Here is a 56,014-nt window from a genome sequence, read left to right as displayed (position 1 = left end):
ACCTCGACGCCCTCGACGAGGCGGCCGCGGAGCACGGCTCGATCCTCGCCGGCGGCGTCTCCATCGGCGCCGCCGTGGCCCTCGCCTGGGCCGCCGAACACCCGTCCCGCGCGGCGGGCGTGCTGGCGGCGCTGCCGGCCTGGACCGGGTCCCCGGAAGGCGCACCCGCGGCCATGAGCGCCGCCTACACGGCCGGCCGACTCCGGGCCGAAGGCCTCGACGCCGTCACCTCGGCGATGATCGAGACCAGCCCGGCCTGGCTGGGCGGTGAACTCGAGCGGTCCTGGCGCTCGCAGTGGCCGCACCTGCCGTCGGCGCTGGACGAGGCGTCCGGCTACCGGGGGCTGACCGAGGCGGAGATGGCACGGATGACGGTTCCCGTCGGCATCTGTGCGGCGACCGACGACCCGGTTCACCCGCACGAGGTGGCCGCGGAGTGGGCGGCGGCGCTGCCCGTCGCCGCCGTCGCGACGACCACCCTGGACGCGATCGGCGCCGATGCCGGGGTGCTGGGACGGGCCTGCCTGACCGCCCTGAGCGACGCCMTGTCCCGGCGGCCCGTGGGCTGAGGCCCCCGCCCCCTACCTGCTGACTCGGCGCCTAGTGGCCGAGCTGCTGCATGGCCGATCCCCCGCCGCCCGGACGCTGTTCGGGCGGCTGGACGGCCGGTTCCTCGGGCAGCACGGCGGCCTGCTCGGGCATCGGCGGCTGCTGTTGCTGCTGGACCTGCTGTTGTTGCTGCTGCGCGAGCTCCTGCTCCTGCTGGGCCTGCAACTGCTGCTGCTGCGCCGCGATCAACTGCTCCGCGAGCATCTGCGGCAGCACCACGGGCAACGGGGTGCGCACCGGGTGCGGCTCGTCGCCGCGCTGGACGACGGTGTCGCGCAGCACCTCCCGCGCCGACGCGGCGAGCGGCGAGTCCAGGCCCACGGACCCGGCCGGACCGGCCACGACGCACCGGATCATCCACCGGTACCCGTCCACGCCGATGAAGCGCAGGTCCGCACCGGGGGTGACGGCGTGCAGCTCACGTCCCCAGGGACCGGACTCCACGCTGACCGCGGCGTTGTCGTTGCGCAGCGAGTCGGCCAGGTCCGCGGCGACCTCGCGCCACTGACCGGCGGACTTCGGCGCGGCGTACGCCGCCACCGTGATCCGACCCAGCACGCTCACCAGGTGGACGGCCTGGGGCGTGCCGTCCGGCGCCATCTCCACCTGGATCTGGCCGCCCTCGGGCATCGGCACCAGCACCGACCCGAGGTCGAGCCGAGGGCCGTTCTCGCCCTCGGTCGGCTCCGCACCGTCGAGGTCCGCCAGGTCGTAGGGACCGCGGTCCTCGACACCCGTCGGCGCGTCCACGTCGACCTCCGCCGCGGCATCGTCGCGCAGGTCCGCGAAACGGTCCGCTGCCGCGTCCTGCGCAGCGTCCTTCTTCTTACGTCCGAACATCAATGCGCCTCTTCCTGGGGCAGTGCCGACACCGCATGCAGGATCGCATGACCGCCGGTGGAGCCGTGACCTGCCTCACCCCGACTGGTCTCGTCGAGCGAGTCGACCTCGACGAAGGTGACCAGCTCGACGCGCTGGACCAGCAGCTGAGCGATGCGGTCGCCGCGCCGGATCTCGACCGCGGTGCGAGTGTCGTGGTTGATCAGGCAGACCTTGATCTCCCCGCGGTAGCCGGCGTCGACCGTGCCGGGCGTGTTGACCACCGACAATCCGGACTTTGCGGCCAGGCCGGAACGGGGATGGATCAGCCCGACCGTGCCGACCGGCAGCGCAATGGCGATGCCGGTGCCGACCAGCACGCGTTCGCCTGGCTCGATGGTCACATCGACGGTCGAACACAGGTCGACGCCGGCGTCCCCCTCGTGCGCCCGTGTCGGGACCGGCATCTGGGGATCGAGGCGCAGCAGGGCGATGGCAGGAAGATCGTTCACGTGCACCGAGACTACTCTGGATGCGTGCCCGAGAACCCGCAACATGCCCCTGCCGCCTCCCACGACCCGGCCACCGCGCCGCGGTACTCCGAACGCCTGTGGGTTCCGATCTGGTGGTGGCTCGCCGGCCTCGGGGTGGCCGGCCTCCTGGCCGCCGAGATCCACATGGGCGCGCCCGGACTGTTCGCCTGGCTGCCCTACGTGCTGCTGTTCCCCTTCCCGGTGTGGGGACTGTTGTGGCTCAGCCGCCTCCGCGTCGAGGTCGTCGACGGGGCGCCCGGCAGCCCGGGTGAACTCCGCGTCGGCCGCGCCAGGCTGCCGCTCGACGTCATCTCCCGGGTCGCGGTGGTTCCCGGCACCGCGAAGTCCGCGGCCCTGGGGCGTCAGCTCGACCCGACCGCCTTCGTCCAGCACCGCACCTGGGTCAAGCCGATGGTGCTGATCGTGCTCGACGACCCGGAGGATCCGACGCCGTACTGGCTGGTCAGCACGCGTCACCCGGAGAAGCTCGCGGCGGAACTCGGCGGCCGCTGACCGCGCCCCGCGGCGGCCCACCGCTCTCGTGGTTCGGGGCACGCGCGTCGCATCTGGGCTGGATGCGGCCGCGCTACGCCACGGCCGGACCGGTCACGGTCCGGCCACTGCACACGGCGCCACTCGCGCCGCGGCACGTCTGCATCGTCGTCAGGCGGCGCAGTCCATGCAGATCAGCACGCCGTCGGCGTCGCTGGCGAGCCTGCTCCGGTGGTGCACCAGGAAGCAGCTCGAGCAGGTGAACTCGTCGGCCTGCTTCGGTACGACCCGGACGGACAGTTCTTCGCCGGACAGATCCGCGCCGGGCAGCTCGAAGGACTCCGCCGTATCCGACTCGTCGACGTCGACCACCGCGGACTGTGCCTCGTTGCGCCGAGCCTTCAACTCCTCGAGTGAATCCTCCGATACCTCGTCGGATTCCGAACGCCTCGGTGCGTCGTAGTCGGTTGCCATCTCGTCTTCCCCTCGTCCTCTCTGATGATTCGATCCCGTTCACCGCGTCCCGTGGGACACGTGGCTGCATAACGCGTTGGTTCTCGAAATGGTGCCCAGAAGTTAACGTCAGCAAATATGACTTGTGCCACATTCACAGTCGACTCCCAACTATCGACACCCACGTTCTGTCAGCATGGGGCCGCCAGACAATAGCCGAACTCGGCGCAAATGTCGCAGTCCTATTCGTCGAGGCCCGAAAACCGTCCGACAATCGAGATAAACGCCGACGGGAAGCGAGACATTCCGGGCATCGTGACGGCCCTCACCGCCGGCCGCCGCGACGCGCCGACCCGCGCCGGACGCCAGGCTCACGGCTCTCTAAGCTGTCCTTCTCTACAGTGGGTCGAGCTTTGCGCTGGGACTCGTTCCCGAGCACCATCCAGCGAGTTGCACCCAGCGAGTCGGTCGCCGCCCGCGGTAACCGGCACCCGAACACCGAGAGGTCAGGACGAATCGTGGTTTCACTGATCGCCGATGGGCACAGCAGCGACGAGAACGGCCGGCCGTTCCGACGCCGTCGCGCCCTGCCCGTCGTCGCCCTGCTCGGCGTTCTCGCGGTGCTCGGCTCCGTCCTGTGGTTCCGGATCCTCACCAAGGACGAGGTGCTCTCCGCCACGGTCACCTGCAACCTGCCGCAGACACCCGCGACGCTGGACCCGGACGCGCCCGCCCCGCAGCCACTCGGCGCGAAGGTCAATCCCGACACCATGCTCGACGTCGAACCGGCCGCGCTGTCGGCGACCCGGGTCCGGGTGTTCAACGCGAACGGCGAGCGCGGTCAGGCCGCCCACGTCGCCTCGCAGCTGAGCGACTACGGATTCGCCAGCGCCCCCGACGTGCAGGTCGGCAACGACCCCGTCTACGTCGACCAGAACATGCAGTGCCAGGGCCAGATCCGGTTCGGCCCGAACGGAATGGCGGCGGCCAGCACGCTGTGGCTGATCGAGCCCTGTGCCGAGCTCATCCAGGACGAGCGCGCGGACGACAGCGTGGACCTGGCACTGGGAACCTACTTCCGGGAACTGCAGCCGAACACCGACGCCGAGGAGGTGCTCGCCTCGCTGAAGAACCCCGCGCCCGGCGGAAGCGCCACGGCGCCGGTGGACATCGACCTGCTCAAGGCCGCCCGCACCACGCGCTGCTGAGCCGCCCCGGGCCGCGTCGGCCCGGCGAACCTCACGCCGGGATCGGCGCGAACACCCCCAGCTCGTCGAACATCGCGTTCAACTCGGCCGCGATGCCGGGCGCGGCGGCGACCGTCACCAGCCCGTCGTCGCTGGTCGAGTCCGGCGCGGGCAGTCGCACCTCCGCTCCCGCCTCCGACGCGATCAGCGCGCCCGCCGCCCAGTCCCAGGGGCTCAGGCCGTGCTCGAAGTGCGCGTCCACCCGGCCGGTCGCGACCATGCACAGGTCCAGCGCCGCGGACCCGATCCGGCGGATGTCACGCACCCGCGGCAGCACCGACGCGATCAACTCGCCCTGCCGGACGCGACGGCTCCGCGCGTACCCGAACCCGGTGGCCAGCAACGCCATTGACACGTCGGTGACCGGGTTGCAGCGCAGCGCGTGCGCCTCGCCGGACGCCTCGTGCAGGCTGGCACCGCCACCCCGGGCGGCGGAGTAGACCGCGCCCGCCGCGACGTCGACCACGGCGCCGGCCACCGAGACGCCGTCGACCTGCGCCGCGACCGACACCGCGAAAGCCGGGATCCCGTAGAGGAAGTTCACGGTGCCGTCGATGGGGTCGACGATCCACTGCACCCCGTCGACCCGGCCCGCGGCTCCCCCGCCCTCCTCGCCGAGGATCGCGTCCGCCGGGCGCCATCGGGCCAGCAGAGCGCGGATGAGCTCCTCCGTCTCGGTGTCGACGACGGTGACCGGGTCGGTCGGTGTGGACTTCGTCGCCACCGCCTCGTCGGTCTCGGCGGCGCCTCCGCCGACCGCGCCGAATACCTCGGGACGGCGGACCCGCACGTGCTGGGCGGCCTCGACGGCGATCCGGACCGCCACGCCGCGCAACACCTCCGGGTCGTCGGAACCGGCCGACAGGTCGGGCGCCGGGAGAGCTCGGACAGCGGGATGGTTCTCGAAAAGTGGCACGCCCCATGGTGCCTCACCTCGATCCGGCCGCGCGAGTTCTTCCCTGGCCGTGCCGGCCGCAGGGTGCGGCCACTATGGTGGCCCCCATGGCTGAATCGGTGAACGACCTGTCCCCCGCCGTCGCGGCGGCCTCGGCGGGCGACGTCTCGGGGCGACGCGGGTTCGGCGTCGACGTCGGCGGCAGCGGCGTCAAGGGGGGTCTGGTCGACCTCGAGACCGGCGAGTTGATCGGTGACCGGATCAAGATCGAGACGCCGCAACCCGCCACCCCCGACGCCATCGCCGCCACCGTCCGCGAGATCGTCACGCAGGCCGGCTGGGACGGTGAGGTCGGGCTCACGCTGCCCTCGGTGGTCACCGACGGCGTCGCACGGACCGCGGCGAACATCGACAAGTCCTGGATCGGCACCGACGCACGGGCCCTGTTCTCAGCGGCACTCGGCGGTCGCCCCGTGACTGTCCTCAACGACGCCGACGCGGCGGGCATCGCGGAGGACCGCTACGGCGCCGGCAAGGACGTCGACGGCGTCGTCGTGCTGCTGACCTTCGGCACCGGCATCGGCTCGGCGATCCTGCACCACGGCGTCCTGCTGCCGAACACCGAGCTCGGACACATGGAGGTGGACGGCAAGGAGGCCGAGCACCGGGCCGCGTCCTCGGTCAAGGAGCAGCAGGACCTGTCCTACAAGGACTGGTCGAAGGAGGTCACGCGGGTGCTGACCCGGTTCGAGGACCTGCTGTGGCCGGACCTGTTCATCGCAGGTGGCGGCATCAGCCGCAAGGGCGAGAAGTGGATTCCGCACCTGACGAACCGGACCCCGGTGGTGGCCGCCACGCTGCGCAACACCGCCGGCATCGTGGGCGCCGCGCTCGCCGCCCAGTCCACCCCGGCCCGCTGACCGGGCTGCGCCGCGCCGGCCTCCCGACCCTGCGGCGCGGCCTCTCGACCCCCGCGGCGCAGCGTCTCGACCCCGGAGCACACGCCCCGATCACCGCGTCGACCAGCATCTGGACATCAACGCCCGAATCGATAGTTACAATGGTGGGGCCCGGCTCGATGCCGGCGAAACTCAACTGACCTCTCCGCCGGAAAATCACTCTGGCGTGACGCCGCACGACACCGTCACGAAAGGGCGTACGTGGCCGCCACCGATACAAGTCAGACCGCCGAACCGAGCACCGAATCGGCGTCCGCCGAGGCGGCCACGGGCACCGCACCTGCGAAGAAGGCTGCAGCGAAGAAGGCCCCCGCGAAGAAGGCGCCAGCCAAGAAGGCCCCCGCCAAGAAGGCCGCCGCGAAGAAGGCCCCCGCCAAGAAGACGGCCGCGAAGAAGGCCCCCGCCAAGAAGGCCGCCGCGAAGGGTGACCCCGAGGGCCACGAGGACAACATCGACATGGCCGACCTCGAGGTCCCCGAGGGCGACCTCACCGACGAGGTGGTCGAGGTCGTCGCCGTCGAGGAGGACGAGGAAGAGACCGCCGAGCCGACCGAGAAGGACAAGGCCTCCGGAGACTTCGTCTGGGACGAGGAAGAGTCCGAGGCACTGCGCCAGGCGCGCAAGGACGCCGAGCTCACCGCGTCGGCCGACTCGGTCCGCGCGTACCTCAAGCAGATCGGCAAGGTCGCCCTCCTCAACGCCGAGGAGGAGGTCGAGCTCGCCAAGCGCATCGAGGCCGGTCTGTTCGCGACGCACAAGATGGGCAAGATGGCGGAGGCCGGCGAGAAGCCGACCCCCACCGATCGTCGCAACCTGAACTGGATCACCCGCGACGGCAACCGCGCCAAGAACCACCTGCTCGAGGCGAACCTTCGCCTCGTCGTCTCGCTGGCCAAGCGCTACACCGGTCGCGGCATGGCGTTCCTGGACCTGATCCAGGAAGGCAACCTCGGCCTGATCCGCGCGGTCGAGAAGTTCGACTACACCAAGGGTTACAAGTTCTCCACGTACGCCACGTGGTGGATTCGCCAGGCGATCACCCGCGCGATGGCCGACCAGGCCCGCACCATCCGTATCCCGGTGCACATGGTCGAGGTCATCAACAAGCTCGGCCGCATCCAGCGTGAGCTGCTCCAGGACCTGGGCCGCGAGCCCACGCCCGAGGAGCTCGCCAAGGAAATGGACATCACGCCCGAGAAGGTGCTGGAGATCCAGCAGTACGCGCGTGAGCCCATCTCGCTCGACCAGACGATCGGCGACGAGGGCGACAGCCAGCTCGGCGACTTCATCGAGGACTCCGAGGCCGTGGTCGCGGTGGACGCGGTCTCGTTCACCCTGCTGCAGGACCAGCTGGCATCGGTGCTCGAGACGCTCTCCGAGCGCGAGGCCGGCGTCGTGCGCCTGCGCTTCGGTCTCACCGACGGCCAGCCGCGCACTTTAGACGAAATCGGTCAGGTCTACGGCGTCACGCGTGAGCGGATCCGTCAGATCGAGTCGAAGACGATGTCGAAGCTGCGCCACCCGTCGCGGTCGCAGGTGCTCCGGGACTACCTGGACTAGTCGGCCCCGTCCGGACACACGAATGCCCCGTCACCGCGAAGGTGACGGGGCATTCGTGTGTCCGGCAGACGCGGGTGCGGGCTCAGTCGCCGGCGGGCACCGGCGTGACGCCGGGACCGCCCGTCGAGCCCGGCACCAGGCGCAGCACCGCGCGGGCCGTCGGTTCGACCACCCGGGCGGCCACGGGACCGAGCACGGCCATCAGCAGCACGTAGGCGGTCGCGAGGGCCGCCAACTCCCCCTCGACCGCGCCGGCGGAGACCGCGAGCCCGGCGATGACGATCGAGAATTCCCCGCGGGCCACCAGCGCGGCGCCGGCCCGGGCCTGGCCCATCCTGGCGATCCCCTGCCGCCGCGCGGCCCACACCCCCGTCACCACCTTGGTGAGGGTGGTGACCACCGCCAGCACCACCGCCCACCCCAGCACGGGCGGGATGGTGCCGGGATCGGTGTTCAGGCCGAACACGACGAAGAACATCGCCGCGAACAGGTCCCGCAGCGGCTCGAGCACCTTGGTGGCGTTGCGTGCGGTCGACCCCGAGATCGCGATGCCGAGCAGGAACGCCCCGACCGCCGCCGACACCTGCATCGCCGACGCGAGGCCCGCGACCAGCAACGCCGCGCCGAGCAGCTTGAGGAGGAAGACCTCCTTGTCCTTGCTGTCGACGATCGCGGACACGACGTGGCCGTACTTGAGCGCGATGACGAGCACCAGGGTGACCACGCACAGCGAGATGCCCACCGCCTTGAGGCCGCCGAGCAGGCTCACCCCGGCCAGCAGGGCGGTGAGGATGGGGAGGTAGACGGCCATCGCCAGGTCCTCGAACACCAGGATGGACAGCACCACCGGCGTCTCCCTGTTGCCGAGGCGGCCCAGGTCCCCGAGCACCTTGGCCACGATCCCCGACGACGAGATGTAGGTGACGCCCGCCATCACCATGGCCCCGACGGGACCCCAGCCGAGCATCAACGCGACCAGCGCTCCGGGTGTCGCATTCAGCACCAGGTCCAGGACGCCGCCCATCCAGGACTTGCGCAGCCCGGTCATCAGCTCCGATGCCGTGTACTCGAGGCCGAGCAGCAACAGCAACAACACCACGCCGATCTCGCTGGCCAGGTGGGAGAACGAGCCGATGTCACCGAGTTCGAGGAAGCCGCCCTCCCCGAAGCAGAGCCCGCCGACCAGGTACAGCGGAATCGGCGAGAGCCCGATCCGGCCGGCCAGCCGGCCGAGCACACCCAGGGCGAAGAACACCGCGCCGAGTTGGATCAGGGCCAGCGCGGTGCTGGTCACCGTCCACCCCGCGCGGGACTACCGGTGCGGAAGACCGACCTCATCCGTGATGCAGGATCTTCGTCGCACTGTCGAGGCCGTCGGCGGTGCCGACTGCCACCAGCAGGTCGCCCGCGGTGAGGTTGAAGTCCGGGGTCGGCGACGGGTACGCGTGCCCGGCGCGCATCACCGCGACCACGGACACCCCGGTCCGGGTCCGCAGTGCCGTCTCGCCCAGCGTCCGGCCGTCGAACGGGGAGTCGTCGACGATCGGCAGCTGCCGGGTGTTGATGCCGGCCAGCTCCCGGTGCTCCTCGCGCAGCTGCGCGACCAGCTGCGGGGCGCCCAGCAGATTCGCCAGCACCCCCGCCTCGTCACTGCTCAGCGGGATCGACGCCATGCACGCGTCGGGGTCGTCCCGCTTCGAGATGATGAGGTCGGTCCCGCCGTCGCGATGACTGACGACACCGATGCGCCGCCCGGTGGTGGTCTCGAAGTCCTTGCGGATACCGATACCGGGAAGAGGGGTCACTTCCACGTTCATGCCACCACGGTAACCGTGTGCCGCCACCCGAGGGGAGGGAACCTCCCCGGCCGCCCGCCGGCGCCGCCCGCGACGCCCGGCGACGTCGTGCGCAGGCGCTACGCCGGCGGTCCGAATGCCCCGTCGGCGCCGGGCAGGTACTCGCGCACCTCGGTCACCGCGGCCACCGGGAGGGGCCCGTACAGGTGCGGGAACAGCATGGCGTCCGGGTCCCCGGGCACCCCCGGTTCCCAGCGGACATCGGCGCCGAACCGGTCCGGGTCCAGGTGGAGCAGGACCAGGTCGGTGCGGCCGGCGAACAACCGGTTCGCGGGCAGGTGCACCTGCGCGGTGGTGGACAGGTGCACGAACCCGTCCGCGGCGTAGGTCTCGGGGACCCGCTCCCCCGCCAGCTGGGCCTGCCGCCACTGCTCGACCGTGCAGATGTGTACCAGGGTGTCCGTCCGATCCGTCACCCGCGAAGGCTATCGCCGAGCGCGGTATGACCTGCGTCACCGCGGCCGCGTGTTCCCTGTTAGAGAAACCACAAAGAAACGCTGCCGGGAACAACGACGGCAGGCCAAACGTCTGACAGAGTGGATCCACCGCGCCAACCCGACGCGGCGGACCAGGCCCCAGGCGGCCGGCTAGGACCGGAAGCCAGTACGGAGGAGTCATGCCCGGAACACTGACCAGCCCCCCGTTGACCGCAGCCGACCGGTGCGACCGGTGCGGTGCAGGAGCCCGCGTCCGCGCGGTGTTGTCCTCTGGTGGTGAGCTTCTCTTCTGCCAGCACCACGCCAACGAGCACGAAGATCGACTTCGCTCGATGAACGCCACGATCGTCAGCGGCGTCCTCGACGAGGCAGCGATCTAGGCCGTCAGCGCCACCGGGCGCCCACGAGGGCCCCATACGACAAGCACGACACAGAGAGCCCGCACCGAATCGGTGCGGGCTCTCTGCTGTGTGTCTCCCCGCCGCCGCTGCCACTTACCCAGCGCGGCGCCGCTACCACTTACGCAGCGTGGCGATCCGCTCGGTCAGCTGCTCGACGGTCGCGATCGCGGTCGGCGGGCCGCCGCAGACCCGGCGCAGCTCCCCGTGGATCCAGCCGTGCGGCTTGCCGGTGCGGTGGTGCTGCATGGCGACCAGCCCGTTGAGTTCCTTGCGGAGCTCGGCCAGCTTCCCCGCCGAGGCCACCCGGTCCGCGACCGCGGTCGGCGCGGCGACGGCGGGCGCGGCCTGGCGGGCGGCGACCTTGTCGAGCTGACTGGCCTGGCGTTCGCGCAGCAGCGCCCGCATCTGGTCGGCGTCGAGCAGGCCGGGCAGGCCGAGGTAGTCGGCCTCCTCGTCGCTGCCCGCGAAGGTGGCCGTCCCGAACGAGGAGCCGTCGTAGATCACCTGGTCCAGTTCGGCGTCGGCGCCGAGCGAGGTGAACGCCTTCTCCTCCTCGCCCGGCTCGTCCTTCTGCTTGTTGGCGTCGGCGAGCAGCTCGTCCTCGAGGCCGTCCTTCTCGCGGTGCGGCTTGCCGAGCACGTGGTCGCGCTGCACCTCGAGCTGGCTGGCCAGGTCGAGCAGGACCGGCACCGAGGGGACGAAGACGCTCGCCGTCTCGCCCTTGCGGCGCATCCGCACGAATCGGCCGATGGCCTGGGCGAAGTACAGCGGCGTCGAGGCGCTGGTGGCGTACACACCGACCGCGAGGCGGGGCACGTCGACGCCCTCGGACACCATCCGCACCGCGACCATCCAGGCATCGGTGCTGGCACTGAACTCGGCGATGCGCTTGGACGCCGTCGGGTCGTCGGAGAGCACCAGGGTCGGCGTCGTCCCGGTGATGGTCTCGAGGATCTTCGCGTAGGCCCGGGCCACGGTCTGGTCGGTCGCGATCACGAGGCCGCCCGCGTCCGGTATGCCGCCGGCCCGCAGCTGTCCGAGCCGGGTGTTGGCCGCGGTCAGCACCGCCGGGATCCAGTCGCCGGTCGGGTCCAGCGCGGTACGCCAGGCCCGTGCGGTCTGCTCGGCGTTGAGCGGCTCGCCGAGCCGGGCGGTGAACTCCTCGCCCGCGCTGGTGCGCCAGCGCGCCTCGCCCGAGTACGCCAGGAACACGACGGGCCGCACGACGCCGTCGGCGAGCGCGTCGGAGTATCCGTAGGCGTGGTCCGCCTTGGACCGCAGCAGCCCCTCCCGGTCCGGCTCGTACTGGATGAACGGGATGGCGCTGTCGTCGCTGCGGAACGGGGTACCGGTGAGAGCGAGCCGCCGGGTCGCCGGGTCGTAGGCCTCCCGGATCGCCTCACCCCAGCTCTTGGCGTCGCCGCCGTGGTGGATCTCGTCGAGGATCACCAGGGTGCGGCGGTTCTCGGTGCGGACCCGGTGCCGGGTGGGGTGCGAGGCCACCTGCGCATAGGTCACCACAACACCGTGGTAGTCCGACGACGTCTGCCCGGTCGAGTTGGAGAAGTTCGAGTCCAGTGCGATGCCCATGCGCGCCGCCGACTCGGCCCACTGGTGCTTGAGGTGCTCGGTCGGCGCGACCACCGTGACCTCGTCCACTGTGCGGTCGCCGAGCAGTTCGGCCGCCACGCGGAGCGCGAAGGTGGTCTTGCCCGCGCCGGGGGTGGCTACGGCGAGGAAGTCGCGAGGTTTGGTCGCCAGGTACTTCGTGAGGGCACGGCGCTGCCACGCTCGAAGGGTGGCGACGGGTGCGGGTGGCGGAGATTCGGCGTTACCCGTGAGCACTGTCGCTTTCGCTCCTTCTGGTCTGCTGTCGGTCGCGATGGAGCCTAACCCTGACGACCGACCTTCTCCGCATCCCCGACACGCCGCCCGCGGGTCCGCCGCGTGTCGCGGTGGCAGAATTTTCCCGACACGGCCACCGCAATCGGCGGCCCCGACCGGCAGTCAGGAATGCTGGACTCACCATGAGTGAACCGATCCCGGGAGAGCGCGCCGGCACACCGCCGGCCGCGCGGGTCGGCGCACCCGCGGCGACGGAGTCGCCCGAGGGCAGCGCACTGCGCCTGATGTGGATGGTCGTCGCCCGTACCGCCGTCAAGGCGTGGGGGGACTCGATCTTCGGCAAGGCCGCGACCGCCGCGTTCTGGCAGACGCTGTCCCTTCCGCCGCTGCTCCTGGGCCTGCTGGGCACCCTCGGCTACGTCGGGGGCTGGTTCGGCCCGGACACCGTCGACATCATCGAGTCCAAGATCATCACCTTCAGCCACACCGCGTTCAGCGAGAACGTGGTCGACCAGATCATCCGGCCGACCGTCACCGATGTCCTCGGCCGCGGGCGGCCCGAGGTGGTCTCGGCCGGCTTCCTGCTGTCGCTGTGGGCGGGCTCGTCGGCGATCTCCACGTTCGTCGACTCGATCGTGGAGGCGCACGGGCAGAAGGACGCCCGCAACCCGGTGTGGCAGCGGATCTTCGCGCTGCTGCTCTACGTGATGTTTCTCATCGTGTCGATGTTCGTGCTGCCGTTGGTGGCGCTGGGGCCGACGCTCATCGGCCAGGCACTGCCCGAGGCCTGGTACGAGGTCGGCTCGCAGACCATCGACACCTTCTACTACCCGGCGGTGGGCCTGCTGCTGATCGCCGGCCTGACCACGCTCTACAAGGTCGCGCTGCCCAAGTCCCTGCCCTGGCACCGACTGCTCGGCGGGTCGCTGCTGGCCGGGGTGTTCTTCATGGCGGCGAGCGCGTTGCTGCGCCGGTACCTGACCTGGATCACCGGCACCGGCTACACCTACGGCGCGTTGGCCGCGCCGATCGCCTTCCTGCTGTTCACGTTCTTCCTGGGGTTCGCCGTCGTGCTCGGCGCACAGTTCAACGCCACCATCCAGGAGTTCTGGCCCGCCCGCGCCACCCGGATCGAGCAGATGCGCGAATGGTTGGCCGCCCAGGCGGCCGCGGCCGCGAGCGCGCCGCCCGGCACCTCCACGGGCGCGGTCACCGGCGCGGTGACCAACCTCACCTGGCGGCTGGCGACCGGCCCGATCCGTACCACCGGGACCGACCGCACCACCGGGACCGGTTCGGCGGCCGCCGAACCGGAAGACCCGGTGCCACCGCCGCCTCCGGCCGCGGTGGCGGCGCAGTCGGCTCAGTCGCCCGCGCGCAACCCCTCGTAGATCTCCTTGCAGGCCGGGCACACCGGTGAACCCGGCTTCGCGGACTTGGTCACGGGAAACACCTCGCCGCACAGCGCGACGACATGGGTGCCCATGACCGCGCTCTCCGCGATCTTGTTCTTCTTCACGTAGTGGAAGAACTTGGGCGCGTCGTCGTCGGTCGACTCGTCGGTGGTGGTGTCGGGACGTTCCTTGGTCTGGGTGCTCACCCCACCATGATGACGCATTCGCCCCCTGGTCGGCGAGACCCGGTAGTGCATCGGGGCCGCCGGAGTGGGAGGCTGGAGTAATGGCAGCCAGTTCGGGATTCTTCCGGCCCACCGACAACGGCGACGGCGGCGACGACGCGGCCCGCAATCCGGTCCTCATCACCGACGCGGCCCAGTCCTTCCAGGACCAGCAGCACGCCCGGGTGCGCAAGTACACGATCCTGATGGCCTTCCGCATCCCCGCGCTGGTACTCGCCGCGATCGCCTACGGCGAGTGGCACAACGGCTGGATCAGCCTGCTGATCATCGGCGCCTCGATCCCCCTGCCGTGGATCGCCGTGCTGATCGCCAACGACCGTCCGCCCCGCCGCTCGGACGAGCCGCGCCGCTACGACCACCGCCCCCCGACGTCGCCACAGATCGAGCCCGGAAACCGTCACACCATCGAGGGCTGAGCGCTCCTCGGGTCCGCGCGGGCAGGGACCGGCCCGGGCCCTGCGAGACTGTGCGGGTGAACCGCGAACTGCTCTCCCTCTGCGGCCCGCTGCGCGAGGCCCTCCGCCGTACCGAGTACACCGCCGACGCGCTGCTCGACGCGCTGGGCCCGCAGGCCCACGACGCACTCGGACGCAACGAGCCGGTGCCGGTGCGGCGGGCCACCCGGGACGCCGGCGGCCTCGGCGTCCTGACCAGACTGTTCCTCCTCGGCGACGACTGCCCGGCCACCGAGGTCGCGGCGGCGCTGGCCCCCGTCGACCTCGACCACGCGGTCGCGGCAGGACTGCTCGAGCGCGACGGCGACGAGGTCCGCGCGGCGCTCGACCTGCGCCCCCTCGACCTGGGCGCCGGCAACCGCTGGGTGCTCTCCGATCTCGACGGCGCGCTCCGGCCCCGGCAGACCGCCCCGGACCACGTCCTCGGCGTCGGGCACGCCTCGCTCTCGCTGCTGCGCGGCACTCCCACGGCCCCGGCCGGCTCGGTGCTCGACATCGGCACGGGCTGCGGCATCCAGGCGCTGCACGCCACCGGCTACGGCACGTCGGTGACCGCGACGGACGTGAACCTGCGGGCCCTCCACCTCTCGGCGGCGACGTTCGCGCTCAACGAGGTGGACGTCGACCTGCTCGCCGGGTCCTGGTACGAGCCGGTGGCGGGACGCCGGTTCGACCGCATCGTCGCCAACCCGCCGTTCGTCGTCGGCCGGGCCCGCGTCGAGCACACCTACCGCGACTCCGGGCTCGACCTGGACGGCGCCAGCGAGTTGATGATCTCGCGGACCCTCGACCACCTCGAGCCGGGCGGCACCGCGTCCATGCTGGCCTCGTGGGTGCACGTCGCCGGCGAGGACTGGCGCTCCCGCGTGGCGTCGTGGCTGCCCGCGCACGGCGTGGACGCCTGGGTGGTGCAACGCGACGTCGCGGATCCCGCCCTGTACGTCGGCACCTGGATGCGCGACGCCGGACTCGACCCGCGTGACCCGGCCACCGCCGCCCAGGCCGACGCCTGGCTGACGCACTTCGAGGAGAGCGACGTCGAGGGCATCGGTTTCGGGTTCGTCTACCTGCGCCGCACCGACGAGGTCAGCGACGTGATGGCCGAGGACCTGCGGCACGGCTACACCGACCCGCTCGGCGACGAGGCCTTCGGCTACTTCGACCGGGTGCGGTGGCTGCGGGATCGGGACGTGCTCGAGCACCGGTTCCTGGTCGCCGACTCGACCGCACTCGAGCGGGTGTACCTGCCCGGCGAGGAGGGCTGGCGTCAGGTGGTCGCGCGGGTGCACCGCGGCGACGGCCCGAACTGGCAGCACGAGGTGGACGACCTGGCGGCGGCGTTGCTCGGCGGAATGCAGCCCGGCGGTCTGGCGTTGGAGGAACTGGTCGAGCTGCTCGCGGCCGCGCACGGCGAGGACGCAACCGACCTTGCGGCGGCCGCGGCGCCCCTCGTCCACTCCCTGGTGCGGCACGGGCTGGTGCTGCCCGACGGCGTGGGCTCCGACCGGTTCCCGGCGAACTAGCGGATCGTCGCCTTCTCAGCAAGTTCTCAGGACCGCCCCCACGTAACGCCAGGTCAGAGACATTGTGACGCAGGTCTCGCGGGAACTTTGGGTGGCAAATCGGCGTTGAGCCATATGAGAGACGCCGATGAGGAGGCAGGCCATGACGAGCCCCACCACCACCGAACGAGCGCGGCCCACCGCCGAGGATCTGGACGCCCAGAGCCCGGCCGCAGACCTGGTCCGGGTGTACCTGAACGGAATCGGGCGCACCGCGCTGCTGACCGCGGCGGAAGAGGTCGAGTTGGCCAAGCGCATCGAGGCGGGGTTGTACGCTGCCCACGTCCTCGACACCCGCAAACGACTCACCCCCGCCAAGAAGCGGGACCTTGCCACCGTTGTCCGTCAGGGACAGTCGGCACGAAGCCACCTGCTCGAGGCCAACCTGCGCCTGGTGGTCTCCCTCGCCAAGCGCTACACCGGACGCGGCATGCCGCTGCTGGACCTGATCCAGGAGGGCAACCTGGGGCTGATCCGCGCGATGGAGAAGTTCGACTACGCCAAGGGCTTCAAGTTCTCGACCTACGCCACCTGGTGGATCCGGCAGGCCATCACCCGCGGCATGGCCGACCAGTCCCGCACCATCCGGCTCCCCGTGCACCTGGTCGAGCAGGTCAACAAGTTGGCCCGGATCAAGYGGGAACTGCACCAGCAGCTCGGCCGCGAGGCCACCGACGACGAGTTGTCGAGCGAGTCCGGCATCCCGGTCGCGAAGATCGCGGACCTGCTCGACCACAGCCGTGACCCGGTCAGCCTCGACATGCCGGTCGGCAGCGACGAGGAGGCGCCGCTCGGCGACTTCATCGAGGACTCCGAGGCGACGTCCGCGGAGAACGCCGTCATCGCGGGCCTGCTGCACAGCGACATCCGCAGCGTCCTGGGCACCCTCGACGAGCGCGAGCAGCAGGTCATCCGGCTGCGCTACGGGCTCGACGACGGGCAGCCGCGCACCCTCGACCAGATCGGCAAGATCTTCGGCCTCTCCCGCGAGCGGGTGCGTCAGATCGAGCGCGAGGTCATGGGCAAGCTCCGGCAGGGCGACCGCGCCGAGCGGTTGCGCTCCTACGCGAGCTGACCTCCGCACAGGGCCAGCGGGCCGGCGACGATCCCCTCACGTCGCCGGCCCGCTTTCTGCTCTGTGCCCCCGGGCGGTCTCCGGAGCATGATGGTGGTGCTGGACCGCCGAGCACCGGAGGTGCGCAATGACCGCCAGCCACCGGCACTGTCGCCCCAGCGGGGTCCCGTCGACCCCGGCCGCGCCGGTCCCCGTGCGTGACTGGCGGGACCGCACCCGCGTCGAACATCTGCTCGGCCACGGCCCGGTCACCCAGCACCTGGTGGTCGGGCTGGACGACCACGGCCCCAGCCACCGCGCGCTCGCCTACGCGATCGAGCTCGCCACGTCGCTGAACGCCCACCTCGACGTGGTGCACGTCGTCGACATCGAGGACATCCCCGTCGACCCCGAGTTGCCGGACTTCGACGAACAGATCCTGGGGCACCTCGACCGGGCCCGGGCCGAGACCGAGCGGCTGATGGCCGCGTGCACGCAGCGGTGGACCTACCACTGCGCCCGCGGCGACCCGGCGAACCTGCTGCGCACCGTCGCCCGGGAGAACGACGCAACGATGATCCTCGTCGGCAGTCCCCGCCACCGCATGCTGTCCTGGGTCGAACGACTCCTCGGCACCTCGGTGTCCGGCAGCCTGGTCCGTCACGGCCACCGGACCGTCGTCGTGGTGCCCGACGCGGCCTGACCCCGCCCGCGACCGGGGGCGTCCGGGCTATCGGAGCCGGCGGGGCCCCAGGTCCACCCGGCCGCTCGGCTCCGGGCCGATCCGCACCCGCGCGTCGGTGACCACGGCCCCGGACGCGCTGGCCAGCACCGGTTCGCACACCAGCTCGCGCACCTCGGGCAGGTCGTCGCCGAGCGCCGAGATCCGCTGCACCAGTTCCACCAGAGCCGCCTTGTCCACCGTCGGCGCGCTGCGGTAACCGGAGAGCAGCGGCGCGGCCTTGGGCGCGTCGATCAGCTCGGCGGCCTCGTCCTCGGTGACCGGGAGCACCCGGTAGGCCCGGTCGCCCAGCAGGTCCGAGATCACCCCGGCCAGTCCGAACGAGATCAGCGAGCCGAACGACGGGTCGTCCTGGACCGCGACCACGCAGCCGATGCCCTTGGTCGCCATCTTCTGCACGTGCAGCAGCGGCTCCCCCGACGCGGCGGCCAGGTCCCGGTACGCGACGCGGACGGAGTCCGCGGTGGTCAGGTCCAGCCGCACGCCACCCAGGTCGGGTCGGTGCCGCCACTGCTCACCGGTGGCCTTGACGGCGACCGGGAAGCCGAGCGCCTCGGCGGCCGCCACCGCCTCGTCCTCGCCTGTCGCGGCGGCGAACTCGATCACCGGCACGCCGTAGCAGGCGAGCAGTTCGGCCGCCTCGAAGTCACTGAGCCAGCGCCCTTCCCCGTCGCCGAGCCAGGTGTCCACCAGCCGGGCGGCGCGGTCGGCGTCGATCCCGCCCGGCCGCACCACCTTCGAGACGGGCCGCGTCTTCCACTGCGCGTAGCGCCAGGCCCGCGCCAACGCGAGTGCCGCCCGCTCGGGGCCGGGATAGGACGGCACCGAGCCGCGCACCGGGCTTCCGTCCGGCCCGCGCACCGCCAGGAGGTCCGGGATACCCTCGGCGGCAAGGAATGTCGAGACGATCGGCTTGCTGGTGTCGCATGCGGCCTCACGCAACGCCTTCGCGTACGGCTCGGCGTCCATCGCCACCGGCGGCACGAACACCGCGATCACCGAGTCCACGTCCGCGGAGGCGATCGCCGCGGTCACGGCGCCCGCGAACTCCTCGGGGGTCGCCTGGGCACCCAGGTCGACGGGGTCACGCACGTCGAGCCCCTCGCTGCGGGCCGCGTCGGCCGCCAGGACCCCCAGCGCGGTGGAGTTTCCGACCACCGCCAGCCGGGGTCCGGCCGGCAACGGCTGGTAGCCGAAGATCACGGCGCAGTCGAAGAGTTGGGCGATGGACCCGACCTGAACCACGCCGGCCTGCTCGAACAGCGCGGACACGATGGAGTCGTCGATCTCCACCCCGGTGGCGGCCAACGCGGGCGGCACCGCGTGCCGACCGGACTTCACCGCCACGATCGGCTTGTTCCGGGCCACCCGGCGCGCGATCCGGGAGAACTTGCGCGGGTTGCCGAAGCTCTCCAGGTACAGCAGCACCACCTCGGTCTCCGGGTCGGAGTCCCAGTACTGCAGCAGGTCGTTGCCGGACACGTCGGCGCGGTTGCCCGCGGAGACGAACGTGGACAGGCCGAGCCGGCGGCGCGCGGCCTCGTCGAGGATCGCGATGCCGAGGGCACCGGACTGGCAGAAGAAGCCCACCCGGCCGGCCGGCGGCAGCGCCGGCGCCAGGGTCGCGTTCAGCCGCACCGCCGGGCTGGTGTTCGCGACGCCCAGCGCGTTCGGTCCGACCAGTCGCATCCCGTGTGCGCGCGCCGCGTGCACCAGGCGCCGCTCGGACTGACTGCCGTCGGGACCGGTCTCGCTGAATCCCGCGGACACCACCACCAGCGCCTTGACGCCCTTGGCGAGGCAGTCGTCGAGCACCGAGTCGATCGCCTCGGCCGGCACCGCGACGACGGCGAGGTCGACGTCGTCGGGAATGTCCCGCACCGACGGGTACGCGCGCACCCCCCGCACGGAGCGGCGCTCCGCGTTGACCGGGTAGACCGGACCGGAGAAGCCGGCGCCGAGGAGGTTGCGCAGCACCGCGTTGCCCACCTTCGCGTCGTCGGTGGACGCGCCGATCACCGCCACCGACTGCGGGCTGAGCAGGTTCCGGACGCTGCGCGCCTCCGCCGACCGCTCCCGGGCGTTGCGCACGTTGACCAGCGCCTCGGTGGGGTCGATGGCGAACTCGAGTCGCAGCACACCGCCGTCGAAGCTGCGGCTCACCTGGTAACCGGCCTCGCGGAACACACTGAGCATGCTGCGGTTCTCGGCCAGCACCTCGGCGACGAACATGGTCAGGCCGTTCTCGGCGGCGGCCGCCGCCAGGTGCTCGAGCAGGATCGAGCCGAGCCCGCGGCCCTGGTGCGCGTCGGCCACCACGAAGGCAACCTCGGCGGAGTTCCCGTCGCCGACCTCGAGCAACCGCTCGTACCGGCCGACGGCGATGATCTCGTCCCCGAGGACCGCGACGAAGGCGACCCGGTTGTGGTGGTCCACGGTGGTGAACCGGACCAGGTCGCGGTTGGACATGGTCGGGTACGGCCCGAAGTAGCGCAGGTACCGCGTCCGCTCGGAAAGCTTGGCGTGGAAGGCGATCAGCCGGTCGGCGTCGTCCGGGGTGATCGGGCGCAGGTGCACCGCGCCGCCGTCGGTCGCGAGCACGTCGACCACCCAGTGCGGCGGGAACTGCGCGTGCGCGGCCGGCGTGGCGTCGGCGGTGTCGTTCAGGTCAGTCACGGGGATCCTCCGGATCGAGTCCGAGCAGTGGGAACGTTGCCCGCCGGGTGGCGATGATGGCCGAGTCCAACCGGACCAGCGCACGGTCGACGCTCTCCACCCCGGTCTCGACGGTGCCGCCGGGACCGTCCCACGGCCGGTAGTCCCCCGAACTCCCGTCGCTCATCGTCTCGGGCGCGGCCACCTCCGGCGCCAGGCCCGCGACCCGGTCGCGCCAGGACCCCGGCACCGCGGTCTGCGGGTCCAGGTCGCGGTCGAGCGCAGTCGCGATCAGGTGCGTCCAGGCGCGCGGTACCACCCGGATCAGCCCGTAACCGCCGCCGCCGAGGGCGAGCCAGCGTCCGTCGGCGTAGCGGTCGGCGAGGTCCCGCATCGCCCGGAAGGCCGCCCGCTGGCCGTCGACGGTCAGCGACAGGTCCGCCAGCGGGTCCTCCCGATGGCTGTCCACGCCGCACTGACTGATCACGATCTGCGGCTTGAACGCGGCCACCGCGGCCGGGACCACCGCGTGAAATCCCCTCAGCCACACCGAGTCCACCGTGCCGGGCAGCACCGGGAGGTTCACCGTGGTGCCCTCGCCCGCACCGGCCCCGACCTCACTCGACCATCCGGTGTTGGGCCACAACGTCGCCGGGTGCTGGTGGAGCGAGATCGTCAGCACCCGAGGGTCGCCGAGGAACGCGTGCTGCACGCCGTCGCCGTGGTGGGCGTCGACGTCGATGTAGGCGATCCGGTCGAATCCGTTCTCCAGCAACCAGGAAATGGCGATCGCCGCGTCGTTGTAGACGCAGAACCCGGAGGCGTAGTCGGGCATCGCGTGGTGCATGCCGCCGCCGATGCTCACCGCCCGGCGGGCCCGGCCGGACGCGATCTCCTTGGCCGCCGCCAGCGACCCGCCCGCCAGGATCGCGCTCGCCTCGTGCATCCGCGGGAAGATCGGGTTGTCCTCGGTGCCGAGCCCGTGTGGCGCCGCGGCGCCGTCGGCCCGGGCGTCGGCCAGCCCCTGCACGGTCCCGTGGCCGGCAGCCTTGACCGCGGCGACGTAGGCCGGCGTGTGGATCCGCATCAGGTCACCGTCCAACGCCGCCGCGGGCCGGACCAGTTCCACGCCCTCGATCAGGCCGAGCCCGCGCGCGAGCCCCATGGTGAGGTCCAGCCGGGTCGGGTTCATCGGGTGGTCTGCGCTCCACCGGTAGTCCAGGTACTCCGGGCTCCACACCACGACGCCGCCGGTCGGCGGCCGATCCGTGGCGGGAGGGTGAGGGGAATTCAGGGCCATGGATCCACGCTACGTGCGCACCCTCACCGGGCGCGAACGGCGGGTCGGGTGGACCGGGGGCGCCACACCTGGTGGGGTATTCGGCGCGGGGGTGCCCCGACTGTCGGTGCCGAACCGAAAGTGCGGCACAGCCAGGTAGAATCGGCGCAGACGAAGGGGCGTGAGCGTGAAGGATCTTGTCGACACAACGGAGATGTACCTCCGGACGATCTACGACCTCGAGGAGGAAGGCGTAGTTCCGCTGCGGGCGCGTATTGCCGAGCGGCTCGAGCAGAGTGGCCCGACCGTGAGCCAGACGGTGGCGCGCATGGAGCGCGACGGGCTGCTGCGGGTCGCCGGCGACCGCCATCTCGAACTGACCGACCGGGGACGCGACCTCGCGGTCTCCGTGATGCGCAAGCACCGGCTGGCCGAGCGGCTGCTGGTGGACGTGATCGGACTCGAGTGGGACCAGGTGCATGCCGAGGCATGCCGCTGGGAGCACGTGATGAGCGAGGACGTCGAGCGGCGCCTGGTGAAGGTGCTCAACAACCCCACCACATCGCCCTACGGCAACCCGATTCCCGGCCTGGACCAGCTGGGGCTGGACCGTCCCGTGGACAACGTCGAGACGCTGATCCGGCTCACCGACGTGCCGCAGGGCAAGCCGACCGCCGTGGTGGTCCGCCGGCTCGCCGAGCACGTGCAGTCCGATCCCGACGTGATCGTGCAGCTGCGCGCGGCCGGCGTGGTGCCGGACGCACGCGTCACCGTCGAGCGCACGCCGGGCTCGGTGACGATCACGGTGCCCGGGCACGACGGGGTCGAGCTCCCCGAGGAGATGGCACACGCAGTCCAGGTCAAGCAGGTCTAGCGGCCAGTGCGACTTCTCGTCACCGGCGGAGCCGGATACGTAGGCAGTGTGTGCGCGACGGTGCTGATCGAGCGCGGTCACGAGGTGGTGGTGGTCGACGACCTGTCGACCGGCAACGCGGACGCGGTCCCCGCGGGCGCAGAGTTCGTCGAGGGCGACGTCGGCGAGGTGGCCGCGTCGGTCCTCGGCGACGGTTCGGACGGGCCGCGGTTCGACGGTGTGCTGCACTTCGCGGCGCAGTCCCTGGTCGGCGAGTCGGTGCTCGAGCCCGAGAAGTACTGGCGCGGAAACGTCGTCACCACTCTCGCGCTGCTGGAGGCGATCCGGGTCTCCGGCACGCCGCGGTTGGTGTTCTCGTCCACCGCGGCGACGTACGGCGAACCCGACCGCTCCCCGATCACCGAGTCGGACCCGACCCGCCCGACCAACCCGTACGGGGCGACCAAGCTGGCGATCGACCACGCGATCACCTCCTACTGCCAGGCGTACGGCCTGGCCGCGACCAGCCTGCGGTACTTCAACGTTGCGGGGGCCTACCGCGGAGCGGGCGAAAACCGGGTTGTGGAAACACATCTCATCCCGCTGGTGCTGCAGGTGGCGCTCGGGCAGCGAGACAAGATCTCGGTGTTCGGCACGGACTGGCCGACACCGGACGGCACCGCGGTCCGGGACTACATCCACGTCCTCGACCTGGCTGAGGCGCACCTGCTCGCGCTGGAGAAGGCGAGCGCCGGCACGCACGGCATCTACAACCTCGGCAGCGGCGCCGGTTTCAGTGTCCGCGAGGTGATCTCGGCATGCCGTCGGGTGACCGGGCTGCCGATCGCGGCGGAGGACGCGCCGCGTCGCGCGGGCGACCCGGCGGTGCTCGTGGCGTCGAGCGAGCGCGCGATGGCCGAGCTCGGGTGGCGTCCGGAGCGAACCGACCTCGACGAGATCGTCTCCGATGCATGGACTTTCCTGCAAGAGCTCGGAGACCGTTCGCACTCGGCCCGCCGCGGCTGAGCGCACCTGTTCGCAGAAAGGACCTCGGGGGTCGGCGCTGCATGCCATGCTGCCGACCATGGTGCTGACCCCCGAGCTCCGCGGCCGAAAAGTGGCCCGCAGACACACCCTGATGCCGCTCGTCGCGGCCACCTTCCTCGCCGCGGCGTCCCTGCTGGTCAGCGCCCCCACCACGGTCGCCGTGCCGGCCGGGTCCGCCGGGTCGTCGACCCTGTCGGCGGGGTCGGACAGCGGACTCGACACCGCCCACGACCCGGACTGGATGGCCGGGCTGCCCGACTCCGCGAGCCTCGCCACCCTCTCGATTCCCGGCACCCACGACACCATGACCACGGGCGCATCGGTTCTCGCGCAGACCCAGGACCGCTCGTTGCCGGTGCAGCTCGAGGCCGGGGTCCGCGCCCTGGACATCCGCACCCGGCACTTCCGGGACGCCTTTCCGATTCACCACGGCCTCGAGTACCTCGACGCCAACTTCACCGACGTGGTCCGACAGGCCACCGACTTCCTCCGCGCCCACCCCACGGAGACGGTGCTGATGCGGATGAAGAGCGAGCACACGGAGGCCGAGAACACCCGCACCTACGAGGACACCCTCGACTGGTACATCCACGACAACCCGGACACCCGGGACCTGCTCGACACTCACCTGTGGACCCCTTCCGCCGGGTACGACGGCGCCCTCCCCACCCTGGGCGAGACCCGCGGCAAGCTTGTCATCTTGCAGAACTTCACTGCCACAAAGCCTTTCGGCCCCCAGTGGGCCGGTCCGCGCATGGACATCCAGGACGACTACACGCTCGGCGACCTTGCCGACCTCCCGCAGAAATGGGACGCGGCCCGGGTCCAGTTCGAGCGCGCCGATGTCGGCGCACCGGACACCCTGTTCGTCAACCACCTCAGTGCCACCGGCGTCCCCGACCCGGTTGCGATGGCGTCCGGCGCAGTGCCCGTCACGATTGCCGCCGGCGCGCCCGGGCACCCCGGGATGAATTCGCGCGCCACGGAGTACCTGCAAGCGGGGACCACCGGCCGCACCGGCATCGTGATGGCCGACTTCCCCACCGCCGCACTGGTCGAGGCCGTCATCGCCCACAACTTCAGCTGACCGGCGGCAACGTCACACCGAGCCGGTCGGCCACCTCGAGACCGGTCCGGGCAAGGTCCGTCACCGCTTCCGGCCGCACCCCGCGCTGCATGGCCTCGTCCAGCAGACGCGCCAGCCGGTGCCCCGGATGCGCGCCGAGCGCCTCCCCCAACGCGATGCCCGCCAGCGGGCCGTCCCCGCGCGCGTAGGCACTGAACCCGAACATCGTCGCCGCCTCCGCGCAGTCCGGCGGCGGCAACGCCCGTGCCAGCCGCAGCCACATCCGCTCGGCCGCCGCGGCCTCCTCGGTCAGAGCCAGCCCCAGCAGGGCGTCGCGGACCGTCGGCACCGCGAGCGCCAGCGCGATCTCCACCAGGTCACGGTCGGCGAACTCCTCCCCCGACTCCGCCCGGGCGATCGCGGTCAGGACCGACTCGAGCAGCACGCGGGCAAGTTCGTCGGGCACCTCGCCGGCGGGCGATCCCGCGGCCGCACCCGGCGGCGGGATCGGCTCCGAATCCGCACGGGCCCGGGCGAGCAGCAGCGCCAACCGCCGCCGACCGTCCTCGCCGTCCGGGCGCAGCACGTCCGCCAGGTCCTCGCGAGTGGGGTGGATGACACGGCCCTCGAACACGAGGGTCGCGGCCAGTTGGGACGCCCCGGGATCCGGCAGCACCCCGCCGCCGCCGTCGCCGCCGCGTCGTCCGCACCACGGCGCGCCCGCCTCCAGCGCCGCCAGCTCGAAGGACTCCCGCAACGGGACGCCGCGCTCGGCGAGGAAGTCCCACAACACCTCGAGCAGGTACGCGTGCATCCGGCGGGCTCCGGCCGAGTCGTCCTCGTCGATCACCACCGCCACGGCGAACTCGAAGTCCTCGCGCCCACACACCCCGGCGATCCGGTACAGGGGTTCGAGATCGGGCGGGTCGATCCCGCCGTCGGGCAGGTCGTGACGCATCACGGCCCGCACTGCGCAGCGGCCGCGGTCGCCCACCGCGGCGAAGCCGATCACCACCAGCGAGCGTTCCGGACAGAATCCGAGCATCGCCGGGATTGCCGCGATCAGGTCGCCGGGGTCCGTGATCCGGACCGAGCCGGGCATCTCGGGGAGCGGGTTCGGGTGCATGGTTGCCATGCCCGAACCCTGCACCGGCCGCCGGCTCCGACGTGGGCCGCGACCTGGGCTTTCAGTTGCCCTGTGGATGAACGGACAGCCATCCACAGGCGGGTTGGGCAGGACGGGCCCGCCGCCGGGCCTCCTGCCCTGTCAGGCCTCGGCGTTGACCCGCGCCACGGCCTCGGTGAACACCTGGTCCAGGGTCGCGGAGTCGGGCACCCCGGCACCGAACGACATGAACGTCGCCGACACCCGCACGTCCCTGACCTGCGCGATCAGCGAGAGCGTCGACTGTGTGACCGTCTCGGCCCCGGCGCCGGAGGTCACCGTCTGCCGCAGCGCCAACGTGTCGTCCGCGTTCAGTGGAGGCGCGGGCACGATCGCGGTCTTCACCGTCGCGGTGGCCCCGTTCTTGGTGGTGGTCACCTCGAGACAGTTGCCGATCTCCTTCTCGCGAACGGAGAGCGGGGTCGCGGTCCGCACCAGCTCGACGGAGATGGTGGCCCGGTTCGCGTTGTCGGTGCCCACGATCATCGCGGTGCCGTCCGCGCTGTAGTCCTGGTTCGGCGGCTTGCACCCCGCCGGGTCCACCTTCGCGCCGGCCGGGATGCCGCTGAGGTCGGCCGCGGCCTGGGCCACCGCCTGCGACGGCAGCACGATGGCCTCGTACGGGGCCGGGAAGTCGTTCGGCGTCAACAACATCGAACCGAGCGAGGCGTCGATGGTGGCCGAGTCGCCCGTCTCCGGGGCGGGCGCGGCGACGCCCGCCACGGTCGACGAACACCCGGCGAGGGCCAGGGAGGCGGCGGCGAGACCGGCGACCAGGATGCGGCGAGTCAACTTCGATCCTCCAGGATGCAGTGGCACCGCGGTACGAGACACCGGGTTACGCGGTGAACAGCGGTTCGGGCGTTGGCCGGCGCCGTCAGGAGCCGACACCGACCACTCTGCCACCCCGGCCCCGGCCAGTCGCACAGGCCGGTCCCGCGTCGCGGCCGCGCCACACCCGAAACCGCCCGTTTCGCTGTGAGCGCAATCCCCTTTCGCCCGGGAATGAACGCGCTGCCTGGATGCTTTCCACCGACAGACGGGTGTGAGCACATCGGCGCCTCGTGAGGGACACTGATAGGGAACGAAGAAGCGAAGGGGTCACGATGGACGATCAGTCGAGAATGTATGAGCTCGAATTCCCGGCGCCTCAGGTCATGCCCGGGGACGGGCGCGGCCCGGTGCTGGTCCACGGCCTCGAGGGCTTTTCCGATGCCGGGCACGCGGTGAAGATCGCGACCACCCACCTGCGCGAGAGCCTCGAGTCGGAACTGGTCGCCTCGTTCGCGGTGGACGAGCTGATCGACTACCGGTCGCGTCGGCCCACCATGACGTTCAAGGCGGACCACTTCTCCGACTACGACGAGCCGCAGCTGAACCTCTACGCACTCAAGGACACCGCCGGCACGCCGTTCCTGCTGCTTGCGGGCCTGGAGCCGGACCTGAAGTGGGAGCGGTTCACCACCGCCGTCCGGCTGCTCGCCGAGCAGCTCGGGGTGCGGCGGACCATCGGCCTCGGCGCGATCCCGATGGCGATCCCGCACACCCGGCCCCTCGGCGTGACCGCGCACTCCACCAACAAGGACCTGATCGGCGAGAACCAGAGCTGGGCCGGCGAGCTGCAGATCCCCGGCAGCGCCTCCTCGCTGCTCGAACTGCGGATGGCGCAGCACGGCCACGAGTCGCTGGGCTACTCGGTGCACGTGCCGCACTACCTCGCGCAGACCGACTATCCGGCCGCCGCCGAGACGCTGCTCGAGAACCTCTGCGAGACCGGCGACCTGGAGCTCCCGCTGGCCGCGCTGGGCGAGGCCGCGGCGCGGGTCCGCGAGCAGGTCGACGCGCAGATCACCGGCAACGAGGAGGTCCAGTCCGTGGTGCACGCACTGGAGCGCCAGTACGACACCTACGTGGCCGCACAGGAGCAGCAGTCCAGCCTCCTGGCCACGGACGGCGACCTGCCGAGCGGCGACGAGCTCGGCGCCGAGTTCGAGCGATTCCTCGCCGAGCAGGCCGGACTCGGCGACAACCCCGACTCGGACGAGCCGAAAATGTAACGCGTTTCACTGTTCGGGGAGCGGGTCGGGGGCGCTAACCGTACGATCGTCCAGGTATTCGGGGGCCGACCGGGGACAGCCGGATCGGCCCGGCGACAGGAGACGAGAATGAGTGCACGCCGAGACCGCGCCCTGCGCACCGTGCCGGATACCGAACCCCGCCTGGTGTTCCGGACCATCCACGGGTACCGGCGCGCATTCCGGATCGCCGGTTCCGGGCCGGCGCTGCTGCTGATCCACGGGATCGGGGACAACTCGTCCACCTGGAACGAGGTGATTCCGCACCTGGCGAAGAACTTCACCGTCATCGCCCCGGACCTGCTCGGTCACGGCCGCTCCGACAAGCCGCGCGCCGACTACTCGATCGCGGCCTACGCCAACGGCATGCGGGACCTGCTCACCGTGCTGGGCATCGAGCGGGCCACAGTGATCGGGCACTCACTGGGCGGCGGCGTCGCCCTGCAGTTCGCCTACCAGTTCCCGCAGATGGTCGAGCGACTCGTGGTGGTCGCGCCGGGCGGCGTCACCAAGGACGTCAACCCCGCCCTGCGGTTCGCGTCCGTGCCGGTGGCGGGCGCGGCCCTGAGTCTGCTGCAGGTGCCCGGCTGCACGACCGCGCTGAGCGTGCTCGGCAAGGTCGCCGACCAGCTCTACCGGGGACCGTTCAAGTCCGTGGCCGTCTTCCACGACGCGCCCGACCTCGTCCGCGTCCTCAGTGACCTGCCCGACCCCACCGCCCGCGAGGCGTTCCTGCGGACGCTGCGCGCCGTGGTGGACTGGCGTGGCCAGGTGGTCACGATGCTCGACCGGTGTTACCTCACGGGGCAGCTCCCGGTGCAGATCATCTGGGGCGACGTCGACTCCGTCATCCCGGTCACCCATGCGTACCTGGCGCACTCGGCGCTGCCGGAGTCGCGGCTGGAGATCTTCGCCGGCAGCGGGCACTTCCCGTTCCACGACGACCCGATTCGCTTCCTGCGGGTGATCGAGGAGTTCATCGAGTCCACCCGGCCGCACGAGTTGGACGTCGAGGCGTGGCGGCAGACGCTGATCGCGGGCGTCGGCGAGGCCCACATCACCGGGTCGACGTCGACCCGCGAGGCGGTGCTCGGCGCCATGGGGGCGGACGAGCGCAACGCCACCTGAGCGCGACCGCATAGCCTGTATCGGTGCTCCTCACCGACCTCGTCCCCGCCAGCCCCGACGCCGACTCCCTCTTCGACGCCTTCTCCGAGTGGGCGACGGGCCAGGGCCTGACCCTCTACGCCGCGCAGGAGGAGTCGCTGATCGAGGTGGTCTCCGGCGCCAACGTCATCCTGTCCACCCCCACCGGGTCCGGGAAGTCGATGGTCGCGATCGGCGCGCACTTCGCCGCCCTCGCCGCGGGACGTCGCACCTTCTACACCGCGCCGATCAAGGCGCTGGTCAGCGAGAAGTTCTTCGCCCTCTGCGAGGTGTTCGGCGCGGAGAACGTCGGCATGATGACCGGTGACGCGGCGGTGAACTCGTCGGCACCGATCATCTGCGCGACCGCGGAGATCGTCGCGAACCTGGCGCTACGCCAGGGCGCCGGTGCCGACATCGGCCAGGTGGTGATGGACGAGTTCCACTACTACTCGGAACCGGACCGCGGCTGGGCCTGGCAGGTTCCGCTGATCGAGCTGCCGAACGCGCAGTTCCTGCTGATGTCCGCGACCCTCGGCGACGTCTCGTTCTTCCAGGAGGACCTCACCCGCCGGACGGGTCGGCCCACCACCGTGGTCGGCGGCACCGAACGTCCCGTGCCGCTGACCTTCTCGTACGCGCGCACCCCCGTCGGCGAGACCATCGAGGAGCTCGCCACCACCAACCAGGCGCCGGTGTACGTGGTGCACTTCACCCAGGCCGCGGCGCTCGAGCGCGCGCAGGCGCTGACCAGTGTGAACTTCAGCTCCCGCGCCGAGAAGGACGCCATCGCGGAGGCCATCGGCTCCTTCCGGTTCACCACCGGCTTCGGTAAGACGTTGTCCCGCTTGGTCCGTCACGGTATCGGCGTCCACCACGCGGGCATGCTGCCGAAGTACCGGCGGCTGGTCGAGAAACTGGCACAGGACGGGCTGCTCAAGGTCATCTGCGGCACCGACACCCTCGGCGTCGGCATCAACGTGCCGATCCGCACGGTGCTGCTGACCGGGCTCACCAAGTACGACGGCACCCGCACCCGCCACCTGCGGGCCCGCGAGTTCCACCAGATCGCCGGCCGGGCCGGCCGGGCCGGGTACGACACCATGGGCACCGTGGTCGTGCAGGCACCCGAGCACGACATCGAGAACTACCGGATGGTCGCCAAGGCCGGCGACGACCCGAAGAAGCTGAAGAAGATCCAGCGCAAGAAGGCGCCGGAGGGCTTCGTCTCCTGGGGCGAGCCGACCTTCGAGCGGCTCGTGTCGGCGTCGCCGGAACAGCTGACGTCGCGCTTCCAGGTGTCGAACTCGATGCTGCTCAACGTGATCGCGCGCCCCGGCAACTGTTTCGACGCGATGCGGCACCTGCTCGAGGACAGCCACGAGACGCGCGCGCAGCAACGCAAGCACATCCTGCGGGCCATCGCGCTGTACCGGGGGCTGCTGCAGGCCGGCATCGTCGAGCAGCTCGACGCACCGGACGCGGACGGCTCGATGGCCCGGCTGACGGTGGACCTGCAGCGCGACTTCGCGCTCAACCAGCCGCTCTCGCCCTTCGCGCTGGCGGCGATCGAGTTGCTGGACGTGGAGGCGCCGACCTACGCGCTCGACGTGGTCTCGGTGATCGAGTCGACGCTCGACGACCCGCGTCAGATCCTGATGGGCCAGCAGCACCAGGCCCGGGGCGAGGCGGTCGCGCAGATGAAGGCCGACGGCATCGAGTACGACGAGCGGATGGAGCTGCTCGAGGAGGTCACCTGGCCGAAGCCGCTGGCGGACCTGCTCTTCCCCGCGTTCGAGATGTACCGCGGCGGGCACCCCTGGGTCTCGGAGTTCGCCCTCTCCCCCAAGTCCGTGGTCCGGGACATGGTGGAGAAGTCGATGACGTTCGCCGAACTGGTGAGCCACTACGGCCTGACCCGCTCCGAGGGGCTGGTGCTGCGGTACCTGGCCGACGCGTACCGGGCCCTGCGGCAGACGGTGCCGGACTCGGCGCGGACCGAGGAGCTCGAGGACATCACGGAGTGGCTCGGCGAGCTGATCCGTCAGGTGGACTCGTCGCTGCTCGACGAGTGGGAGCAGCTGACCAACCCGGGCGTCGAGGCCGACGATCAGCAGATCGCGTTCGGCGCGGACATCCCGCGGCCGGTCTCGGCGAACACCCGCGCGTTCAAGGTGATGATCCGCAACGCGATGTTCAAGCGGGTCTCGCTGGCCGCGCGCAAGCGCTGGGACCTGCTCGCCGAGCTGGGCGACGGGCTCGAGGCCGAGGACTGGTCGGACCTGATGGAGCTGTACTTCGAGGAGTACGACGAGATCGGCACCGGCCCGGACGCGCGCGGACCGCAGCTGTTCACCGTCTCCGTCGAGCCGGAGCTGTGGCGGGTGCGTCAGACGCTGGCCGACCCGGCGGGCGACCACGGCTGGGCGCTGGTCGGCGAGGTGAACCTCGCGGAGTCGGACGCCGCGGGCGAGGTGGTCTTCGACGAGTTCGAGGTGATCGAGGGCTGAGTGGGCAGCCCTTGCGGGCCGCCCACCGGGGCGGCCCCGTCGCAGACGGGGCCGCATGGCGCCTGGCCGGCTACTTCGTGTCGGGGCAGTCCTTGACCCACTTCACGTTGCCGTCGAAGTTGCAGCTACCCGCATGCGTGCCGGCGAAGGCCGGTCCCACGGCAAGTCCGAGGGGCAGCACGGCGAGCGCACCGGTCAGCGCGACCTTGGCGACGAAGCGGCGGGTGGATGACTTGGCGGAGGTCGTCACAGTGGGTCGATCCTTACGTTCACGGCAGCCCTGAACGCGTGGCACCAGCGCTCTTGACCGGCACCTTCCGGCTGCCTTGCGGGGGTCCGCACCTGATTACGCCGATTCGCGCACCGGAACGGTGCAGCCATGGTATAGGGATTTCCAGCCCAAGGGTAGGGGTCTTTTCACCCTGGGGTGGGGTGCCCGTCAATCGCCGGAGGTGTAGGGGCAGCCCGTTGGCCGCCCGGATCGGGAATCGTGCCCACACAAAAACAGCGGCCGGGCACCATGCCCGGCCGCTGCCTTCGTCTCTGCTGTCCGGCTACCGCGCCTACTTGTCGGCCGGGTGCATGATCGGCTTGGCGTGCCGCTCGCGGCGGTTGGACTGCTCGCGACGGGCCGCCTGCTGCTCCTTGATCCGCTTCTCGTCCTTGCGGACCTCCACCAGCGAGGCGCGCTCGGCCTGCAGCCAGTCCGGCTGATCCGCGAGCAGGGCATCGATCTGCTCGGTGGTCAGCGCCTCCTCGACGCCTCCGCGGGACAGGCCCGCGATGGAGACCCCGAGCTTGGCCGCGACCACGGGCCGCGGGTGCGGGCCGACGGCACGCAGTTCGACGAGCCACGCCGGGGGGTCGGCCTGCAGTGCGGCGAGTTCGTCGCGCGTGACCGGACCCGCCTGGAACTCGGCGGGGGTGGCCTCGAGGTACACGCCCAGCTTCTTTGCCGCGRTTGCGGGCTTCATGTTCTGGGCGCTCTTGTGCGACGTCATGGGTCAAGGGTAACGAGCGGCCGCGACGACGGCCCCCTCGGTGCGCCGGTCGTGGGCCGCGGCGCGCACCGGTAGCCTGACCCAATGACCGATCCGGCGCCGTCGCCCTCCTTCCGGCTGGCGTACGTCGCCGGTGTCACCCCCACCAAGTGGATGCGAATCTGGGCCGAACGCCTCCCCGACGTCCGACTCGAACTGGTGAGCCTGCCCGCGCTCGAGGTGGCCGGCGCGCTGCGGGACGACACCGTCGACGCCGCACTGGTGCGCCTGCCCGTCGACCGCGAGGGCCCGCGGCCGCTGAGCGTCATCCGGCTCTACGCCGAGACGCCGGTGGTCGTGATCCCGAAGGACCACGTCATCTCCGCGGTCGACGAGATCGGCGTCGAGGACCTGGCCGGGGAGATCGTGCTGCACCCGCTCGACGACCTGCTCGAGTGGGACGCACTGCCCGGCGAGCGGGCCGCCCAGCGTCCCGAGACCACCGAAGATGCCGTCGAACTGGTGGCCGCCGGGATCGGCGTGGTGGTGGTGCCCCAGTCGCTGGCCCGGCTGCACCACCGCAAGGACCTGACGTACCGCCCGGTGACCGGGGCACCCGAGTCGCCGATCGCGTTGGCCTGGCCGGAGGACGCCACCACCGACCTGGTCGAGGAGTTCATCGGCATCGTGCGGGGGCGCACCGCGAACAGCTCCCGTGGCCGYGCCGCCGCCGAGACCGGTCCCGCGCCGAAGCGCAAGGCGTCGGAGAAGACGGCGGACAAGGCCGCCGCGAAGGCTGCGGCGGGAAAGTTGCCGTCCGGCAAGGCTTCACCCAAGGGATCGGCCAAGGGATCGGCCGGCAAGTCGGGTGCCAAGGGTGCGCCGGCCAAGGGCACGGCGGGCAAGGCCGCGGCGAGCAAGCGCAGCGGCAAGGGGTCGGGCGGCCGCGGCCGCCGCTGACACACAACGCACACGAACGGGCGGTTACCGGGACAACCGCCGGGTAACCCACCCGGTAGCCGCCCGTTCATGAGCGGAAGCCGGGCTCGCTACCGAGTTCCCTTGGGCGCCACCGAGGTCACCAGCTCCGCCAGCGCCCGGTAGGCGTCGGCGCGACCGCTCGACGCCCGGAAGACCAGCCCGATCGCCCGGCCCGGCGCCGGTGCCGCGAACCGCGCGGTGGCCAGGTCGCCGCGGCCGGTCTCGACCGCGACCGCCGAGTCCGGAACCAGGGTCACGCCGAGACCGCCTGCGACACACTGCACCACGGTGGTCAGCGAGGTGGCGCGGGTGTCGCCGGAGACCGGCCGGGCGTCCACCGAGCGGCACAGGTCCAGGGTCTGGTCGCGCAGGCAGTGCCCCTCGTCGAGGAGCAGCAGCGGCAGCTCGTCGAGCACGTCGATCGGCAGGTCCGTTCGCCCGGCCAGCGCATGCCCCGCCGGCACGACCATCACGAAATCCTCTTGGTAGACCGGGATCTCGACCATCCCCGGCGCCTCGGACGGCAGGGCCAGCACCGCCACGTCGAGCACCCCGACGCGCAGCGAGTCGAGCAGCCGGGCGGTCTGGTCCTCGACCACGAACGGCCGCACCGAGGGCAACTGATCACGCAGCGCCGGCAGCAGCACGGGCAACACGTACGGCGCGACCGTCGGGATCAGCCCGATCCGCAGCGGCCCGGTCAGCGCCTCCCCCACACCCGCGGCCGCCGCGACGAATCCGTCGGCCGCCTCCAGGATCACCTTCGCCTGCGCGAGCAGCTGCGAGCCGGCCGGCGTCACCAGCACGCGCCGGGTGCTGCGCTCGATCAACTGCACGCCGAGGCCGTTCTCCAGCGCCGCCAGCGCCTGCGAGAGTGTGGGTTGACTCACACCCAAACGCGCTGCGGCGGTGCCGAAGTGGCGATACTCGGCGACCGCGACGAAGGCACGCAGCTGCGACAGTGTGGGTTGATAAGTCTGATCAGCCATGCCTATCAGTGTAGTGACACCTATCGCCTTTACCTTTTGCATAGCTTCGGGCACTATGGAGTCATACCGAGTTGAGCGCAGAACACCGCGGCTCACTCGGGTGAAACCACCAGTACACCGACCGCACCAGTGCGCCGACCCCGGCGCAGCCAGGTGTACTGCCGCATGCCCGAGATGAAGTCACGGCGCCGACCGCGCCGTGGCCCCGCACAAGTAGGAGGACCACACATGGCTCTGCTGACCATCGGCGACCAGTTCCCGGCTTACAACCTCAAGGCTGTCATCGGCGGTGACCTGTCCAAGGTCGACGCGCAGCAGCCCGACGACTACTTCACCCAGGTGACCAGCGACGACTACGCCGGCAAGTGGCGCATCGTGTTCTTCTGGCCCAAGGACTTCACCTTCGTCTGCCCCACCGAGATCGCCGCCTTCGGCAAGCTCAACGAGGAGTTCGCGGACCGCGACGCGCAGGTGCTCGGCGCCTCCGTCGACAACGAGTTCGTGCACTTCCAGTGGCGTGCGCAGCACGACGAGCTCAAGACGCTGCCCTTCCCGATGCTCTCGGACCTCAAGCGTGAGCTGGCCGAGGCCACCGGCGTCCTGAACGCCGACGGCGTCGCGGACCGCGCCACCTTCATCGTCGACCCGAACAACGAGATCCAGTTCGTGTCCGTCACCGCCGGCTCCGTGGGCCGCAACGTCGACGAGGTGCTGCGCGTGCTCGACGCACTGCAGTCCGACGAGCTGTGCGCCTGCAACTGGAAGAAGGGCGACCCGACCATCAACGTCGGCGAGCTGCTCTCCGAGAGCGTCTGACCATGAGCGTCGAGAACCTCAAGAACTCGCTGCCCGAGTACGCGAAGGACCTCAAGCTCAACCTCGGCTCCCTCGCGCGCTCGACCGAGCTCACCGAGCAGCAGCTCTGGGGCACCTTCCTCGCGTGCGCGGCCGCCAGCAAGTCGGCGACCGTGCTGCGTGAGATCGCGGAGGAGGCTGCCGACAACCTGTCGGCCGAGGCCTACAACGCCGCGCTCGGCGCCGCTTCGATCATGGGCATGAACAACGTCGCCTACCGGGCCAAGAGCTTCCTCGGTGACGAGTTCGCCCAGGTGCGAATGGGTCTGCGGATGAACATCATCGGCAACCCCGGCGTGGAGAAGGTCGACTTCGAGCTGTGGTCGCTCGCCGTCTCGACCATCAACGGCTGCCACGACTGCACCGCCGCCCACGACGCGGTGGTCCGCAAGGAGGGCATGACCAAGGAGCAGGTCTGGGAGGCCGTCAAGGTCGCCGCGACCGTCCAGGGCGTCGCCCAGGCCATCGTGGCCAGCGAGACGCTCGCCTGATCTCCGGTTCCGCTCGACTGTGCGCGGTCTCCACCCCGACGGGGAGGAGGCCGCGCACAGTTGCATTCCGGGCCGGACGTTGCGTTTGGCGGTATCGTTTAGCGATGGGTATCGAGGTTGAGGTAGTCAGGGTTTTCACCGACGCCGATGGCCGCCACGGCAATCCGCTCGGCATTGTGGACGCGGCACTCGTCGCTCCCCCGGGCCGACAGGCGCTGGCCGCCGAACTGGGCTTCAGCGAGACCGTCTTCGTCGAACTGCCCACGCCGGGAGCCGATTCCGTGCATGCACAGATCTACACACCCGCCGTCGAACTGCCCTTCGCGGGACACCCCACGGTCGGGCTGTCGTGGTGGTTGCGCGAGCGCGGGCACGACATCGAGACGCTCGAGGTACCGGCCGGGCCGGTCACCACCCGCTTCGCGGACGGGTTGACCTGGATCCGCGCCAAGGCGGACTGGGCGCCGGAGTTCGTGCTGCACCCCGCGCCAGACTCCGAGGCCGTGCGCACGGCCCGGGCGGCCGCCTACGACACCGGGCACCACTACGTGTGGGCCTGGGCCGGCGAGGGCGCGATCCGGAGCCGGATGTTCGCCCCGGGCATGGGCGTTCCCGAGGACGAGGCCACCGGCGCTGCGGCAGTCCGGATCACCGACCACCTGCGCCGCAGCCTGCACATCACCCAGGGCCGCGGGTCGCAGATCTTCACCGTCTACGCCCCCGACGGCTGGATCGAGGTCGGCGGCCGGGTGCACCCCGACCGCACCCTCACCGTCTGATCCGCCGCCAGAGGACGCGCCGCGGCGACGACGAGGGGGCGGGCCGAGTCACTTGACTCGGCCCCCTCGTCGTCGAGGTCAGACCGACACTGAGGTCAGACCGACAGGGTCTGGCCCGGGAAGATCAGGTCGACGTTCTGGACCTGGCCGGCCAGCGAATCCACCGAGACGCCGTGCGCGGCGGCGATGCCCGAGAGGGTGTCGCCCGAGACGACCACGTAGGTGCCGCCCGCAGGTGCCGGGGTGGACGCGGCGGGGGTGGACGCGACGGGGGCCGACGCCAGGACCGGCTCGGCAACGTCGGAGACGGTGGTCTCGTAGCCGGCGGCGGTGGTGCCGGCGGTCAGGTACTGACCACACACGGGCCACGCGCCGGCGCCCTGGCCCGCGAGCACGTTCTCCGCGACGCGGACCTGCTCGGCCTGGCTGGCGTCCGCCGCGTTGCCGGTGCCGCCGTAGGCCGCCCAGGTGCTGGGGGTGAACTGCAGGCCACCGGAGAAGCCGTTACCGGTGTTGGTGTTCCAGTTGCCGCCGCTCTCGCACTGCGCGACGCCGGACCAGTCGTGGCCCTGCGCGGAGGCGGTTCCGGTGGCCAGGGCCATCGGGACCGCAACGAGGGCGCCGGTGGCGACGACGGCGCCGAGGGCGCGCTTGATGGTGAAATCGGTCATGAACGTGGATCCTCTCCGCTCCCGCCGGCGAGGTGGACCACCGGCGACAACTGCGTCGTCGCCCTGGTGCTGCGTCCGTCTCGCTCCCGCCCCTGAAGGGATTTCGGCGATTCCGGTCCGCGGGGCGAGATCGAGCGGTGGCGGACCGGCGTTTGCCCGGCTGTTTCGGGCTGGTTCTGACCGTAGGGGATGGTCACGGACAGATCACGGCACACATTTCTGGCACAGCCGTACCGCTCCCGAACTCCCGGTCCGAGGTTCCCGCAGGCCCGGTCGGCGATCCCCGAAAGTCACATCGCGGTAGTTACACGGCCGTAAGGTGACGACCGACACAGCACAATTGTGGCGCCGGTCACACCGTCCGGGCCTGCCGCCTACCGCTCGACGTCCCCGCCCGGCCGGGCCGCCTCGATCGCGGATCGCATGTCGCCCAGGAACTTGACGACCGTCGCCCTCTCCGCGTCGCTGTAACCGTCGAGGGCCGCGGACGCGTTCGCGATCACCGGCCCGAAGAACGACCAGCCGAGCTCCATGGCGGCGGGCGTGACGGCCAGCAGGACCCGCCTGCGGTCGCGGGGGTCGCGCTCGCGCCGGACGTGCCCCGCCTTCTCCATCCGGTCGACCAGCGCGGTCACCGACGCCGAGTTCAGGTGGAGCTCCTGCGCCAACCACCCCGGTGTCGCCGCCCGACCTCCGCGGTCCGCGTCGAGGAGGCAGATCAACGCCCGGACGTCGGTCGGGTGCAGTCCGTGCACGCGCGCGAACTCCGCGCCCAGCAGGTGCAGCTCGACCGTCAGCGCCCGCAGACGATGCACGGTGGCAAGGGAATCCCCGTCCGGTTCGCGTCCGACACCCATCACGGCCTCCTGCTCGACAACATCACCCGGCCAATCTACTATCTCGACACACCAATTATCTCGATCGCTCGAACTAAATTGAGACGAGGAGACCCGGATGCCCCCGTTGTCGACGGCAGCCTTCGCAGCCACCCCCGCAGGATCCGCCTTCTACCGCGCCTACGACCGCGTGCTGGCGAAGTGGCCGGTCGAGGTCACCGGCGTCGATCTCGAGTCGGCGCACGGGACCACCCGGGTCAACGTGTGCGGGCCGGCCGACGCCCCGCCGGTGGTGCTGCTGCCGGGCGGTGGGGCCACCTCGACGGTGTGGTTCGGGAACATCGCCGCGCTCGCCGAGCGGCACCGGGTGTTCGCCGTCGACCTGATCGGCGACCCCGGCCGGAGCGCCGCCGGGGCCACGCCGCCGCGGGCCGCCGAGGACCTCACGTCCTGGCTCGACGCCGTCGTGACGACGGCGGGCCTGGACGAGTTCGGTCTCGTCGGCCACTCCTACGGGGCGATGATCGCGCTCGCCTACGCGCTGCGTGAGCCGGGCCGCGTGAAGAACCTGGTGCTGCTGGACCCCAGTTCGTGTTTCGCCGGCATGCGCGCGCAGTACCTCGCCCGCGCGGTCCCCCTGCTGGCGCGGCCCACCGAGAAGCGCCAACGCGACTTCATCCGGTGGGAGACCGACGGCCGGGGTCTGGACGAGGACTGGCTGGAGCTCATCGCCCTTGGCGCAGCGCATTTCCCGAAGTCGAAAACCGTCGTGCCCAAGCGCCCGGGCCGGGACGTTCTCGCCACCCTGACGCCCGCCACCACGGTGCTCCTCGCCGCCGGCAGCAAGGTGCACGACAGCAGAAAACTGAAAGTCACCGTCGCTGAGTCGAACCCGCGACTGCGCACCGTCGTCGTCGACGGCACCACGCACCACACCATGCCGATGATCCCCGCCGCCGATCTGAACCGCGCCCTGCTCGGCGCCCTCAGCGATGCGGGTCCGGTGGCCGACCCGCCGCCAGGTCATCGTCGCTGAGCAGGACGGCGATCTCCCGGCCCAGCTCGACGCCCGGGGCCAGCGGCAGTCGGTCACCGCTCCAGAACCGTCCCGGGTCGTACCAGTTCGTCTTCTTCCGCTCGGTGAGCAGACCCATCGACTCGTAGGTCTGCGCGACCACCTCGGCGCAGTACGCACTCTCGAGCCCGGCGGCCTTCTCCTCCCGGGATCGCCTGCGCAACGCCGGAAGTCGGCCGCCGAACCAGCGCGAGGCCAGCTTCGCCGTCGACGGGAACGGGGTGCCGTCGAGCCGGGCAACGGTCCGCAGCAGCTCGTCCTCCTGCTCCCGGGTGACGGGCCGGTCCAGCTGACGCAGCCAGCCGCGCTGACCGTACCGAGCGCCCCAGACCTGCACGGCCTGACGCAGGTCGTGCAGCTGGACGCCCCGCTGGAATCGCCCGGTCCACATGTCCTGCAACGAATGTCCGAGCTCGGCATGCCACATCAGCGGCGGCATGTCGTCGAGCACCACCGACATCCCGACGTGATTGACGGGGCTGTTGGTCAGCGTCTGGATGGCCCGGTCCGCGCCGGAATGTCCACGGAAGATCCAGATGTCGCCGGTCCGGGTGGCCTCGACCGCCACGTCCAGGCTCACCTGTGATTCGTGCATCCGCCTGCTCATCCACCTAGCCTAGAGCGATGGGAATCGAAGGCAGGCACCTGTGGAAGTTCGTCGGCCTCGCCGGCATGGTCGGCGTCGCCGCCACGGGGGCGTTGACGGTCCGCGCCGAGCGCAAGCGCCGCGCCTACTCCCCCGACGAGGTGCGCTCCCAACTGCACGCCCGCTTCGCCCAGGCCACCACAGCCGCCGCGTCCGAGCGGCCGACGGTGGATCTCACACCCGTCAGACCCAGCCTCCGGCAACGCCTCACGTGCCTCCGGCGCCGGTGAGTCGTCGGCACCAATGCCGCTAATGCGCTCCGACGGAATTGAATTGAATCAATCCTCAACCAAAATGGGAAACCTTGACCATTAATCGCCCAGATCATTGAACAAGGACGCGGCAGGGAATGTTGCAGACTTCGATCTGCCGTAATCGATCGCGCGCATCCTTTCGTGGTCGATCGAATGAATGAATGAACGCTGAATGAACGCACCGCGGCAGGCGCTCCCGGCCGCCGGCCGCCCGGGCCTAGGGCCCCGCGACGGAACCCGTCTCGACCTCGTCGTCGCGGCATGAGTCCAGTTCAGACGTCGGATCTCAGATCGACACCCCGGTTCCGGATGTGTCGGGCCGACCGGATCGCCGGCAACCGGACACTCGAGCCCGTGCGCCGCACCAGTCTCCCCGTTCGGGTTGGTGGTCGCTCACAAATCATGTAGAACAGATCACTACTGATCCAGGTTCGTGATCTTGATTCATTGGCGATGTTTTGGTGGGAAACACGCACAGGACGCGGCCTGTATCGAGGTCCCCGGGGGGCCGGACCGCAGGGTCCGGGCACGGGCTAAAAGAGAACAGGCGAAATCATGCTATTACCGATGTCACCGGCCGATTCGATGTTCCTGCTCGGCGAGTCTCGCGAGCATCCGATGCACGTCGGAGGGCTTGCGCTCTTCGCCCCGCCGGAAGGCGGCGATGCCGACGATGTGCGGGCCATGCTCGACTCCGCACTGGCCGGCGGGGCGGTGTCGCCGGTGCTGCGCAAGCGCCCGCGGCGATCGCTGACCTCGCTCGGGCAGTGGGGCTGGGAAGAGGACGTCGACGTCGACCTCAGCCACCACATTCGTCACAGCGCCCTGCCGCAGCCGGGCGGCGTCAAGGAACTCCTCGAACTGGTCTCACGCCTGCACGCGCACCTGCTCGACCGCAACCGGCCACTGTGGGAGATGCACCTGATCGAGGGCCTGGCGGACGGGCGCTTCGCCGTGTACATGAAGATCCACCATGCGGTGACCGACGGCGTCTCCGCGATGAAGCTGTTGCGCAGCACTCTCAGCGAGGACTCGGGTGAGCGCGGGATGCCGGCACCGTGGGAGCCGCTGGCGCGGGAACGTCCGGCGACGGTCCATGCCGCCGCGCCCGACGGCCTCAGCCTGCTCGACCTGCCGGGCGTGGCCGTCGGCGCGGTTCGCGGCGCGTTCGGCCTGCTGCCGGTGCTCGCGACCACCGTCGACCGGGCGCGCAACAACCGCGGCGGCTCGCTCTCGCTCGCCGCCCCGAAGAGCATTCTCAACGTGCCGATCGGCGGGGCCCGCCGCTTCGCCGCCAGGTCCTGGCCGATCGAGCGGCTCCGCCTGGTCGCGAAGGCGGGCGACGCCACCATCAACGACGTGGTCCTCGCGATGTGCTCCGGTGCGCTGCGCAGCTACCTGGACGAGCTCGACGTCCTCCCCGCCGATCCCCTCGTGGCACTGGTGCCGGTCTCGCTGCGGCGGGAAGGGGTGGAGAGCAAGTCCGGCAACGACTTCGGGCTTCTCTCGTGCAATCTGGCCACCGATCTCGAGGAGCCCGCAGAGCGGTTCGACGCGGTCCGCAAGACGATGGGTGAGGGCAAGGAGGAGATGAGCACCAGGAGTTCGGGCGAGATCCTGGCGATGAGCGCGCTCGGCGCCGTCCCGCTGGTGCTCGGGGTGCTCTTCGGCGAGCGGGCGCCCATCCGGCCCCCGAACGTGATGATCTCCAACGTGCCGGGGCCGGGCATGCCGCTGTACTGGAACGGCGCGCGGCTGACTGCGCTCTACCCACTGTCGATCGCCGTCGACGGGCAGGCCCTGAACATCACCATCACCAGCACCGACGACGAGATCGCGTTCGGCATCACCGGATGCCGTCGCAGCGTGCCGCCACTGGCTCCGCTGCTGGGATGCCTCGACGACGAACTCGACGCCCTCGAGGCGGCGGTCGGGTTGTAGCGCCTCCGGCGCCCGTGAGCCTTTTGGTGCCTGGAGCGACCAAAAGGCTCACGGGCAGCGGCAGCTGCCTAGCCGAGCGCCGCGAGGACGCCCGCCGCCATCTCGGCGACCTGCTCGTCGGTCATCACGAACGACGGCGAGAACTGCATGGCCCCGACGCCGGCCGCCCGGCCCGAGATGCCGAACTTGCGCAGCGCCTTCACGAACGGCAGCGCCTCGGCCGGGTCGGCGAGCTGCACGGCCGCGACCGCGCCGAGTCCGCTGCGCACCTCCTGGACCCGCGGGTGCTCGGCCAGCGGCGCGAACTGCTCGTGCAGCGTGCGCTCGAGCCGGGCGGCGTCGTCGAGCAGGTTCTCCCGCTCGATGATGTCCAGGTTGGCCATCGCCGCGGCGGCCGCACCGGCGTGCCCGCCGTAGGTGTAGCCGTGCCGCCACCAGACCCCGCCCGCGAAGAACGGCTCCGCGACGTTCGGCGCGATGAACACCGCGCCCATCGGGACGTACCCGGAGGTCAGTCCCTTGGCGGTGGTCACCATGTCCGGCTGCAGGTCGAAACGGGTGGAGGCGAACCAGGATCCACCGATGCGGCCGAACCCGGTGACGACCTCGTCGACGACGAACAGGATGTCGTGGTCGCGGCAGATCTCGCGGACCTCGCGCAGGTACCCCTCGGGCGGCAGGTAGATCCCGCCGGCGCCGATGATCGGCTCGCAGAAGAACGCGGCGATGGTGTCGGCGCCCTCCCGCTCGATCAGTTCGAGCAGCGACTTCGCGTCGTCCCACGCCACGGTGCGCGCGTCGGCCATCAGCTCGCCGTAGCCCTCCCGGTTGACCGGGATGCCGGCCAGCGCGGTGCCGGCGACGTGCATGCCGTGGTACGCCTTCTGGCGGCCGACCACGATCCGCTTGCCGGGCTTGCCCATCTCGTGCCAGTAGCGCCGCGCCAGCTTGGCCGCGGTGTCCACCGAGTCGGACCCGCCGGAGGTGAAGAAGATCTTGCTCCCGGGCACCGGCGCGATCGCCGCGAGCCGCTCGGCCAGCGCCGCCGTCGTCTCGGGGACGAAGTCGCCGAAGTTCGAGTAGTGCGCGATCGTCGTGAGCTGGGCGGCGACGGCGTCGGCGATCTCCTTGCGACCGTGCCCGACGTTGGTGAACCACAGGCCGGCCGTCGCGTCGAGGTACCGGGTGCCCTCGTCGTCCCAGATGTACGCGCCCTCACCGCGACTGACGACGAAGGCGCCGTCCTGCCGCACCGCGCCCATGTCCGCGAACCCGTGCCACAGGGCACCCGCCGATGTCTTCGAACTCACTGTTCGACCTCGCTCTCGCCGCTCTCGCTCTGCTGCGCCGCAGACCGGCGCGCCGAACTACCGTATCGCCACCCGCTCGCCATCCGCCCGGCCGCGTTGACCGCCAGCGACATCAGCAGCATCGCCAGCAGCAGGACCACGAGCCCGATCGCCATCTGCAGGTACCCCTGCGTGCGGGGGTCGATGAACGGATAGGGGTACCAGTCCACGACCGGCCCCCGGATCAGCGTGTAGATGCCGTAGGCCAGCGGGAACGCCACGAAGACGACGCTGGCCCGGTCGGCGATCCGCATCCGCGGCGGCGCGAGCAGCCAGTCGAGCAGGATCACCAGCGGCAGGATCCGGTGCAGCAGGCTGTTGATCCACGCGTCCTTGAGCATGACGTCGACGTTGGCCAGCAGGACGGCATAGATGATCCCGGTGATGACCATGTACACCGTGGTGGCGCCTCGGAAGAGCTGCCAGCCGCGCGACTGCGGGTCGGCCACCGCCCCGACCGCCAGCACCACCACCGCGAGCACGTTGCTCATGATCGTGAAGTAGCTGAAGTAGTTGACGACGGAGAAGACGTCGCTGTCGATGTTGCGGAGCGGGATCCAGGCCAGCGCGACGACGCCGACCGCGGCGAACACCAGCCGCAACACGCGGATGATCGGGCTCGTGTGTGGGTACACCGTCGTGCCGGTGATGGTGGCAGCAGTCACCCGCGAATGCTCGCACGCCGGCCCGCCGCGTAGCCGGACCGACGCGCACCGGTTCCGGCCTGCGCAACCCGCCGACCGCGTTCGATACGCTGGCACGAGCATGTCGAACACAGAGCCCATGACCCCGCCCGGCACCCCGCCCGCCGCACAGCCCGGCCTCGACCGCCGCGAGCTCAAGAGGCTCCTCCCCGACCTCACCCTCCGCGACGAGCACCGGCTCCGCCGCAAGCTCGACCGCGCCCGCACCCCGGAGGCCCTCGCCGCCCTCGCCCGTGAGGTGAACCAGGCCCAGGCCCGGGTCGCCTCACGCCGGACGGGCGTGCCGAAGACCAGCTACCCCGAGGGCCTGCCGGTCAGCTCCCGGCGCGACGACATCGCCGCGGCCATCGAGGCACACCAGGTGGTGATCGTGGCCGGCGAGACCGGCTCCGGCAAGACCACCCAGATCCCGAAGATCTGCCTGGACCTGGGCCGCGGGGTGCGCGGGCTGATCGGGCACACCCAGCCGCGCCGGCTCGCCGCCCGCACCGTCGCCGAGCGGATCGCCGAGGAACTCGACACCCCGCTCGGCGAGGCCGTCGGCTACACCGTCCGGTTCACCGACCAGGTCTCCGACGGCACCCTGGTCAAGCTGATGACCGACGGCATCCTGCTCGCGGAGATCCAGCGCGACCGCCTGCTGCGCCGCTACGACACCCTGATCATCGACGAGGCCCACGAGCGCAGCCTCAACATCGACTTCATCCTCGGCTACCTCCGCGAACTGTTGCCGCGGCGGCCCGACCTGAAGGTGATCATCACCTCCGCCACCATCGACCCGGAACGGTTCGCCGAGCACTTCACCGTGAACGGCGTCCCTGCGCCGATCGTCGAGGTGTCCGGCCGCACCTTCCCCGTGGAGATGCGCTACCGCCCGCTGAGCGTCGACGTGGGCGAGCAGACCATCGACCGCGACCCGGTCGACGCCGTCGGCGAGGCGGTCGAGGAACTGATGGCCGAGGGCGACGGCGACATCCTGGTGTTCCTGTCCGGCGAACGCGAGATCCGCGACACCGCCGAGGCGCTGCGCGAGCGCAAACTGCGCGGCACCGAGATCCTGCCGCTGTACGCCCGGCTGTCCGCGGCCGAGCAGCACCGGGTCTTCGAGCGGCACACCGGCCGCCGGGTGGTGCTCTCGACGAACGTCGCGGAGACGTCGCTGACGGTGCCCGGCATCCGCTACGTGGTGGACCCGGGCACGGCCCGCATCTCCCGCTACTCCGTGCGCACCAAGGTCCAGCGACTGCCCATCGAGGAGATCTCGCAGGCCTCGGCCCGCCAGCGCGCGGGCCGCTGCGGCCGCGTCGCCGACGGCATCTGCATCCGGCTGTACTCCGAGGAGGACTTCGAGTCCCGGCCCGAGTTCACCGAACCCGAGATCCTGCGCACCAACCTGGCGTCGGTGGTCCTGCAGATGACCGCCCTCGGTCTCGGCGACATCGCCGCGTTCCCGTTCGTGGAGGCGCCGGACCCGCGCGCCATCCGGGACGGCATCGCGCTGCTCGAGGAGCTCGGCGCGATCAAGCCGGCCGGCAAGGACGCGGTCGCCGAGCTCACCCCCGTCGGGCGGGAGCTGGCCCAGCTGCCGGTCGACCCGCGGATGGCCCGGATGCTCGCGCAGGCCCACAACACGGGCTGCCTGCGCGAGACCCTGATCATCGTCGCCGCACTGTCGATTCAGGACGTGCGCGAGCGGCCCGCCGAACACCAGCAGGCCGCCGACGAGAAGCACGCCCGGTTCAACGTCGCCGGCTCGGACTTCCTCGCCTACCTCAAGCTCTGGGACTACCTCCGCGAGCAGCGCCGGGAGCTCTCCTCCAACCAGTTCCGCAAGATGTGCAAGAGCGAGTTCCTGCACTGGCTGCGGATCCGGGAGTGGCAGGACCTGCACGGCCAGCTCTCCCAGATCACCCGCGGCCTCGGCTGGACCGGCAACGACCAGCCCGCGAGCGAGGCCTCGGTGCACCAGGCGCTGCTGTCCGGGCTGCTCTCGCACATCGGCCTGCGCGAGGGCGAGAAGCGGGACTTCCTCGGCGCCCGCGGCGCCCGGTTCGCGGTGTTCCCCGGGTCGTCGCTGTTCAAGAAGCCGCCGCGCTGGGTGATGGCCGCCGAACTGGTGGAGACCACCCGGCTGTGGGGCCGGATGGCCGCGGGCATCGAACCGGAGTGGGCCGAGAAGCTGGCCCCGCACCTGGTCAAGCGCACCTACTCGGAGCCGCACTGGTCCACCAAGCGGGCCGCCGCGATGGCCTACGAGCGGGTCACGCTCTACGGCATCCCGCTGGTCGCCAAGCGCGCCGTCGGCTACGCCACCATCGACCCGGAGGCCTCGCGGGAGCTGTTCATCCGGCACGCGCTGGTGCAGGGCGAGTGGCAGACCCAGCACAAGTTCTTCCACCAGAACCGCGCCCTGCTCGACGACGTCGAAGAGATGGAGACCCGGGCCCGCCGGCGCGACATCCTGGTCGACGACGAGACGCTCTTCGAGTTCTACGACGAGCGCGTCGGCCCTGAGGCGGTGTCCGCCAAGCACTTCGACACCTGGTGGAAGCAGGCCCGCCGCGCCGACCCGGACCTGCTGACGTTCACCGCCAAGACCGTGGTGAACGCCGACGCCGCCGGGGTGCTCGGCGGCGACTACCCGAACACCTGGCGCCAGGGCGACATCTCGTTCCCGCTGACCTACCAGTTCGAGCCGGGCACCGAGGACGACGGCGTCACCGCCCGCATCCCGGTGGCCCTGCTGGCGCAGCTGCGGGACGTCGGCTTCGAGTGGCTGGTCCCCGGCATGCGCGAGGAACTGGTCACCGCACTGATCAAGTCGCTGCCGAAGGCGCTGCGGCGCACCGTCGTTCCGGCGCCGGACTACGCCCGGGCGGCTCTGTCCGCGGTCAAGGCCCGCGCCGAGCCGCTGACCGTCGCGATCGCGCGGGAACTCTCGCGGATGGCCGGCACCCCCATCGCGCCCACCGACTTCGACCTGACCGCGGTGCCGGACCACCTGCGGATGACCTTCGCCGCGGTGGACCCCGGCGGCAAGGTGCTCGGACGCAGCAAGAGCCTGATCCAGTTGCGTGAACAGCTCGCCCCCCGGGTGGCGAAGGAGGTCTCGCGGGCGACCGCGACGACCGAGCGGCCCGCGGCCACGGTGTGGACGTCGGAGACGCTGGGGTCGCTGCCGGAATCGGTCTCGCGCACCCTCGGCGGGCAGAAGGTCGTCGGGTACCCGGCGCTGGCCCCGGAGGCCCGCGGCGTCGCGGTGCGGGTGTTCGCGACGCCGGCCGAGCAGCGACGGGCCATGCGGGACGGCACCCGGGCGCTGCTGCTGCGGGCGATCCCGACGCCGACGAAGTCCGCGGTCGGCGGGCTCGGCACCCGGGACCGGCTGGCACTGGGGCAGAACCCGCACGGGAGCGTGGAGGCCCTGGTGGAGGACTGCCGCGCCTGCGCGGTGGACGCGCTGATGGACGCGCACGGCGGTCCGTCCCGTACCCCGGAGGGCTACCAGAAGCTCGAGGCGGCGGTGCGCCCCGAGCTGCCGCGGCAGGTGGCCGCGTTGGTGCGTCTGGTGGTACCCGTCCTCGACCGGGCGCACCGGCTGCGACTGCTGCTCGACCGCACCTCGGGCGAGGCCGCCGACGACGTCCGCGAGCAACTGGAGTCGTTGGTGTACCCCGGTTTCGTCGCGGACACCGGCGCCGTGCGACTGCGCGAGCTGCCGAGGTACCTGGACGGCGCGATCAAGCGGCTCGAGGCACTGCCCGGCTCCGCGACCCGGGACCGGCAGGCCCTCGCGGTGCTGGACGCGGTCTACGACGACTACGCCAGGATGCTGACGCGGCTCGACCCGCGCCGGCAGTTCGACCCGGACGTCGAGGCGGTCCGCTGGATGATCGAGGAGCTGCGGGTGAGCCTGTTTGCGCAGTCCCTCGGAACCCCGCAGCCGGTGTCCGACAAGCGTATTCGCAAGACGATCGCCTCGATCACCAAGTAGCGCCGCGACCGGGGCGCCGACGGCCGAACAGCCCTCCGCACCCGGGCGCGGCGTTACCCGCCGCCGACGTTGTCGCGGTGCGCCTGCAGGTCCTTGATCTCGCGCTCGAAGTCCTCCACCGAGGTGAATGACCGGTAGACAGAGGCGAATCGGAGGTAGGCCACCTCGTCGAGGTCGCGCAGCGGCCCCAGGATCGCCAGGCCCACCTCGTTGCTCGGCACCTCGGCGGACCCGCCTGCGCGAATGGCCTCCTCGACCTTCTGGGCGAGCTTGTAGAGGGCGTCGTCGTCCACCGCCCGGCCCTGGCAGGCCCGGCGGACGCCGCGAACGACCTTCTCGCGGCTGAACGGTTCGGTGACCCCGCTGCGCTTGACCACCGACAACACCGCGGTCTCGACGGTGGTGAAACGGCGGCCGCACTCAGGACAGGAGCGGCGCCGACGGATGGCCTGACCCTCGTCGGCCTCCCGCGAGTCGACGACGCGCGAATCGGGATGTCGGCAGAACGGGCAGTGCATGGCGAATCCTTCGTCYGAGCCGAGAAGCCCGATACTCCCACTGGATGTGGTAGGGCCAACAGGGTTCGAGGATACCGCCGAGTGCGACTCCGGCGTGCAGATGCCCGTCTCAGCGCCCACGTCGACTCAGCCCGCGGACGAGACCGGCACCACCAGCGACTGCCCGGCGTGCACTCCCGCCCCCTCGAGCGCGTTCAGCTCCACGATGCGCTCCACCACCTGATCGACCCGGGCCTGCGGCGCCACCCGGGCCGCCAGCTGCCCCAGCGACTCCCCGCCGCGCACCTGCACCACCGCCGTCGCGCCGGGCACCGTCGGGTTCGACCGCAACTGAGCGAGTCCGAACAGGCCCAACGCCACCAGCGCCGAACACAGCAGCCCGGCCAGCATCGTCGGGAACTCGACCTGCGTGCGCGCCCGGCCGTGCGGCGCCCGCGACCGCGGCACCCGAGCGCGTTCGTAGCTCACGAAGCCTGCGGGCCGCTGCCGCGAGTCCGATCGCCGGCTGCCGCGCTCCACCCCGACGCGGCCCGACGGCCGAACGACCCGGCGTCCCCGAGGCATTCCCTGCCCGGGAACCGTGTACCGCTCGGGAAACGCCGCGCTGCTGTCCACCGTCACGCTCATCAGAACCTCCGCCAGGTAGGCCGATCGGGCTCGACCGAAGTTATCGATCAGGCGTTCGAGAGAACGCTTGTTCGATTTCTACCACGACACATCGACAATGTCGCGAATTGACAGCAAACATGTCGAACAAATGTTTGGAAACCGCAGGAAAACGGGCTAGATTCGATCCAGACGACACGCAAGTCGACAACGGCAGGCCACGCCGACCATCAAGCACCACAGCGCAATCCAGTTCGGCCAGCAGTCCAGTTCCACCAGCAGTCGAGATCCACCAGCACGCACCCGACCCGGCTACTCAGGAGGCCCACCCATGAAGCAAAAAAGCTCCAACGACGGCTCGGCGGTCGCCGGCGCCGGCCGCACGGCGGGGCTCACCGACCGACAGCGCCGGGTCCTCGAGGTGATCCGGGCATCCGTCAGCGAACGCGGGTACCCGCCGAGCATCCGCGAGATCGGCGACGCCGTCGGCCTCACCTCCACCTCCTCGGTGGCGCACCAGCTGCGCACCCTGGAGAAGAAGGGTTACCTGCGGCGCGACCCGAACCGCCCGCGGGCGGTCGACGTGCGCGGTCTGGACGACGGCGTCGCCGCCTCGGACACGGAGGCCGGCTTCGAGAACGCCGCGCAGGGCGGCGAGGGCGCCGAGGCTGTCATGCCGAAGCCGACCTTCGTCCCGGTCCTGGGCCGGATCGCCGCCGGTGGGCCGATCCTCGCGGAGGAGGCCATCGAGGACGTGTTCCCGCTGCCGCGCGAGCTGGTCGGGCAGGGTTCGCTGTTCCTGCTCAAGGTGGTCGGCGAGTCGATGCGCGACGCCGCCATCTGCGACGGGGACTGGGTGGTGGTGCGGCAGCAGAGCGTCGCCGACAACGGCGACATCGTCGCGGCGATGCTGGACGGCGAGGCCACCGTAAAGACGTTCAAGCGGACCAAGGGCGAGGTGTGGCTGATGCCGCACAACCCGCTGTTCGAACCCATCCCCGGCAACGACGCCGCGATTCTCGGCAAGGTCGTCACGGTGATCCGCAAGCTCTGACCTCGGTCGCGGACGCGGGTACGCCCGGGTCCCGGCCGAACGGACGCGGGTACGCCCGGGTCCCGGCCGAGCAGACGCCAGGGCCGCGACGGATCGTCCGTCGCGGCCCTGGCGGTGCTTCGACCCTCGACGGCGCTCACCCGCCGGGCGAGGCCGGCGAGTGAGGTCGGGAATCGGTGTCGCTCTACAGGTTCAGGCCCCGACCGATAATCTCCTTCATGATCTCGGTGGTGCCGCCGTAGATGGTCTGTACCCGGGAGTCCATGTACGCCTTGGCGATCGGGTACTCCCGCATGTAGCCGTAGCCGCCGTGCAGCTGCAGGCAGCGGTCGATCAGCTTGACCTGCGCCTCGGTGGTCCACCACTTGGCCATCGCGGCCTCCTGGACGGTCAGCTTCCCGGCGTTGAGCTGCTCGATGAACTTGTCCACCAGGATCCGGACCGCGGTGGTCTCGGTGGCGAGCTCGGCGAGCACGAACCGGGTGTTCTGGAAGCTGCCGATCGACTTGCCGAAGGCCTTGCGGTCGCGGCAGTACTGGATCGTCATGTCCAGGCAGGACTCCATCGCGGCGGCCGCCACGACGGCGATCGACAGCCGCTCCTGCGGCAGATTCTGCATCAGGTAGATGAAGCCCATGCCCTCCTCGCCGAGGAGGTTCGCGGCCGGCACCCGGACGTCGGTGAAACTCAGCTCGGCGGTGTCCTGCGCCTTGAGCCCGATCTTGTCGAGGTTGCGGCCCCGCTCGAAGCCCGCCATGCCGCGCTCGACGACGAGCAGCGAGAAGCCCTGCGCGCCTTTGTCGGGGTCGGTGCAGGCCACCACCACCACCAGGTCGGCGTTGATGCCGTTGGTGATGAAGGTCTTGGAGCCGTTGAGCACCCAGTCGTCGCCGTCGCGGACGGCGCGGGTCTTGATGTTCTGCAGGTCGCTGCCGGTGCCGGGCTCGGTCATCGCGATCGCGGTGATGATCTCGCCGGAGCAGAAGCCGGGCAGCCAGCGCCGCTTCTGCTCCTCGTTCGCGAGCTTGATCAGGTAGGGCGCCACGACGTCGTTGTGGAGCATGAAGCCGACGCCGCTGAAGCCGCCGCGGGTGGTCTCCTCGGTGATGATCGCGTTGTAGCGGAAGTCCTCGACTCCGCCGCCGCCGTACTCCTCGGGCACCGCCATGCCGAGGAAGCCCTGCTCCCCCGCCTTCTTCCAGACCTCACGGTCGACGATGTTCTGCTCCTCCCACTGGTCGTGGTGGGGAGCGACTTCCTGCGCGAGGAACTTCTGGTAGGACTCGCGGAAAAGTTCGTGCTCAGGCTCGAAAAGCGTGCGTTCCATCAAGGCTCCTGTGTGATCGGGCTTACCTGGCTGCCAGGGTAGGCCCACCCCCGCGAACCGGTCGATGACCCGAACGATCGGGAAACGTGACCAACCTTGCGGCCGGCCCCGCCGCGCCTGTCCTAGCGCCGCATCCTGGCCAGCCAACGCATCAGCGGGTAGCCGACCAGGATGCCCACCGAACCCCAGGCGATGCCGCCGAGTTCGACGGAACCGAGGTGCAGGGTGAGGTCACCGATGCCGGCCACCAGCGCGGCCGCGACCACTGTCAGGTTCACCGGGTCGGTGAAGTCCACCTTGGCCTCCATCCAGATCCGCACGCCGAGAATGCCGATCAGGCCGTACAGCACCAGGGTCGCGCCGCCGATCACGCCGTCCGGCACCGTGAACACCAGTGCGCCGAACTTCGGCGAGAACGCCAGCACCACCGCGGTCACGGCGGCCACCCAGTAGGCGGCCGTCGAGTAGACGCGCGTTGCCGCCATCACGCCGACGTTCTCGGCGTAGGTGGTGGTGCCGGAGCCGCCGCCGGCACCGGCGAGGGTGGTCGCGAGCCCGTCGGCGATCAACGCGTTGCCGGCCATGTCGTCGAGGTTGCGGCCGGCCATCGCTGCCACCGCCTTGACGTGGCCGACGTTCTCGGCGATCAGCACGATCACCACGGGCAGCGCCAGCGCGATGACCGACCAGTCGAACGACGGCCCGCGCAGGTGTGGCACCCCGATCCAGGCGGCCTCCCGCAGCGCGTCGACACGCTCGTCCGCGAGACCGCCGGTGCCCCAGGCGAACACCCACCCGACCACCACGCCGACGAGGATGCCGAGCCGGCCCAGCAGGCCCGGTCCGACCGCGGTGACCACCAGGATGGCCAGCAGGGTGACGACGGCGATCAGCGGCTGCGCCTCGAACGAGCCGACGGCGGCGGGCGCGAGGTTCAGGCCGATCAGGGCCACCACGGCGCCGGTGACCACCGGCGGCATCACCGCGTCCAGGACGCGGGGGCCCGCGAGTTTGACCACCAGGCCCACGGCCATCAGCACCAGGCCCACGGACAACACCGCGCCGAGCTGCGCGGCCTGGCCGTACCCCGCGGAGGCGGTCAGCGGCGCGATGAATGCGAACGACGACCCCAGGTAGCTCGGCACCCGGCCCCGGGTGATGAGCAGGAACAGCGCCGTGCCGATGCCGGAGAACAGCAGCGTCGTGGTGACCGGGAAGCCGGTGATCGTCGGGACCAGCAGCGTGGCGCCGAACATCGCGATCACGTGCTGCATGCCGATGCCCACCGTGCGCGGCCAGGTCAGCCGCTCGTGGGGGGCCACCACCTCGCCGACGGTGATGTTCTTGCCGTCGCCGTGCAGCTGCCACCCGAATCCGGCCGGGCCGCGTGCCGTGTCGTCCGCTTGCTTCGTCACGGGCAAATTCTAGGCCGCGTGGCCGGGTCCGGTCGGCCGCGCCGCCCCGCCGACGATGTGCTGCGCCTGGCGGCTGGACCGGGCTACGGTTACGCCGACCCTCCGCCCACAGGCGGGCCGGCCCCACCGACTAGGAGCCCCATGACATCTGGTGACACTTCGGGGAGTGTCGGCGAACGTGAACTGCAGCGCGAGCACGGCACGGTCGAGCGTGCCGAGCGGTTCTACTCCGACCAGGTCCTCGACCACCTGAACCCGATCATGATCGAGTTCACCAGCCGGCAGGAGATGGCCTTCATCGCCACCTCGGACTCCCGCGGCGAGTGCGACTCGTCCCTGCGCGCCGGCGAGCCCGGCTTCCTGCACGTGCTCGACGCCCAGACCCTGGCGTACCCCGAGTACCGCGGCAACGGCGTGATGGCCAGCCTGGGGAACATCCGGGAGAACCCGCACATCGGGATCCTGATGGTCGACTTCGTCGAGGACCTGATCGGCCTGCACGTCAACGGCTCCGCCCGCATCGTCGAGGACGACGCGATGCGCGCCGCCCACCCCGGCCTGCCGGACGTCCACGCCGCCGGACGCACCCCGGAACGGTGGGTGGTGGTCGACGTGGAGGAGGCGTACATCCACTGCCGCAAGCACATTCCGCGGATGGCACCGGTGCCGCGGACCCGCGACTGGGGCAGCGACGACGTCCGGCGGAAGGGCGGGGACTACTTCGGCGCCAAGGCCGCCGCGCGCGAGCTCGCGGGCACTGCCGCCGTCACCGACTGACGGTGCGGTCCGCGGTCCAGGCCAGCAGCTCGTCCGCCGGCCAGGTGTTGACCACCCGCTCGGCGGGCACCGCGCTCGCCTGGGCCCGCTCGCACCCGTAGCCCTGGAAGTCGAGCTGGCCGGGCGCGTGCGCGTCGGTGTCGACGGCGAACAGGCAGCCGCGTTCGAGCGCCGTCGCGATCAGCCGGGCCGGCGGGTCGCGACGCTCGGGCCGGCTGTTGATCTCCACCGCGGTGCCGAACTGCCGGCAGGCCTCGAACACCACCTCCGCGTTGAACTTCGACTCCGGCCTGGTGCCGCGGGCGCCCTCGACGAGCCGGCCGGTGCAGTGCCCGAGCACGTCCACGTGCGGGCTGGCGACGGCGCGGACCATCCGACGGGTCATCGCGTCGTGCTCCATCGACAGCTTCGAGTGCACGCTGGCGACCACGACGTCCAGCTCGGCGAGCAGGTGCTCGTCCTGGTCGAGAGTGCCGTCGTCGAGGATGTCGACCTCGATGCCGGTGAGGATGCGGAAGGGCGCCAGCTCGGCGTTGAGTTCGGCGATCACCTCGAGCTGGCGACGCAGCCGGTCGGCGGACAGCCCGTTGGCGACGGTCAGCCGGGGCGAGTGGTCGGTGAGCGCGCAGTACTCGTGCCCGATCAGCGCCGCCCGGCGCATCATCTCCTCGATGGGGCTGCCGCCGTCCGACCAGTCCGAATGGGTGTGCAGGTCGCCGCGCAGGGCGGCCAGCAGCTCCCGGCCGCCGGCCCCGATCTGCCCGGCCTTCTCCTTGACCTCGGTCAGGTACCGCGGCACCCGGCCCGCGTACGCCTCCGCGATCACGGCGGCGGTCTTCGGCCCGATCCCGCTCAGCGCGGTCCAGGTCTCGGTGCGGCCCAACCGTTCTCGCTGCTCGGCCGACAGCGCGGCCACGATGTCCGCGGCCCGGCGGTAGGCCTTGACCCGGTGCGTCTCGGCCCGCCCGCGCTCGAGCCAGTACGCGACCTCCCGCAGCGCCTCGACCGGGTCCATCACCTCATCCTGGGCCATCTCCCCCGACTCGGCTACCCCTGCAGGATCTGCGCCGCGCGCGCCCGGGCGGACTGCGGGTCGGCGCCGCCGAGCGCCGCCTCCGCCGCGCGGCGGCACTGCGCGAGGTCCGCGCCGGACAGGGCCGAACCGGTGGCCGCGACCGCGGTGGCGGCCATCGACAGCGAGGTGACCCCGAACCCGGCCAGCACGCAGGCGAGCAGCGGGTCGGCGGCCGCCTCGCCGCACACGCCGACCGGCTTCCCGGCCCGCGCGCCGTCGGCGGCGGTCCGGGCCACCAGGGCCAGCACGGCGGGCTGCCACGGGTCGCTCAGCGCGGCCAACGACGCGGACAGCCGGTCCGCGGCCATCGTGTACTGGGTCAGGTCGTTGGTGCCGAGCGAGAGGAAGTCGACGTGCTCGAGCAGCCGGTCGGCGAGCAGCGCCGCCGACGGCACCTCCACCATCACCCCGGGCACCAGGTCGCGGGCCCGGACGGCCGCGGCGAACTCCGCCGCCTCGGCCACGGTCGCGATCATCGGGGCCATCACCAGCACCGACGCGGTCGACTCGTGCGCCGCCGCGGCGATCGCGTCCAGCTGCCGCGCGAGCATCTCGGGATGCTCCGCCGCGATCCGGTAGCCGCGCACACCGAGCGCCGGGTTGGGTTCGTCGGCGGGACCGGCAAACTCGAGCGGCTTGTCCGAGCCGGCGTCGAGGGTGCGGACCACGACCTTGCAACCGGCGAAGGCGTCGAACACCTCGCAATAGATCGCCGCCTGCTCCTCGACGGTCGGCTCGGTGTCGCGGTCCAGGAACGCCAGTTCCGTGCGGAACAGGCCGACGCCCTCGGCCGCCGACGACGCGGCCGCGCGGGCGCCCGCGCCGTCCTGCACGTTGGCCAGCACCGCCACCGGGTGGCCGTCGCGGGTGCGCCCCGGGCCGGTCCAGGACTCGGTGCGGCGGCGGACCTGCGCGGCGCGGGTGACCGCGGCGGCGGCACGCTCGGGGTCGGGCTCGACCTCCACCCGTCCGGCGGCGCCGTCCACCAGGACCGGGGCGCCGACGCCGACGCCGTCGAGGCCGGCGACCCCGACCACGCAGGCGATGCCGAGCTGCCGGGCGATGATCGCGGTGTGGCTGGTGGGGCCGCCGAGGGTGGTCGCGATGCCCAGGACCAGGGCCGGGTCCAGGACGGCGGTGTCCGCCGGGGCCAGGTCCCGGGCCAGCAGCACCGACGGCACCGCCGGGGCCGGGATGCCCGGTTCGGGGGCGCCGAGCAGTTCGGCGACCACCCGGTCCCGCACGTCGAGCAGGTCGGTCACCCGCTCGGCCATCAGCCCGCCCAGCTTGGTGAAGACGGCCGCGAACTGCTCGGTGGCGGCGGCCGCCGCGGACTCCGCGCC

At 71.1% G+C, this 56,014-nt stretch carries 53 protein-coding genes and 1 pseudogene (1 of these 54 cut by a window edge); 27 read left to right on the top strand and 27 right to left on the bottom strand.

Annotation, left to right across the window (positions count from 1 at the left end; translation table 11 throughout):
* A protein-coding gene (locus AC1DU4_RS14895) for an alpha/beta fold hydrolase (RefSeq protein ID WP_477841054.1) crosses the window boundary here: on the top strand, window positions 1-569 show its 3' portion. The gene continues 154 nt to the left of window position 1, outside the view; only the last 569 of its 723 coding nucleotides appear in the window; the start codon falls outside the window, past its left edge; the stop codon is at window positions 567-569.
* Between the two features lie 31 nt (window positions 570-600).
* Here AC1DU4_RS14895 and AC1DU4_RS14890 read toward each other — a convergent pair whose 3' ends face one another.
* The gene (locus AC1DU4_RS14890) at window positions 601-1,449 is read right to left on the bottom strand and encodes a DUF3710 domain-containing protein (RefSeq protein WP_477841052.1); all 849 of its coding nucleotides are present in this window, start codon (window positions 1,447-1,449) and stop codon (window positions 601-603) included.
* Window positions 1,449-1,985 (bottom strand): dUTP diphosphatase, encoded by a 537-nt coding sequence (gene dut, locus AC1DU4_RS14885; RefSeq protein ID WP_477841050.1) that lies wholly within the window; start codon window positions 1,983-1,985, stop codon window positions 1,449-1,451. Before dut ends, AC1DU4_RS14890 begins: the two co-directional genes overlap by 1 nt.
* Here dut and AC1DU4_RS14880 point away from each other — a divergent pair.
* Window positions 1,965-2,474 (top strand): DUF3093 domain-containing protein, encoded by a 510-nt coding sequence (locus tag AC1DU4_RS14880; protein ID WP_072843988.1) that lies wholly within the window; start codon window positions 1,965-1,967, stop codon window positions 2,472-2,474. The genes dut and AC1DU4_RS14880 overlap by 21 nt on opposite strands.
* Before the next feature lie 150 nt (window positions 2,475-2,624).
* On the opposite strand, the gene AC1DU4_RS14875 is transcribed toward AC1DU4_RS14880, so the two are convergent.
* Window positions 2,625-2,927: a DUF4193 domain-containing protein gene (locus AC1DU4_RS14875; protein ID WP_072843989.1), complete on the bottom strand. Its 303-nt coding sequence runs from the start codon at window positions 2,925-2,927 to the stop codon at window positions 2,625-2,627.
* 497 nt (window positions 2,928-3,424) lie between these two features.
* Here AC1DU4_RS14875 and cei point away from each other — a divergent pair, with 497 nt between their 5' ends.
* Window positions 3,425-4,114 (top strand): envelope integrity protein Cei, encoded by a 690-nt coding sequence (gene cei, locus AC1DU4_RS14870; RefSeq protein WP_072843990.1) that lies wholly within the window; start codon window positions 3,425-3,427, stop codon window positions 4,112-4,114.
* A gap of 31 nt (window positions 4,115-4,145) precedes the next feature.
* On the opposite strand, the gene AC1DU4_RS14865 is transcribed toward cei, so the two are convergent.
* Window positions 4,146-5,018, bottom strand: coding sequence for an inositol monophosphatase family protein (locus AC1DU4_RS14865; RefSeq protein WP_477841066.1), 873 nt, complete (start codon window positions 5,016-5,018; stop codon window positions 4,146-4,148).
* A gap of 137 nt (window positions 5,019-5,155) precedes the next feature.
* On the opposite strand from AC1DU4_RS14865, the gene ppgK reads away from it, so the two are divergent.
* Window positions 5,156-5,968, top strand: a complete 813-nt coding sequence (ppgK, locus tag AC1DU4_RS14860; protein WP_477841047.1) for a polyphosphate--glucose phosphotransferase — start codon at window positions 5,156-5,158, stop codon at window positions 5,966-5,968.
* A 195-nt stretch (window positions 5,969-6,163) separates the two neighbouring features.
* A pseudogene (locus tag AC1DU4_RS14855) lies at window positions 6,164-7,567 on the top strand (RNA polymerase sigma factor); the annotation flags it as partial.
* A gap of 82 nt (window positions 7,568-7,649) precedes the next feature.
* Here AC1DU4_RS14855 and AC1DU4_RS14850 read toward each other — a convergent pair.
* The 3 genes from AC1DU4_RS14850 to AC1DU4_RS14840 all read right to left on the bottom strand — a co-directional run bounded on the left by AC1DU4_RS14850 (window position 7,650) and on the right by AC1DU4_RS14840 (window position 9,839).
* A complete protein-coding gene (locus tag AC1DU4_RS14850; RefSeq protein ID WP_477841045.1) occupies window positions 7,650-8,861 on the bottom strand; it encodes a cation:proton antiporter in 1,212 nt (403 codons plus the stop codon).
* A 40-nt stretch (window positions 8,862-8,901) separates the two neighbouring features.
* Complete coding sequence (locus tag AC1DU4_RS14845; protein WP_072843994.1) at window positions 8,902-9,384, bottom strand: cation:proton antiporter regulatory subunit; 483 nt, start codon at window positions 9,382-9,384, stop codon at window positions 8,902-8,904.
* A gap of 98 nt (window positions 9,385-9,482) precedes the next feature.
* Window positions 9,483-9,839 (bottom strand): DUF952 domain-containing protein, encoded by a 357-nt coding sequence (locus tag AC1DU4_RS14840; protein WP_477841034.1) that lies wholly within the window; start codon window positions 9,837-9,839, stop codon window positions 9,483-9,485.
* Window positions 9,840-10,039: 200 nt separating this feature from the next.
* Here AC1DU4_RS14840 and AC1DU4_RS14835 point away from each other — a divergent pair, with 200 nt between their 5' ends.
* Entirely contained in the window at window positions 10,040-10,240 is a 201-nt protein-coding gene (locus tag AC1DU4_RS14835; protein ID WP_072843998.1) for a DUF7455 domain-containing protein, read from the top strand.
* Between the two features lie 132 nt (window positions 10,241-10,372).
* On the opposite strand, the gene AC1DU4_RS14830 is transcribed toward AC1DU4_RS14835, so the two are convergent.
* Window positions 10,373-12,106, bottom strand: a complete 1,734-nt coding sequence (locus tag AC1DU4_RS14830; RefSeq protein ID WP_477841032.1) for a DEAD/DEAH box helicase — start codon at window positions 12,104-12,106, stop codon at window positions 10,373-10,375.
* A gap of 284 nt (window positions 12,107-12,390) precedes the next feature.
* Here AC1DU4_RS14830 and AC1DU4_RS14825 point away from each other — a divergent pair, with 284 nt between their 5' ends.
* Entirely contained in the window at window positions 12,391-13,497 is a 1,107-nt protein-coding gene (locus AC1DU4_RS14825; protein ID WP_477841064.1) for a YihY/virulence factor BrkB family protein, read from the top strand.
* On the opposite strand, the gene AC1DU4_RS14820 is transcribed toward AC1DU4_RS14825, so the two are convergent.
* On the bottom strand, window positions 13,470-13,706 hold the full coding sequence (locus AC1DU4_RS14820; protein ID WP_072844000.1) for a DUF3039 domain-containing protein: 237 nt from the start codon (window positions 13,704-13,706) through the stop codon (window positions 13,470-13,472). The two genes, AC1DU4_RS14825 and AC1DU4_RS14820, sit on opposite strands and share 28 nt — an antisense overlap.
* A gap of 80 nt (window positions 13,707-13,786) precedes the next feature.
* Here AC1DU4_RS14820 and AC1DU4_RS14815 point away from each other — a divergent pair, with 80 nt between their 5' ends.
* The 4 genes from AC1DU4_RS14815 (at window position 13,787) to AC1DU4_RS14800 (ending at window position 17,519) form a co-directional block, all read left to right on the top strand.
* Window positions 13,787-14,161 carry a DUF3099 domain-containing protein gene (locus tag AC1DU4_RS14815; RefSeq protein WP_477841031.1) on the top strand — a complete coding sequence of 125 codons (375 nt, stop codon included), beginning with the start codon at window positions 13,787-13,789 and terminating at the stop codon, window positions 14,159-14,161.
* Between the two features lie 56 nt (window positions 14,162-14,217).
* Complete coding sequence (locus tag AC1DU4_RS14810; protein WP_477841029.1) at window positions 14,218-15,723, top strand: DUF7782 domain-containing protein; 1,506 nt, start codon at window positions 14,218-14,220, stop codon at window positions 15,721-15,723.
* A 142-nt stretch (window positions 15,724-15,865) separates the two neighbouring features.
* A complete protein-coding gene (locus tag AC1DU4_RS14805; protein WP_477841027.1) occupies window positions 15,866-16,837 on the top strand; it encodes a sigma-70 family RNA polymerase sigma factor in 972 nt (323 codons plus the stop codon).
* A gap of 127 nt (window positions 16,838-16,964) precedes the next feature.
* Window positions 16,965-17,519: a universal stress protein gene (locus AC1DU4_RS14800; protein ID WP_477841025.1), complete on the top strand. Its 555-nt coding sequence runs from the start codon at window positions 16,965-16,967 to the stop codon at window positions 17,517-17,519.
* Window positions 17,520-17,546: 27 nt separating this feature from the next.
* On the opposite strand, the gene AC1DU4_RS14795 is transcribed toward AC1DU4_RS14800, so the two are convergent.
* Window positions 17,547-20,234, bottom strand: a complete 2,688-nt coding sequence (locus tag AC1DU4_RS14795; RefSeq protein ID WP_477841023.1) for a bifunctional acetate--CoA ligase family protein/GNAT family N-acetyltransferase — start codon at window positions 20,232-20,234, stop codon at window positions 17,547-17,549.
* The gene (locus AC1DU4_RS14790; RefSeq protein ID WP_477841021.1) at window positions 20,227-21,513 is read right to left on the bottom strand and encodes an acetoin utilization protein AcuC; all 1,287 of its coding nucleotides are present in this window, start codon (window positions 21,511-21,513) and stop codon (window positions 20,227-20,229) included. The genes AC1DU4_RS14795 and AC1DU4_RS14790 overlap by 8 nt, the downstream gene beginning before the upstream one ends.
* A 166-nt stretch (window positions 21,514-21,679) precedes the next feature.
* Between AC1DU4_RS14790 and AC1DU4_RS14785 the strand changes: the two genes are divergently transcribed.
* The 3 genes from AC1DU4_RS14785 to AC1DU4_RS14775 are packed head-to-tail and all read left to right on the top strand — an operon-like array spanning window position 21,680 to window position 24,479.
* Window positions 21,680-22,366: an iron-dependent transcriptional repressor DtxR gene (locus tag AC1DU4_RS14785; RefSeq protein WP_072844246.1), complete on the top strand. Its 687-nt coding sequence runs from the start codon at window positions 21,680-21,682 to the stop codon at window positions 22,364-22,366.
* Between the two features lie 6 nt (window positions 22,367-22,372).
* On the top strand, window positions 22,373-23,371 hold the full coding sequence (gene galE, locus AC1DU4_RS14780; RefSeq protein WP_477841019.1) for a UDP-glucose 4-epimerase GalE: 999 nt from the start codon (window positions 22,373-22,375) through the stop codon (window positions 23,369-23,371).
* A 58-nt stretch (window positions 23,372-23,429) separates the two neighbouring features.
* Window positions 23,430-24,479: a phosphatidylinositol-specific phospholipase C gene (locus AC1DU4_RS14775; RefSeq protein ID WP_477841017.1), complete on the top strand. Its 1,050-nt coding sequence runs from the start codon at window positions 23,430-23,432 to the stop codon at window positions 24,477-24,479.
* Here AC1DU4_RS14775 and AC1DU4_RS14770 read toward each other — a convergent pair.
* Together AC1DU4_RS14770 and AC1DU4_RS14765 are read right to left on the bottom strand one after the other, a co-directional pair.
* Entirely contained in the window at window positions 24,472-25,593 is a 1,122-nt protein-coding gene (locus AC1DU4_RS14770; RefSeq protein ID WP_477841015.1) for a DUF4192 domain-containing protein, read from the bottom strand. The two genes, AC1DU4_RS14775 and AC1DU4_RS14770, sit on opposite strands and share 8 nt — an antisense overlap.
* Window positions 25,594-25,725: 132 nt before the next feature.
* Window positions 25,726-26,415: a sensor domain-containing protein gene (locus tag AC1DU4_RS14765; RefSeq protein ID WP_477841013.1), complete on the bottom strand. Its 690-nt coding sequence runs from the start codon at window positions 26,413-26,415 to the stop codon at window positions 25,726-25,728.
* A gap of 314 nt (window positions 26,416-26,729) precedes the next feature.
* Between AC1DU4_RS14765 and AC1DU4_RS14760 the strand changes: the two genes are divergently transcribed.
* The 3 genes from AC1DU4_RS14760 to AC1DU4_RS14750 all read left to right on the top strand — a co-directional run bounded on the left by AC1DU4_RS14760 (window position 26,730) and on the right by AC1DU4_RS14750 (window position 31,354).
* Window positions 26,730-27,680, top strand: a complete 951-nt coding sequence (locus AC1DU4_RS14760) for a proteasome assembly chaperone family protein (protein WP_072844013.1) — start codon at window positions 26,730-26,732, stop codon at window positions 27,678-27,680.
* Window positions 27,681-27,788: 108 nt separating this feature from the next.
* A complete protein-coding gene (locus AC1DU4_RS14755) occupies window positions 27,789-28,826 on the top strand; it encodes an alpha/beta fold hydrolase (RefSeq protein ID WP_477841010.1) in 1,038 nt (345 codons plus the stop codon).
* 23 nt (window positions 28,827-28,849) lie between these two features.
* On the top strand, window positions 28,850-31,354 hold the full coding sequence (locus AC1DU4_RS14750; protein WP_477841008.1) for a DEAD/DEAH box helicase: 2,505 nt from the start codon (window positions 28,850-28,852) through the stop codon (window positions 31,352-31,354).
* A gap of 70 nt (window positions 31,355-31,424) precedes the next feature.
* On the opposite strand, the gene AC1DU4_RS14745 is transcribed toward AC1DU4_RS14750, so the two are convergent.
* Entirely contained in the window at window positions 31,425-31,604 is a 180-nt protein-coding gene (locus AC1DU4_RS14745) for a hypothetical protein (RefSeq protein ID WP_477841007.1), read from the bottom strand.
* A 313-nt stretch (window positions 31,605-31,917) separates the two neighbouring features.
* Window positions 31,918-32,355, bottom strand: a complete 438-nt coding sequence (locus AC1DU4_RS14740; RefSeq protein WP_477841005.1) for a DUF5997 family protein — start codon at window positions 32,353-32,355, stop codon at window positions 31,918-31,920.
* Between the two features lie 84 nt (window positions 32,356-32,439).
* Here AC1DU4_RS14740 and AC1DU4_RS14735 point away from each other — a divergent pair, with 84 nt between their 5' ends.
* Window positions 32,440-33,294: a LysR substrate-binding domain-containing protein gene (locus AC1DU4_RS14735; RefSeq protein WP_477841003.1), complete on the top strand. Its 855-nt coding sequence runs from the start codon at window positions 32,440-32,442 to the stop codon at window positions 33,292-33,294.
* 89 nt (window positions 33,295-33,383) lie between these two features.
* On the opposite strand, the gene AC1DU4_RS14730 is transcribed toward AC1DU4_RS14735, so the two are convergent.
* Complete coding sequence (locus AC1DU4_RS14730) at window positions 33,384-34,304, bottom strand: LysR substrate-binding domain-containing protein (protein WP_477841001.1); 921 nt, start codon at window positions 34,302-34,304, stop codon at window positions 33,384-33,386.
* A gap of 228 nt (window positions 34,305-34,532) precedes the next feature.
* Between AC1DU4_RS14730 and AC1DU4_RS14725 the strand changes: the two genes are divergently transcribed.
* The 3 genes from AC1DU4_RS14725 to AC1DU4_RS14715 all read left to right on the top strand — a co-directional run bounded on the left by AC1DU4_RS14725 (window position 34,533) and on the right by AC1DU4_RS14715 (window position 36,429).
* The gene (locus AC1DU4_RS14725) at window positions 34,533-35,120 is read left to right on the top strand and encodes a peroxiredoxin (protein ID WP_072844027.1); all 588 of its coding nucleotides are present in this window, start codon (window positions 34,533-34,535) and stop codon (window positions 35,118-35,120) included.
* 2 nt (window positions 35,121-35,122) lie between these two features.
* Complete coding sequence (gene ahpD, locus AC1DU4_RS14720; RefSeq protein ID WP_072844028.1) at window positions 35,123-35,650, top strand: alkylhydroperoxidase, AhpD family; 528 nt, start codon at window positions 35,123-35,125, stop codon at window positions 35,648-35,650.
* 104 nt (window positions 35,651-35,754) lie between these two features.
* Entirely contained in the window at window positions 35,755-36,429 is a 675-nt protein-coding gene (locus AC1DU4_RS14715) for a PhzF family phenazine biosynthesis protein (protein WP_477840998.1), read from the top strand.
* A 95-nt stretch (window positions 36,430-36,524) separates the two neighbouring features.
* Here the strand turns inward: AC1DU4_RS14715 and AC1DU4_RS14710 are convergent, their stop codons facing one another.
* Window positions 36,525-37,100: a transglycosylase family protein gene (locus AC1DU4_RS14710; RefSeq protein WP_477840996.1), complete on the bottom strand. Its 576-nt coding sequence runs from the start codon at window positions 37,098-37,100 to the stop codon at window positions 36,525-36,527.
* Window positions 37,101-37,474: 374 nt separating this feature from the next.
* On the bottom strand, window positions 37,475-37,957 hold the full coding sequence (locus AC1DU4_RS14705; protein WP_477840994.1) for a MarR family winged helix-turn-helix transcriptional regulator: 483 nt from the start codon (window positions 37,955-37,957) through the stop codon (window positions 37,475-37,477).
* A 97-nt stretch (window positions 37,958-38,054) separates the two neighbouring features.
* Here AC1DU4_RS14705 and AC1DU4_RS14700 point away from each other — a divergent pair, with 97 nt between their 5' ends.
* On the top strand, window positions 38,055-38,972 hold the full coding sequence (locus tag AC1DU4_RS14700) for an alpha/beta fold hydrolase (RefSeq protein WP_477840991.1): 918 nt from the start codon (window positions 38,055-38,057) through the stop codon (window positions 38,970-38,972).
* On the opposite strand, the gene AC1DU4_RS14695 is transcribed toward AC1DU4_RS14700, so the two are convergent.
* Window positions 38,923-39,618 (bottom strand): hypothetical protein, encoded by a 696-nt coding sequence (locus tag AC1DU4_RS14695; protein WP_477840988.1) that lies wholly within the window; start codon window positions 39,616-39,618, stop codon window positions 38,923-38,925. The genes AC1DU4_RS14700 and AC1DU4_RS14695 overlap by 50 nt on opposite strands.
* Before the next feature lie 17 nt (window positions 39,619-39,635).
* Here AC1DU4_RS14695 and AC1DU4_RS14690 point away from each other — a divergent pair, with 17 nt between their 5' ends.
* Window positions 39,636-39,887 (top strand): hypothetical protein, encoded by a 252-nt coding sequence (locus tag AC1DU4_RS14690; RefSeq protein ID WP_477840987.1) that lies wholly within the window; start codon window positions 39,636-39,638, stop codon window positions 39,885-39,887.
* Between the two features lie 579 nt (window positions 39,888-40,466).
* Entirely contained in the window at window positions 40,467-41,852 is a 1,386-nt protein-coding gene (locus AC1DU4_RS14685) for a WS/DGAT/MGAT family O-acyltransferase (RefSeq protein WP_477840985.1), read from the top strand.
* A gap of 68 nt (window positions 41,853-41,920) precedes the next feature.
* Here AC1DU4_RS14685 and AC1DU4_RS14680 read toward each other — a convergent pair whose 3' ends face one another.
* Window positions 41,921-43,114 (bottom strand): aminotransferase family protein, encoded by a 1,194-nt coding sequence (locus AC1DU4_RS14680; RefSeq protein WP_477841062.1) that lies wholly within the window; start codon window positions 43,112-43,114, stop codon window positions 41,921-41,923.
* Between the two features lie 44 nt (window positions 43,115-43,158).
* Window positions 43,159-43,866, bottom strand: a complete 708-nt coding sequence (locus AC1DU4_RS14675; RefSeq protein ID WP_477840983.1) for a Pr6Pr family membrane protein — start codon at window positions 43,864-43,866, stop codon at window positions 43,159-43,161.
* Between the two features lie 118 nt (window positions 43,867-43,984).
* On the opposite strand from AC1DU4_RS14675, the gene hrpA reads away from it, so the two are divergent.
* On the top strand, window positions 43,985-47,899 hold the full coding sequence (hrpA, locus tag AC1DU4_RS14670; protein WP_477841060.1) for an ATP-dependent RNA helicase HrpA: 3,915 nt from the start codon (window positions 43,985-43,987) through the stop codon (window positions 47,897-47,899).
* 53 nt (window positions 47,900-47,952) lie between these two features.
* Here the strand turns inward: hrpA and nrdR are convergent, their stop codons facing one another.
* The gene (nrdR, locus tag AC1DU4_RS14665; RefSeq protein WP_477840981.1) at window positions 47,953-48,417 is read right to left on the bottom strand and encodes a transcriptional regulator NrdR; all 465 of its coding nucleotides are present in this window, start codon (window positions 48,415-48,417) and stop codon (window positions 47,953-47,955) included.
* 126 nt (window positions 48,418-48,543) lie between these two features.
* Window positions 48,544-49,044 carry a LysM peptidoglycan-binding domain-containing protein gene (locus AC1DU4_RS14660; RefSeq protein WP_477840979.1) on the bottom strand — a complete coding sequence of 167 codons (501 nt, stop codon included), beginning with the start codon at window positions 49,042-49,044 and terminating at the stop codon, window positions 48,544-48,546.
* A 310-nt stretch (window positions 49,045-49,354) separates the two neighbouring features.
* Between AC1DU4_RS14660 and lexA the strand changes: the two genes are divergently transcribed.
* On the top strand, window positions 49,355-50,077 hold the full coding sequence (gene lexA, locus AC1DU4_RS14655; RefSeq protein ID WP_072844050.1) for a transcriptional repressor LexA: 723 nt from the start codon (window positions 49,355-49,357) through the stop codon (window positions 50,075-50,077).
* 184 nt (window positions 50,078-50,261) lie between these two features.
* Here lexA and AC1DU4_RS14650 read toward each other — a convergent pair whose 3' ends face one another.
* Window positions 50,262-51,404, bottom strand: a complete 1,143-nt coding sequence (locus AC1DU4_RS14650; protein WP_477840977.1) for an acyl-CoA dehydrogenase family protein — start codon at window positions 51,402-51,404, stop codon at window positions 50,262-50,264.
* A 122-nt stretch (window positions 51,405-51,526) separates the two neighbouring features.
* Entirely contained in the window at window positions 51,527-52,819 is a 1,293-nt protein-coding gene (locus AC1DU4_RS14645; RefSeq protein WP_477840975.1) for a uracil-xanthine permease family protein, read from the bottom strand.
* A gap of 141 nt (window positions 52,820-52,960) precedes the next feature.
* Between AC1DU4_RS14645 and AC1DU4_RS14640 the strand changes: the two genes are divergently transcribed.
* Window positions 52,961-53,596, top strand: a complete 636-nt coding sequence (locus tag AC1DU4_RS14640) for a pyridoxamine 5'-phosphate oxidase family protein (RefSeq protein ID WP_477840973.1) — start codon at window positions 52,961-52,963, stop codon at window positions 53,594-53,596.
* On the opposite strand, the gene AC1DU4_RS14635 is transcribed toward AC1DU4_RS14640, so the two are convergent.
* A complete protein-coding gene (locus AC1DU4_RS14635) occupies window positions 53,586-54,611 on the bottom strand; it encodes a PHP domain-containing protein (RefSeq protein ID WP_477841058.1) in 1,026 nt (341 codons plus the stop codon). The genes AC1DU4_RS14640 and AC1DU4_RS14635 overlap by 11 nt on opposite strands.
* Window positions 54,612-54,643: 32 nt before the next feature.
* Window positions 54,644-56,014: putative PEP-binding protein (locus tag AC1DU4_RS14630; RefSeq protein WP_477840971.1), on the bottom strand; the 1,371-nt coding region annotated here is incomplete at its 5' end.

It is taken from the genome of Rhodococcus sp. P4_F5, from assembly GCF_056401315.1.
Note: the sequence above shows the minus strand (reverse complement) of the source record. Positions and strands in the feature narration are given on the sequence as shown.

Excerpts from the sequence above, each read along its gene's own strand:
- AC1DU4_RS14890 (WP_477841052.1), bottom strand. The coding sequence starts at position 1,449 with ATGTTCGGACGTAAGAAGAAGGACGCTGCGCAGGACGCGGCAGCGGAC.
- dut (WP_477841050.1), bottom strand. The coding sequence starts at position 1,985 with ATGTTGCGGGTTCTCGGGCACGCATCCAGAGTAGTCTCGGTGCACGTG.
- AC1DU4_RS14875 (WP_072843989.1), bottom strand. The coding sequence starts at position 2,927 with ATGGCAACCGACTACGACGCACCGAGGCGTTCGGAATCCGACGAGGTA.
- ppgK (WP_477841047.1), top strand. The coding sequence starts at position 5,156 with ATGGCTGAATCGGTGAACGACCTGTCCCCCGCCGTCGCGGCGGCCTCG.
- AC1DU4_RS14845 (WP_072843994.1), bottom strand. The coding sequence starts at position 9,384 with ATGAACGTGGAAGTGACCCCTCTTCCCGGTATCGGTATCCGCAAGGAC.
- AC1DU4_RS14835 (WP_072843998.1), top strand. The coding sequence starts at position 10,040 with ATGCCCGGAACACTGACCAGCCCCCCGTTGACCGCAGCCGACCGGTGC.
- AC1DU4_RS14825 (WP_477841064.1), top strand. The coding sequence starts at position 12,391 with ATGTGGATGGTCGTCGCCCGTACCGCCGTCAAGGCGTGGGGGGACTCG.
- AC1DU4_RS14815 (WP_477841031.1), top strand. The coding sequence starts at position 13,787 with ATGGCAGCCAGTTCGGGATTCTTCCGGCCCACCGACAACGGCGACGGC.
- AC1DU4_RS14800 (WP_477841025.1), top strand. The coding sequence starts at position 16,965 with ATGACCGCCAGCCACCGGCACTGTCGCCCCAGCGGGGTCCCGTCGACC.
- AC1DU4_RS14790 (WP_477841021.1), bottom strand. The coding sequence starts at position 21,513 with ATGGCCCTGAATTCCCCTCACCCTCCCGCCACGGATCGGCCGCCGACC.
- AC1DU4_RS14775 (WP_477841017.1), top strand. The coding sequence starts at position 23,430 with ATGGTGCTGACCCCCGAGCTCCGCGGCCGAAAAGTGGCCCGCAGACAC.
- AC1DU4_RS14770 (WP_477841015.1), bottom strand. The coding sequence starts at position 25,593 with ATGGCAACCATGCACCCGAACCCGCTCCCCGAGATGCCCGGCTCGGTC.
- AC1DU4_RS14760 (WP_072844013.1), top strand. The coding sequence starts at position 26,730 with ATGGACGATCAGTCGAGAATGTATGAGCTCGAATTCCCGGCGCCTCAG.
- AC1DU4_RS14755 (WP_477841010.1), top strand. The coding sequence starts at position 27,789 with ATGAGTGCACGCCGAGACCGCGCCCTGCGCACCGTGCCGGATACCGAA.
- AC1DU4_RS14730 (WP_477841001.1), bottom strand. The coding sequence starts at position 34,304 with ATGGCTGATCAGACTTATCAACCCACACTGTCGCAGCTGCGTGCCTTC.
- AC1DU4_RS14725 (WP_072844027.1), top strand. The coding sequence starts at position 34,533 with ATGGCTCTGCTGACCATCGGCGACCAGTTCCCGGCTTACAACCTCAAG.
- ahpD (WP_072844028.1), top strand. The coding sequence starts at position 35,123 with ATGAGCGTCGAGAACCTCAAGAACTCGCTGCCCGAGTACGCGAAGGAC.
- AC1DU4_RS14715 (WP_477840998.1), top strand. The coding sequence starts at position 35,755 with ATGGGTATCGAGGTTGAGGTAGTCAGGGTTTTCACCGACGCCGATGGC.
- AC1DU4_RS14710 (WP_477840996.1), bottom strand. The coding sequence starts at position 37,100 with ATGACCGATTTCACCATCAAGCGCGCCCTCGGCGCCGTCGTCGCCACC.
- AC1DU4_RS14705 (WP_477840994.1), bottom strand. The coding sequence starts at position 37,957 with ATGGGTGTCGGACGCGAACCGGACGGGGATTCCCTTGCCACCGTGCAT.
- AC1DU4_RS14700 (WP_477840991.1), top strand. The coding sequence starts at position 38,055 with ATGCCCCCGTTGTCGACGGCAGCCTTCGCAGCCACCCCCGCAGGATCC.
- AC1DU4_RS14695 (WP_477840988.1), bottom strand. The coding sequence starts at position 39,618 with ATGAGCAGGCGGATGCACGAATCACAGGTGAGCCTGGACGTGGCGGTC.
- AC1DU4_RS14690 (WP_477840987.1), top strand. The coding sequence starts at position 39,636 with ATGGGAATCGAAGGCAGGCACCTGTGGAAGTTCGTCGGCCTCGCCGGC.
- AC1DU4_RS14685 (WP_477840985.1), top strand. The coding sequence starts at position 40,467 with ATGCTATTACCGATGTCACCGGCCGATTCGATGTTCCTGCTCGGCGAG.
- AC1DU4_RS14680 (WP_477841062.1), bottom strand. The coding sequence starts at position 43,114 with ATGGGCGCGGTGCGGCAGGACGGCGCCTTCGTCGTCAGTCGCGGTGAG.
- hrpA (WP_477841060.1), top strand. The coding sequence starts at position 43,985 with ATGACCCCGCCCGGCACCCCGCCCGCCGCACAGCCCGGCCTCGACCGC.
- nrdR (WP_477840981.1), bottom strand. The coding sequence starts at position 48,417 with ATGCACTGCCCGTTCTGCCGACATCCCGATTCGCGCGTCGTCGACTCG.
- AC1DU4_RS14660 (WP_477840979.1), bottom strand. The coding sequence starts at position 49,044 with ATGAGCGTGACGGTGGACAGCAGCGCGGCGTTTCCCGAGCGGTACACG.
- lexA (WP_072844050.1), top strand. The coding sequence starts at position 49,355 with ATGAAGCAAAAAAGCTCCAACGACGGCTCGGCGGTCGCCGGCGCCGGC.
- AC1DU4_RS14650 (WP_477840977.1), bottom strand. The coding sequence starts at position 51,404 with ATGGAACGCACGCTTTTCGAGCCTGAGCACGAACTTTTCCGCGAGTCC.
- AC1DU4_RS14640 (WP_477840973.1), top strand. The coding sequence starts at position 52,961 with ATGACATCTGGTGACACTTCGGGGAGTGTCGGCGAACGTGAACTGCAG.
- AC1DU4_RS14635 (WP_477841058.1), bottom strand. The coding sequence starts at position 54,611 with ATGGACCCGGTCGAGGCGCTGCGGGAGGTCGCGTACTGGCTCGAGCGC.